This is a genomic window from Mechercharimyces mesophilus, from assembly GCF_059818345.1.
Genome location: NZ_JCBAPH010000003.1, coordinates 183,209 through 240,879, shown reverse-complemented (window position 1 = coordinate 240,879; position 57,671 = coordinate 183,209). Strand labels below are relative to the sequence as shown.

The following is a 57,671-nucleotide window of genomic DNA, read 5'->3' as shown; positions in this document are numbered from 1 at the left end:
CATTTTCGGATCAAATCGAGCAAACTGATCCTCAATAAAACGGGCCCCTTCATCGTACGAAACGGATTTTTCGGTTCCACTCATCGGGGCAAAGACATCATAAAAGGCCAATTGATCTAATCCTAATAATTCCTTTTTTCGATTCAGGTATTTCACTACGATCCCTTTATTCTTCTCAATCACTTCCCACATGGTATCCAGTGTTTGTTGTTGCATGCGATTTTTAAACAAGGGCTCTTTTAATACAGATTCCCATCCTCGATGTTTGTACAGTTGCAAGCGGTATCCACCTAAGTGGTTTAAAGCTGCGGCAGACAAATCTGCATTGTGAGAAAAAGCTTCTTTCGATGCTTGAAAGGCGCTCTTCCGAACTTCGCGATCTCCATCTTCCAACTTGTTAGCCAGCTGACCGACGGAGTACTCTTTGATTTCACCATTTTCTTCGTAGGGGACAGTAATTCGGCCAATGATGTTGGTATAGAGGTCGCCCCAAGCATGATACCCATCGACCGCTAAATCGTTAGCCAGTTTTTCTTGAGCGGCTGGCATCTTGTCCCGCGCCTGTGTGCGAATCTCTTCAAGAGAAAAGGCAATCGATTGAAGGGAAGGATGGGACAACAATTCCTTCCACTCCGTCTCTGCTACCTCGACAATCTTCTGTTCCCACTCCACCATGAGAGATTGGAAAGAAGCATCCATCTGAATAAGCTGACTACGTATCAGCTGTGCCCGTTCATCGCGTGTATCCGCTGCAGAAAGACAATCGACGAAGGAAAAAGCATGCACCAAACGCGCCCCAATCTCTTGGGCTGCTTCGGCTACTTCACCCCAATCAGCGGCGTATTTCATCACTTCCACTGTAGCCAAGCCGCCTACCTTCTCTTCTACCACATGCAACATCGCTTTTGTCTCTTGCATGAAGTTCTTCAGTTCAGCAGAATCGCTTCCTCCAGAGAAAAAGGACTCCAAATCCCATGTTGGATTATATGTTTGTTTCACTGAACATCTCCCCCTTATCTATCGATAAAATATGTATCTACTACTTTATACTTTATGACAATTTTAGAAAGAATGCAAAAGGAGGCCCTGATCGAAAAACCAAGGACTCCTTTTGCATTCGACGCTACCAATATTACCAAACAATCATTTGCCTGAAGAAATCAAGCGATCTGCGCCTTGTGTTGCTTCATCAGTCATCTTTTTGACCACTTGGTATTCCCGTTCACGCTTCGCTTCTACTCTTAATCGAACATCCACACTTTCCTCATAACGAGCGTAAGGTACATCATGATGACGATACATAGCATCTGAAATCGTTTGCGTGATCTGGTCGGATAAAATAAATAGCATCTCCCTTCAGTATTCACCTTCTATGGTAACAAGAGAGACCAAACAAATCAAATTCCCAATAAAGTTTCAGCGAAATCAATGCATCGGTTGCTGTGAAAATTCCTGAAAAGCTTCACGAACCAAGGTAACTGCCTGTGCCATCGCTGCGCCTCCACCAAATGCACCCGCAACAGCAGATGCTTCCAAAGCCATCCTTTCTGTTGCTCCTTGATCCACCGCTCCCTTAGTATGATAGATAATGCAATACTCATCATTGGTTAAAACACCGAGAGCTAGTCCAATGAGATGCTTGGATTGTTGAGATAACTCTCCTTCGGCAAAGCATGCTTGCGTAAACTGATTGTACTCGTGCGCCACTTCCGGCAACTGACGTTCAAAGTGACCCAACCCTTCTTTGTATTCACGCAACGCTTGTTGGATGATGGATGGTTCCACGTGCTTTCCTCCTTTTATCTCCTTCTTTGAAGCAAGACCCTTCAAGGTTAGCTTGTGCGAACCACCCGGCTTTCATTCAGACAGATGTCCTAGAGCAGAACGGATGAAACACTTGCTATCTAGTTACCTAATCCAAAATAAATCATCTCTATAATCTAGTTATAAACCAAGCCTTTTTCACACAGCCCTAATACTTCAGCAGTCGAAGTGCGAATGCTTTGGAAAAGATCTGGATTTTCAGCAAGTGAGATGCCGTACGAAGGAATCATTTCTTTCACCTTCGCTTCCCACTCTATCATCTGTTCGGGGAAACAAGTTTCTAGTACCTCTAGCATAACGTGTACAGCAGTAGAAGCTCCCGGAGAAGCACCCAAGAGAGCTGCGATCGAGCCGTCAGAAGCGCTAACCACCTCTGTACCAAACTGAAGTGTTCCTTTCCCGCCAGCCTCTGTATCCTTGATCACCTGTACACGTTGACCAGCCACCACAACATCCCAATCCTCGCTTTTCGCATGAGGGATAAACTCGCGCAATTCTTCCATGCGCTTTTCATTGGATAACAGTACTTGCTGTATAAGGTACTTGGTTAATGACATCTCTTTCATTCCTGCTGCCAGCATGGTAGTAACATTATTCGGCTTAACAGAACCTATCAAATCAAAATAGGACCCTGATTTTAAGAATTTTGGAGAGAAGCCCGCAAATGGCCCAAATAAAAGTGCCTTTTTGTTGTCAATATATCTCGTATCAAGATGGGGAACAGACATAGGAGGAGCTCCAACCTTGGCTTTCCCATATATTTTGGCATGATGCTTTTCAACAACTTCAGGATTATTACACACCAAAAAGAGCCCGCTAACCGGAAACCCACCAATATTCTTTGACTCCGGAATACCGGTTTTTTGCAATAAGGGTAGACTCATTCCTCCACCGCCGATAAAGACGAATTTGGCAGTATGGTATTCTGTCTGACCGCTATCAAGATCTTGCACTTTTACTTCCCACAACCCGTCACTCGTGCGTTTAATATCCTCCACACGGTGCTGATAGTTTAGCTCTACCTTTCTACTCTCTAAGTGTTGAAACAGTAGACGCGTTAAAGCCCCAAAATTAACATCTGTCCCAGAGTCGATTTTGGTTACCGCCATCGATTCATTCTCTGCACGCCCCTCCATAACAAGTGGCATCCATTCCTTCAGTTTGTCAGGATCAGCGGAGAATTCCATGCCGGCAAACAGAGGATTGTTCGCTAAAGCTTCAAAACGCTTCTTTAAAAATGCTACATTGTCCTCCCCTTGTACCAAACTCATATGAGGAAGTGGCATAATAAAATCCTGCGGGCGACGAATCAGATTGTTCTTGACAAGATAAGACCAAAATTGTCTAGATAACTGAAACTGCTCATTTACTTTCACAGCTTTGCTAATATCTATTGAACCGTCAGATTTTTCGGCCGTATAGTTTAGCTCACATAGTGCTGCATGACCCGTACCCGCATTATTCCATTCATTGGAACTTTCTTCACCAGCATTTTTAAGTTTCTCAAAAACTTTTATCTCCCATTCAGGTGCTAGCTCCTGTAACAATGATCCCAGAGTCGCACTCATGATTCCAGCACCAATTAAGATAACGTCTGACGTCTGTCTCTTATTCATGATAACCTTCCTTATATTATAAATTTACCTATTTTCACTAAATCCCTCTAGTCAAAGGGTGCCCCCCTTTATAATCGTTAGGAAGAAAGGAATAGGATATTCTATTTAAGTGACCGGGTGGGCGCTCTCCCAAGGTGTTATGAAGAAGAATTCCCTTCCTCGCTCATGCCGTAAGAGAACGTCCACACTCCCGCTGGTTGCATTCATCTAGATGCGTGTCGTGCATAAATGACTCTTTTTCATTGGTTCATTTCTCTATCATTTGCAAGCAGTTTTCCGAAAATCGATACGGCAATCCACTCTTATTCATAGAGAAGAGCGTCTACATAATACTGAAAAGCTTCTTCCCATTTTTCTTGTTCGCCAAAGCTCTCTGCTTTTTCCCACTGATCCGGATAAAACTCACGAACATAGGAGCGCAACCCTTTTATAACCTCTACTGCTTGCTTCCAATTCCCTCTATCTGCATACAATAATGCCAGTTGGTGAAACGCATATCCTAAGCCAGGAGTAACCAGATTAATGCCATCCTCGTATTCTAGTTCATGGAATCTATCTTTTTCCCGGGAAATAATGTCTTCTAGTTCTTGCATCGCTTTTTCGTTTTCGCCTGCTTGAAAACGATAATAAGCAAGGTAAACTTGTAAATGAACACGGCTCATCATGTATTCCATGGAAGGTGGAAAGGCATCTAGTGCGGTTGCCATCCGCTGTTCAGCTTGCTGATAGGCTCGCTTCTCCGCATCCATTTCTGCTAATTCCACCAAACTACGAACATAAGCAAAATGCCGATTGGCATTTGTTTGTGGGCCTTCTTCTGCAAGTGTCGTAAAGATACGATAGGCTAAATCCCGTGCACCCACCTGCATACAGGTAACAGCCACCAACATACGATTGTTCATATCGGAAAAGTCAGCAAAGAATCCCTTAGGGAGTTGATGGGAGACAAGTGCTTCTGCTTCTCTTTGTAGTTCCATTTGCTTATCCATTTCGGTTCACTCCGTGCTTCAATGTGGTCTTTGCCTCTAGTTTATCATGAGTCAGGATTCCCTTTTTGTACATTTTGTGAAGAATAGAGATAAGTTGACTGCAAAATAATAGAAAATATCCATAGTCTACCTTCATATGTCCCAGATGAAAACACCTCCTGGGAGCATCAAGTTCTCTCGGTGCGTGGTTGATGGGCGGCGGCATCTCCCATCGTTGCTTGATCCGTGGCTCAGAGTCTCTCGACAGATTCGCCCAAAAGAGACTCATGATTGCGATGACTTCAACATAAGATTGTCCAAGAGCGTACTTTCCGTGTAGAGAAAGTCGATCTTGCAGAATTCACAAGGGTACATGTTATGATTTACAAAGAGCGAAGCCATCTAACTCTCTCATCGCTAGCATCGTTCGCACTTAGAATCGCAAAGGAGGAATCGTGCGATGTCTTTTGAGTTCGCTCCTGATTTTTGTTTACCCAATTTAACGACAGGTGAGAAGCATTGCCTGCATCAAGAGCGGGGAAACGTGGTTCTCCTCACCTTCTGGGTGACATGGTGTCCCGCTTGTCAATCCGATTTACCAAAAAAAGAAGTGTTCTACCGCTCTCTTCAGCATCCCCATTTCCGCTTCCTCTCAATAAATGTAAGTGGACGGGAAGCAAATCCTGAAGAGGTACCTACCTATATTGAAGAGCAAGGGCTTACCTTCCCTGTTTTGCTCGATGATGGAAAGAAAGTTTATGATGCCTACCAGATACCCGCAGTCCCAACGTCTGTATTAATAGATTCAGACGGCAAAGTAAGAGGAACCTATGACGAGTTCATACCCTTTACTACTATTATACAAGATATCGGCTCGCTTATTGATAGACTAGAACCTTAATTTGTGAGGTGCTTAGCGATGAGTTGGTTTGAAGCGATGATTTTAGGAGTGATTCAAGGATTAACAGAATTTTTACCCATCAGTAGTACAGGCCATCTTTATATTGGACGACACTTATTTGGATTAGATGAAGCTGGATTATTCCTGGATACCATGCTTCATTTCGGAACCTTACTCGCAGTAATCACCGTTTATAAAGACGAACTCCTCACCATTTTAAAGAACCCATTCGGACGGTTAACAAGATTGCTTGTCATCGGAACCATTCCGACAGCGATCATCGGACTCACCTTCAAAGATTTCTTCGAAGGGATCTCGCAGACGGGACAAACCATCGGATGGGAATTCCTCGCCACAGGTCTCATCTTATGGCTGGCCGATCATTGGAAAGAACGTGGCTTTAAAGACTGGGATCAAATTAAGGTTCGTGATGCCTTCATCATCGGTACCTTTCAAGGGGTAGCCATCCTCCCCGCTATCTCACGTTCCGGACTAACCATTGCTGCAGCTTTATTCCAACGGATCGATAAGGAAACCGCCGCAGCCTTCTCTTTTCTGCTATCGGTTCCTGCGATTACAGGAGCCGTCTTCCTTCAAGGAAGTGAATTATTCTCAGGTAGCGCACTCTCTCTTCCCTTGTCTTCCTTACTTATTGCCACACTTACTTCTGCTTGCTTTGGATACCTCGCTGTAAGGTGGATGATTAACATCCTACAACGAGGATCGCTCAAGGGTTTTGCCATCTATGTTTGGGGATTGGGGATTTTGGTATTGCTATATCAAGCTAATTTTTAATTTTTCTGGTAATAAGGGCTATATACTACTTCTAGCTTCAGCCGAAAGGGATCTTCAAAATAGACTGCATAATATTGGATCGTGTCGTGAAAATTCGCTGGACTGTTATACAATATGGGGATCTGACATGCCTCTAAGTACTTCACCACCGACTCTACATCGGTGAGCGATTCCACCTGAAAAGCCACATGATTTAGGCCAGGACGTTTGCGATGAAATCCTGCTCCCTTAAAGCGCTCTTCACACTGGACTAGGCACCATTTCATCTCTCCATTTCCATACAGAACGTAGCTTTCCTGCTCTGCACGTTGATAAAACCCGAGTACCCTCATCAATGGGTCATAAAAAGAGACCGCTTTCGCTAAATCTTCTACCTGATAATCAAGATGAGAGAAAGTCACCTTCATGCAGACTCTTCCTTTATAATCGAGTGAATCAAGTGTTTCGGTGACATGTCACCAAGTGATGCCCACTCTACCACACGCTTTCTACGGAAAAGATTAGAAGTAATCTCTTTTGTACTAAGACCTTCTTTCTTTAAACCCTTCGTTTCATCAACCAACCAATAAAGAAAATCCAATTTCTTTTGTAACGCTTCTGCTCCCTGCTTAATCATACCCGCATGACCACAAAACAAAGTCGTGACTGGCAAGGTGAGGACATATTCAATCGAGTCAATCATCTTATAAACAGACTCCCCACGAATTCCTGTAGCGAGACGTGTGCCTAAAAACAGATCACCAGCGAACAACCATCCTGTCTTCTCTTCGAATAGAGAATGATGATCCTCACAATGCCCTGGGGTTTCAAGGATGTGGAAGCGATACCGAGAAGTAAGAATCTCTTTTTCCACTACTTGCCCTGTTGTCCATACGGGTACCCCCCAAGATGTTCTTCGATAAAAAGGGATGCGACCCACCCTCTGAATCTGGTCAATGGTTTTTTGCATCATGTAAACAGGAATACCTTGCTCCTTTAACCAGGATACATTTCCTACATGATCTTCATGGTGATGTGTAATGATGATCTTCTCGACCGGGTATTGATCAACAAAGTTAGCCACTTCTGATTTCGCTTTTGGCGCGCCTGTATCAATCAACAACCCATCAACCCAGTAGGTATAAAACTTCATCCGCATACCTAGCGATCCCCAATGACAACGTAGCGCCACAACTTCATCCAATTTACTGATGGTGCTTCGTATGTTACTCATAAGAAAGTGTCCCCTTACTAGAATAAAATGAATAACCATTCATTATTGGTTGTATTGTATCATGATTGTTTCCTTTGCGGAAGATGCTGAGGAAAATTTTCCACCTTCCTCGAGAAGGAAAAATAGGGATTCAAACCCGTTCGGCATTTTCCTGAGAGAAAAACCCAACAACAAAAGAGCTCAAAAACAAGTTTCAACCTCACTCTTTGTTTTTGACCTCTGTATTAGGCTTTTTTATTTGCAGTTAGGTACTTCAGTCGCAATGATGACTCTACCCTCTTTTAGCTCTGACGCAAGCGCATGATTTCCAACTCTTTTTCCGCGACTAACTGTTTTAACAACCGATTTTCTTCCCTAAGCAGCGTAACTTCTTTCTTCCTACTCGGACCACTTTCCACAAAGCTCCCTTGCTGATGCTGGCGAATCCACTTGCTTAATACATCTGGTGAAATTTGATGTTTTTTTGCTACACTTGCTAGATCCCCACTCGCTATGGCCTGTTGTACGACTACCAATTTCTTTTTATCTGATGTCGCTCCCTTTATTCCATTCATCGTGTTGATCCTCCTTTTGGCATTCCTTATCCAGTCACCTTTTCTCTTTTTCCATTCCCTTTATTGTATCCACCAAGAAGAGGGTTTGTCTTAGACTAACCTCTAAATATGAAAAGTTAATCAACGTACCTATTAAGCCATATGTATGAAATTTAGAAGCCATAGTGCCACGGGAGTGAAAGATATCGCTTTTTTTCGATACGGATTGCTGATGAGTAGGGGGCATTTTCTTGAGAAGGGCAGTCTCTATCCACCACCCTTCAACTGAAATCCGCTCTCTATCCATCATTACAGACACAAAACACCAAGATAATAGCGATAATTAAAAGCAAGATAATTACTCTTCTACCGCTAAATAAATCACCGAAAACACCACCAATAAAAGGCATATACTCTTTCCTCCTTTCTCTTTTCTAGTATTCTATTCAGGTAAACTATCATTGGTATGAGCCGTTATCCTACCAACTACGAAATAATATAGTAGGAATAAGCTAATAGTGATTCAAAAATAGCAGCCAGTGCTAGCACCAACTGCTGCTGACCATCCTCTATATCTCAAAAAAGGATTAACTGTTGTTATTGCAACAAACGAGCACGACAACAATAACCAACAATAAAACCAACACCCAGCTTAGAGAATAAGGACGTCGTCTTCTGCATCCACAAGGATTGCAACACCAACTCATTCTTCCTCCCCCTTTCTACTCTAAAGTTACTAATATCCTATGCCTCAATCATCAAAGAGTGCTAGATTTTACACCAATTCTAGTAAAATAGGTTCCTATGTGGAAGAGATAGACTTTTCTCTATGTATTTTTATCTATCATTATATAAGTTACCTTTTCTCCTCTCATGCTTGTTTTTGAGAAGGAGAAGTTGCTTATGCACACAATAGAGGCTCTCTATTAAAGTAGAGAGCCTCTATTAGCGCTTGTTGATCTCCTATTTACTATCGCAAGATTCATGATATTTTATGAGCACACTTTCACCCATTCTATTCATTAGCGTGACTCTTGAAATCCTAATAGCACTCGCCGTAGGTCAGCCACTTGTTGAAGACGTTGAACCACGAGTCGATCTGCCGCCTGACAAGTTGGGATATCTTCCTTTTTAGATAGTTCATAAATTTTAAGCAACATATCATAGATGGATAATGTTTTTTCCTTTACGCGTTCTTCACGATACCCCTTCAGTTCATCTGCTACCTGAATCAGTCCTCCTGCATTAACCAAATAATCAGGACCATATAATATCCCCCGATCATGCAAAGCCTTCCCGTGTTCTTCTGCTTCCAATTGATTGTTCGCTGAGCCCACGACTGCCGAGCACTTCAATTCAGCAATCGAGCGGTCATTCATGACACCACCACGAGCACAAGGAGAGAAGATGTCACAAGAAACAGCATGAATTTGATCAACGTTTGTTTTTTCAACCTGATCTGGATAACGATCGGTTAATTTTTCTACGTTTTCTGTTCGTACGTCGGCGATAACCACATAGGAATCTTCTTCCATTAATAGTTCAACCAATTTGTAACCAACCTTCCCTACTCCTTGAATGGCAATCGTGCGACCAGCAAGAGTAGGTTCGCCCCACAAGTGTTTAGCAGTTGCCCGCAAACTTTGTAACACACCAATGGCTGTTGGAATGGAGGTATCCCCACTCCCACCATGGCTTTGTGGCAACCCCACAAAAGCGTCACATTCGCGAGACGCGTGTACAAAATCCTCTGGGTTCGTCCCCATATCTGTTCCGGTAAAGAAGCGACCATTTAATCCGCCCACAAATCGACCCAATGTGCGAAAGAGTTCGGGTGATTTGTCTTTCTCAGCATCCCCGATAATAACTGCCTTGCCCCCACCAAAATCGACATCAGCCAATCCATTTTTATAAGTCATTCCGCGAGAAAGTCGCAAAACATCGTCCAACGCTTCATCGGTCGTCGCGTAAGGAAGCATGCGGCAACCACCTAGCGCCGGTCCCATCGTGGTATTATGAATAGCAATGATCGCTTTTAAACTAGAAGACGGATGGTGGCAAAAAATCACTTGTTCATGACCCCACCGAACCATCTCAGCAAAAACATCTTTCATCACTTTCGAAGACTCAACGGAATGAGAAGTACTCTCCGAATAACCTTCGGGATGTTCCGCACCTTGGCTTTGCAACATCTTCATCAGTCATCCATCCGTTTCTTATTCAATGATGTTTTGCTTACAGAATCCACTTACGTTCGTTTCCCTTATTTTATTTCCCTTGAAAACGTGGAGCGCGCTTTTCGACAAAAGAAGAAACACCTTCAAGAAAATCTTGTTTCCTGCCTGCTTTCTCCTGTAGCTGGGCTTCTAACTCCAAGGACTCTTCCAATGTTTGCTCCATCCCTTTGTAAAGCGCTTGCTTTGTCATTCCCATACTTGCTGTCGCTCCGCAGGCCAATTCTCCTAACCATGCCTTCGCCTCTTTTTCCAATTGGTCATGTGAGACGATGCGATTTGCCAAGCCAATTTGAATGGCTTCTTCTGCCTCAATATCGCGTGCAGACATCGCCAATTCCATAGCACGGCCCATACCAACCAAACGAGGAAGGAAATAACTTGCCCCGGTGTCCGGCACCAATCCAATGCGAGTAAAAGCAATCACGAAACGAGTACGATCAGAAATAATGCGCATATCACAAGCAAGCGCAAGACTGGCACCTGCCCCTGCCGCTACACCATTGACAGCAGCAATGACTGGCTTCTCCATCCGGGCGATTTCCATAACAATAGGATTGTATTGCTCACGGACACTCTTTCCAAAAGCCAGTTCAGCAATATTGGGATCAGCATGGTCTGTTAAATCTTGTCCAGAACAGAATGCTTTTCCTGCACCCGTTAAAAGAACAGCTCGAATCTCCGAATCTTTATTTGCTGTCTGTAAGACTTGAAGGAGCTCTTTTTTCATTTCTAGGTTAAGGGCATTATATTTTTCTGGGCGATTGAGTGTGATAATCCCAACGCCATCTTCTTTTGTCAAAAGTACAGTCTTCTCCATCTATTTTCTCTCCCTTTATTCTCTATTTCCCTATGAATTGTGGTTTTCTCTTCTCTACAAACGCCTGCATACCCTCTTTTTGATCCTCTGTCGCAAACAAGAGGTAAAAACATTTCTGTTCGAAATCCAGACCCTCCATCAATGGTGTCTCCAATGACTTAAGAATCGATTGTTTCGCCAACCGAACAGCTACTGGTGCCTTCTTGCCTAGTTCCTCTGCCCACTTCATCGCTTCTTCCTCCAATGAAGCTTGCGGAAGCACTCGATTAATTAAACCTAAACGATAAGCTTCCTCGGCATCTATCGATTTCCCAAGGAGAACCATCTCCATCGCTTTCGTCTTCCCTATCGTCCGCGCTAACCGTTGTGTCCCACCAGCCCCTGGCATCACACCTAGGTTAATCTCTGGTTGACCAAACTTCGCATTCTCTGACGCGAGGATGATATCGCAAGCCATTGCCAATTCAAAGCCTCCCCCTAAGGCTAAGCCACTGACAGCTGCTACAATGGGTTTTTTCACCTGCCGAATACGATCCCAAGCAGAAAAAAAGTTTTGCAATAACATATCTACTGGAGTGGTCTCCATCATCTCACCAATATCTGCCCCCGCAGCAAAAGCGCGCTCATTTCCAATAAGAAGCATAGATCCAATTTGATCGTTCTGATCCATCTGTTCCAGCGCATCGGCCAATTCATTCATGAGTGGGAGGTTTAATGCATTCAAAACCTCCGGACGGTTCAATTGAATGCGGCCTACTCGTCCCTGTTCTTCCACTACTAGATACTGGTATATATAGACCCCTCCTCATCTATCTACTTCTCTTTCTCAGGAACATGTTAACGCTTTCAATACTGACTTTATATTCATTTTAGCAAATCATTGCCCATTATCCAAGGATTTGCTGTGAAAAGAAGAAGCAATATTAGAATAGAAGGCATAGACACTCGCTTACCGCTTGTGAATACGCCTTCTATCCGCCTTTGCCATCTTTCACCTTCGTTAATACACTTGTTGCTTCGCTTCTTGCACACACGATTTGCAGATGATCCGATCTTTATAGTAAATCACATCATCCATCCCATCACAAAAAACGCAACTTGGGCTGTATTTTTGCAATACAATCGCTTCATCATCCTTAATAAACACTTCAAACCCATCATGTGCGGAAATATTCATGCTCCGGCGTAACTCTTTTGGTAACACCACTCTACCTAAATGATCCACTTTACGAACAATTCCGATGCCTTTCATCTTCTACTTCCCCTCTCAAATTTTGAACTTGGAAGAGGTTCGTCAACCGGAAGGGGGAAGAAGATCCTGTTTTTATTACAGTTACTTGGAGTACTCTCCCCCAATGGGGGACTTTTGTTTTGCTGGCTTATCTTCTGCAGAATTTGTCGTTGAAGTTGAGTTCATTTCACTGGGTGAATTCTCTTCTTCATCGTTCTCTTCCGTTTCGCCATCCGCTTGGGATGCGTCTTGGTTTCCATCATTCACCGCGTCACTACCCTCTTCTGGTTCGTCAGAATCGGAAGCACCCGTACCATCTGTTCCTTTGTTTTCTGTTTCTTGAGCAGGAGCGTAATCGGAATCTGACTCATCGGCCTCATCCCTCTGATCATCTTGAACTTCTCCTGCTTCACTATCCTGATTATCCTCTTTCGACTCCTCTGAGGTTCCTTCCTCTTCTGAGCCATCGCCCTCTTCTACTACTTGTTCCTCTTCTTGCTCTTTTTGAGCCTTTATCGCCTTCGCTTCGTTAATCCATTCTTCCCATTTCTCTTCGGGTGGAGGATTACGAAGAACTTCTGGATTGGTTTTTTCCACGGTATCTGTCAATTGACTCACCGTTAATTTCTCCGCTTCTTCTGTAGACACTTCCATCCCTGAACGGTTGGCTAACAGCCACAAAGCGTACTTCCCAGGGGATAAGCCCATGGTGCTTGCCTCTTCCTTCACCACTTCGGGAAGCGGAACGGTGTAGATAAACACCCCTGATTTCACCAAATCGCTGTCTTTATTCACTTGTTGGCGAATCGAAGAAAGTGTTTCCTCGCTTTTCGAGGTCGATTTCTTTTTTGAGACGCCAGAGACAATCACTTTCTCGTTGGACTGCAAGCTGCCATCCTGATTTGCTTTGCGCAAAAACTGAACGACAACTTCACCTGCCTCTTCTTCCTCCCATTGAATCTCATCTACAATTTCTTCTGCTGAAGCTGTTAGAGGACGAACTTCCACTACCTTTTCCTCTTGATCTAATCCCAGCTCAATGCTATCTTTCATGTCGATGTATATGTAGCGTTCTGCATGAACGCCAGGGACATTCCAGATGATTGAGTAGAGCAGGAAGAGTACCGCTAAACCAGTCGCCCCACTTGCAACTAAAAGCGGACGAAACGAAGGCAATTGAAATCCTTTACTCGATCTTGGAATTTGAATCTCTTCCCCGATTTCGGGATCAGTGTCCCTCCGACGTACTTTCTCAAACGCTCCGCTGGGAGTCATGACAACGATCGACCTTTTACGAACTTCCATCACGATCCCTTTTTGCACTGTTGCCACCCCCTTCCGCATCTAACGATAGTCCCAAATACTCCCTCATCATAGGTAAATCTTCAACTAAAACGATGGTTAATGCCAACAAATATTTTCGATGTCTTGATATGGTCCGTCGATGACACCCAAGAAACAATGCCAGTTCCTTTGCTGGTCTTTTCTTTTTCTGCAATACGGTCAGATAGGAAACATTGGCCACAATCTGCTCTGCATAGCGTAATAACGATTCTCTTGTATCTTTGTGTTTTGGAGACAATTTCACCAGATCTTTTATGGAAATACCGTACTTTTCTAAGGAATAGTTATACTGCTCAATCTCCAATCGACGCATAAAAGCTTCTTCATCTGCTTGAAAACGATGCATCGACTCTTGGATCATTTCTACTTGTCGATCTTCTCTCACCGGATCTTCCGTATAAGAAACTTCTTGTCTGTATTTTTGTTCAGACCGAAAATAGTCGATCAGTCGCCTACGAATGACCATATAAGAAAATGTTTTAAATGAGCTATTCTGTTCTCTTGTATAATTGCGAATTGCTTCATCAAATCCCTGAAGCGCAATCGAGTATTCATCATCTCCTTGTGTGATGGCACGATTGCAAATCCGGGACGCAATGCGTAAAATATATTTTTGATTTAATCGAAGCAACTCTTCTCTTAAAAAGGGCGACTGACCATTCTGTGCTTCGATTACTGCTGTTTCTATCCCCTCAGTCTGAACAGTATTCCCCTCTCCCCCCGGAACGAGCAATGCATGACACCTCTTCCTACTTCATTATTCGTAAGCTTGCCGATTTTTTAGTCCTTTTTTCTATCATTTTAACACAATCTGCTCTTCCCTCCTATTGATTCTAGGCTTTAGGTCTGACTCTATAACCAGTTTGATTGTTAAATAGATGAGAGATCCTAAGAATATCCTAAAAAATGTCTATTCGATCTAAAATGCCAATAAATGAAGGTCCCCTTCGACGCCCTCAGTAATCAACTACAAGGCTACGCCAAAGGAGACCCTCCCCCATCTTTCTTCATGAAAAAGGAACGATAGTCACCATCTAACTCATTTTCGCTCATGCTTGGCACATCTAGAGATCCAAGTAGAACTTTATCTTCATTATGATGAGGAAAACTCACATTATAAGAGCGCAAGTCTAAGCTCATTCAGTAATATCACTCAGAAATACCCTCTTCCCTACTTTTTTTCTCGCACCTCTTCTACAGATTGCGGATTTTCCAATGAAGAGAGGTCACCCAGGTCTTCACCCAGATAAGCAGCTCGAATCACTCTTCTTAGTATTTTCCCATTTCTTGTTTTGGGAAGCTCGGAAACGATAGCCACACGCTGAGGCTTCAACGCTTTTCCCAAACGCTCCGCCACCGAGGTGATAAGAGCATGTTCAATCTCTCTCTCTGCTTCTCCTGTTTCTTTTAATACCACGAAACAAACCACCGCTTCTCCTTTAATCGGATCCGGGATACTAATCGTTGCCGCTTCTATGACAGCAGGGTGATCGACTAAGATGGATTCCACTTCTGCTGGACCTAATCTTTTGCCCGCGATTTTCAAGGTATCGTCAGAACGTCCGGTAATGTTCCATTCACCCGCCTCGCTGATCTCAACCCAATCGCCGTGAACCCACATACCAGACCACCTATCCCAATAGGTTCGTTTATAACGGTCAGGGTCCTGCCAAAACCCTTTGGTCATGCCTACCCATGGCTGTCGAATAATTAACTCACCTACTTCTCCACGTACCGATTCTCCATTGGCATTAACCACATCGGCATCCATGCCTGGAAGTGGACCTGCAAACATACAAGGAGTGAGCGGATATAAGAGATTGCCACCCAAGATGCCACCCGCAATTTCTGTGCCCCCTGAATAGTTGAAGATGGGTACTTTTTTCTTACCTACTTTTTCAAAAAGCCACAGCCATGGCTCTGGGTTCCATGGCTCGCCTGTTGAGCCAAACACACGTAAACGAGAGAGATCTCGCCCCTCTATCCATTGCTCCCCGTGTTTCATCAGTGCTCGAATCACTGTCGGAGAGATTCCCAAGTGGGTAACATCATGATTTTCCACCAGTTCCCACAGACGATCAGGTTTAGGATAATCGGGTGTTCCCTCATAAATCACCATCGCACTTCCTGCCAAGAGCGAAGAAAACACCATCCACGGCCCCATCATCCAACCCATATCCGTTACCCACATCAACACGTCGCCTTCTTTTAGATCCATACCATAGATCGCATCCGATGCTGCTTTCACTGGAAACCCCGTATGGGTATGTACCGTTCCCTTAGGCTTACCGGTGGTCCCCGAGGTATAAATAATCATAAATGGATCATCTGCTGCCATCTCTTCCGCAGAAAGCGTTTTCATTTCTTGCTTCACTTGCTCCCACTCTAAGTCACGCTTATCCTGCCAGGGGATCGTACGTTGCAGTCGACGAACGACGACCACATGCTCCACAGAAGAAGCCATCTCAACCGCTTTATCCGCCTCTTCCTTCATCGGAATCACCCGACCACGTCGCTTAAAACCATCTGCCGTAATCAAAACTTTTGCGCCGCAATCATTTAAACGGACTGCGACCGCATCCGCACCATAACCAGAAAAACATGGAGTGAAAATCGCTCCAATTCTCGCAACTGCCAACATCGCAATCACATTTTCCGCGATCATGGGAAGGTAAATCGCCACGCGATCACCTCGTTTCACACCCAGATCTTTTAAGCCTGCTGCTACGTTCTGAACTTCTTTCCATAATTCATGATAAGTCCATCTCAGTACATTCCCGTCATCTCCTTCCCAAATCAACGCCTCCTGATTTCCCTTCCCCTTCTTTTCTATTTGTCGTTCTAAACAGGACTCTGTCAGATTGAGACGTCCACCTACAAACCAGTGTGCCCACATGGAGCCTTGTGTCAGATCCAACACCTGCTTATATTCCTGGCGCCATTGTAACCCTATATCTCGTACAACAGCATCCCAATACCAAGCAATATCCGCTACGGATTGACGATAAAAATCTTCGTAGTTAGCAAAGCCATTCTTTTTCATCAAGCGGAATAATTCGGTCTTTTTTTGTTGTTCCTCAGTCGGAAACCAAACGGCTTCGGCTTGTTTCACTTCATCATCACTCCTGCTTGTAGATTTTAAGGAAGAAGTCCCCTGTAACCTACCTTTATCTTAGCATGATGAGATCCTGGAATGAAGAGTTGGCCTAAATAGGGATCCACCAATGAAACCCCTACCTTTTGATCATGAATCCTCTCCGTATTAAAATAGAAACGGTACAAGAAGACCATAAAAGGGTAATATGATGATAAACCCGATAACAAAGTGAGTGAAGACAATGGAGAGAGATTACCTAAAACGAACCATTTTAAAAAGGGAAGTGCATAGTCAATACCTAGCAGAAGAGCGAACCATTCAAATTTACCTTCCCCCAGGATACGATGATAACCATACTTATCCTGTCCTCTATCTGCACGATGGGGACGACTACTTCAATCTCGGTAGAATAGCTACCCAAGCCAATAAAATGATTCTCGAAGAGGAAATTACCCCCATCGTCATGGTAGCCATTCCAGTGGACAAGTCGGTGCGCATAGAAGAGTATGCACCGGGATATGACCGAAACCAGGCGTATCAGCAGTTTTTTACTTATGAGCTTCTCCCAGAGATAGAAGGGGAGTTCGCTGTCGACACCACCGTCTCTGGACGGGTCATCGGTGGCTCTTCCTTGGGAGCTACGGTTTCCCTTCACCTAGCATTGGAACATCCGCAACTTTTGCGTCAGGTCCTTTCCCAATCAGGTGCCTTCTTAGAACCCACCATCGACGCAATTCTACAGCAAGACACCCTAAACGATGTATCCATCTATCAAACCGTCGGTATGGAAGAAACTGCTGTTTCCACACATCTAGGCAAAATCGACTTCATTACCCGCAACCGTGAAGTGCATCGTCACTTACAGGAAAAAGAGTGCCGTGTACACTACGAAGAAAAAGAAGGAGACCACACCTGGGGGTTCTGGCAAAAAGATATTCCTACTGCGCTACGCTACTTCTTCCAAAAGTAATCCTCCCCTATGTAACCATTCTGCTACCTTATGCGGGATGGTTACATAACAAAAATGAGATAGAAAACGATTTTCTCCCTTCCCCACCCTCCCCTACCTTAATAATAAGTAACCCGGTAGGATGAGCATCGCATCACCACCCTAAAAGCAAAAAGAGGCATTTATCCTCTATCATTTGCATTTCACTTCTTACAATCCACTCACATAATCTATACTATCCCATTGAATGCATGAAACGATTTGCAAGAATTACTAGAAAGGAGTTTCCCATTTGAATGCCATTCGCTACGCCCCTTTGTTAAAGGAAACCATGCGACCGTTCGTCAAAAAGCGCATCAGTTTTGTGGAAAAAGATTATTACCCACGCAATCAACAATCCAGCGGAAGCGTAAAACCGTACGTTTTTCATCCCAGTCGTTTTAGTGGCATCATATTGATCAACTCCATCGGACCATCAGCGGGTCCTCCTCTCGTCCAAACCTACGGCATGCGCGATTACAAAAAATCTCTTCCTTTTTCGCAACAAACCGTCTTTCGGTTAGCCTCTACCACCAAGATGTTTACTGGATTGGCCATTGCCCTATTACATCAACAAGGAGCTCTTCGTGTTTCTGACCCGTTAGTGAAATACCTTCCTTCTGCCCTCCCTGTCTCCCCGTATAACAGTCAAGTAACGATTCACCACCTCCTTACCAATACTTCAGGTCTTGCCCGCAACCCAAACTATTTACCCCTTAAGGCGCTCCAATTCATTGCTAAACCTGGACAAAAATATGAATATAGTAATTCAAATTACTTGCTATTAGGAAGGTTAATCGAGAAAGTAACAGGCATTCGTTATGAATCATTTATCTCTCAATCCCTGATTCGGCCTCTCGGACTCACAAATACTGGATTTAGTGACTCTATGAAAGGAATTAAACGAAGCGCAACCGAATATGTTCAATTAGGAACCATGCTCGTCCCTATTTATGAAGATCGCTTTCGGCTGAAATCGGCCGCAGGTATGTATTCCACGGTGACCGATCTTCATCGCTTTAATCAGAAATGCCATACTCTCATTCGCCCGAATACCCTTCAACTGATTAATGCTCATCACCAGCCACCCTATCCCCAACTCACCGAGGGCTATTATGGGTATGGTCGTATCTTGGCTGCAGATCGATCTTACTGGAGGCATTCTGGTGAATTGGGCGGAACCTATGGAATGAATGCCACCTTTCCCAAACAACAAGTTTGTGTCACTTTTTTCTCCAATATTCGACCCATGAATTCACTCACTCTCCCTTTACAAATCCTGCTTCGTATCAAGAACCAAGTGATTGAAAAAATAGCGAAGTGAACCATTTTTTAGTATGAATGGTCGATCATCGTTATCGTACCACCCATTCTTTGTGTGGGAGGAACTATCCGTCCTCACCCCCTTCTCTTCTGAGGTCAGGGAACCTCTCGCACTTCGTCAGACAAGCCTATTTTCAACCACTACATAAGGGGGCAGTCACCTTGAAAAAATGGGTAGAGGAAATTGAAATCCATGCTCCTCTCGAATCTGTATGGAAACTTTTTGACGGCTCATTGGAAAACATGCAAAAGATCATGCCACAAGTTGTAGACCAAGAACCGATTCACGTTACGCCTGAACTAGTCGGCAGTACACATCGACAAAAGTATCGCGAAGGCAAAAGAGTCATGGAGTACGAAGTAAAAACACTAGCTTGGGAAGATACAGCCACATACAAAAACCTGAAGGTGGGTTTTACATTAGCAAACCATTTTGAGATTACTGCTCAGTATGAACTTTTCCCCATAAACGAAGCGAAGACACGCTTTGCCTATACCGCAACCAACAAGCCGTTAACGTGGGTAGGTCATCTATTCTTATTCTTTGCTAGCAAAAAAGTCGTCGTCCAATTTGTAGAAAGGGTAAAAAAAGTAGCGGAGGAAGAGCTGAAATCCCCAAAAAAATAACCGATCGAGTGGGGATATCCCCTTTCGATCGGTTGCCGTTCTTCACTCGATGAGCACCTTATTTCCCTTCTCCGAAAGAGACTAACTCAGCCGGTTGGACCAACACACGCCCCTGACCTTGAAAGTCCAATTGGAAGGTTTCTCCTGAAGATCGACCCATCAATGTTTTTAAATTAATATCGGTTTTCACCTTAGGAGAAACTCCTGCTGTCCAACCAATAACCGCATTGGGATCAATTACAACAGGAGCATCCAACGCAATCGGCTCACCGTGTGACGTAATGGCCACAAACCCTGTACCTGATAAACGACAAGTGAAAAGGCCACCAGAGGCGATTCCTGCTCCCTTAATCATGGAGATATCCCACTCAACCGATGATTCAAATGCAAGGAGGTGACGACCTTCTACAAATAATGTTTCCCCTGATAGCTTTAATATTGTTACCTCGGAAGCATTATCTGCTAAAAACAAATCGCCTTTCCCCTCGGCCTGCATCAAAGGAACCCCTTCACCCGTCATCTTCTTTTTCAACCATTTTCCCAGTCCACCCGAACTGCTGGAAAAACGAATGTCTCCTTGATAAGCGATCATGCTACCTGCTCGGCACATCACCGTTTCGCTCACTCGAATCTTTAGCGCTTTGGAATTCTGTAACACGAATGATTCTTGTGCTTCTACTTCTTCCGCTTGTTCCAATAAATGTTCCAACGACTTTGCCACATTCCATCTCTCCTTTGTGCTTATCCGTCCTTCTAATTCGCGATCGATGGAATGGTTTCCTTCCTTATCTTGTGATAACTTCTTCTTCTTCTCCCACCAACGAGCTTTTCGGTCCGAAAAACTCATAGTGAAGATGTTCATCCGCCACACCCATGTTTAATAAAGTGTGATACATGTTGCGCATAAAGGGGAGCGGACCACAGAAGTAGACATCTGCTTCTTCGGTCGGCCATATTTCTTTGAGTTGTTTTTCATTCATGTACCCGACAAAGTTAAACCGCTCTTGCACCCGATCTTCCTCTGATGGCTGTTCGTACCATATAAACGACTCTACTTGCGGATAATGGCTACTCACTTGCTTAATGTGTTCCCTCATCGCATGAACGTCTCCATTGCGAGTGGCATGAAGGAAGAGGACTTTTCGTTCCGGTGTTGTTCGAATCACGGTATTAAGCATGGAAATCATCGGTGTGATACCCACACCACCACTCATGAGAACAACAGGTTTTGTCGATTCCTGATTTAGCACAAACTCGCCTGCCGGTGCGCTTACTAGGAGGGTATCCCCTACTTTCAGCTGGTCATGCAGATAATTGGATACGATACCATCCGGCGTTTCTTCAAACCCTGCTTCCTTTTTGACACTAATTCGATAGACTTTTTTATTGGGAGCATCCGAGAGACTATATTGACGGATATGCGTATTCTTGAGCCCAGGGATTTGCATCTTCAAACTGATATACTGCCCTGGTTGGAAAAGAGGAAGCTCCCCTCCATCTGTCGCTTTCAAATAGATAGAGAGAATTTCATTACTCTCTCGTTCCGTCCGTTCGACCAAAAATGGACGGAAATCAGCCCATCCATCTGCTTGCTCCTCCGCTTGCTGGTACAAGCCTTTTTCAATGTTGATAAATACATCAGCAATCACCCCGTACGCCTCACCCCACGCGTCCATCACCTCATCTGTTGCCACCTCTTGCAATACATCTTTTATCGCAATCAATAGATACTTACCAACAATCGGATAATGCTCAGGCTTTACGCCTAAGCTACGATGTTTATGGGCGGCCGACATCGCTTGAGGTAAGATCTCTTCCAGGCGATCAATGTGAAGTGCCGCTAAATAAACCATATTGGCTAGTGCTTCTGGCTGTCTTCCCCGCTTTTGATTCGCATGGTTAAAAATATTTAATAATTCAGGATGATCCTGAAACATCATTTGGTAGAAGTGTTTGGTAATTTGTGTGCCTTGTGTTTTTAATAACGGAGCAGTCGCTTGAATCACTTCGATTGTCTTTGCTGGTAACATGATTATCGCCCCTTCATCTGTTTGTCGCAAGGTGTTTCCTTGCTTTGACTTCATTATAGAAGGAGCTACCAAATTTCTATGTGATGGTTATCACTTAAGCAGTGACGAAATCGTGACGATCACATCTCAACCGAAATTAATCAAAGAAGCGATGGGGAAAGCGGGAAGAAAGAGTAGTATTTTAAGTGGTATTTTATATTTGATCAAGGAATACTTACTCACCACCTCCGCCTCCACCTCCACCGTCTCCCCCATCTCCAAACATCACGCGCTTACGAACCTGATTCACATATGGAGAAGGCAAAGCTTGGTTTAATCTCCGCTGGCACTCCGTCATAATAGAAGCAATTTCAAGACTTCGTGTCCGAATGTCTAAACGAGGTAATACATATCGCTTCTTTTTCGAAATTCCACTGAAAATCCCCTTAATAGCTTCCATCTTGCCACCTTCCTTTCGCATTTCATGGCGCATCTCTACGAAATCACTCCGGTCTCCTCCAAAATCATAAGCAATTCGTGCTGGAAGTTCCTTTCATCTTCGTTCAAGGAACCGTCAATACCCACTTTCCTTCCTGATGGTATACTTGTCTTGAGGAGGTGCCCAGTATGAAAACTCCCTTTAGTCGTTTTCGTATAATCAGTTATTCAGAAGGAATCTCTTTCCTACTTTTGCTTATGATTGCCATGCCGTTAAAATATTTAGCCGACTGGTCGATCGGAGTAACCATCGTCGGTTGGATCCACGGCTTACTCTTTATCCTCTATTTCCTTAGCCTTGCTCATGTTTGGTGGGCTGATCGTTGGCCTTTCATCCGTGTAGTAGGAGCGGCTATCGCATCGGTGCTCCCTTTCGGTACATTTATCTTCGATGCACGCCTACAGAAGAAAAATTCTTCTTTTGAAAGCTAATCATCTACTCTGCAGAAGAGCCTCGTCGAATAAATAAACCGATGGCTCTTCTTTTGCTGTCCAGCACCCCCTGAGAGAAAGAAAGAGAAAACGTTCTGGCCAAAGACCACCTCAGCGTTGAGCGACAGGTTTGATGGATTCTATCACTTATTGAAACCTCTCTTCAAACGCTTGCAAACTCCCATGAAACACATTCTTATCTACATACATATCAATGCCACTTACTCTTCCGCGATTGCTATATTGCCAAATAAGCCATTCTTGATCACCAAAAGTAGGGAACTTCTGTACATCCCGCAACCAAAATTCCCACTCTTCCGCCTCGTCTTCTAAGTACGTCTCATATGTATCATAGGTCACATACATGATGGGCTTCTTTCCATAGTGGGCTTCTAATGTATCTGACATCGCACGTAATTCCTTGCGAACCAACTTCGGATCATGATCCAAATGAATCTCCAAATCGATAACGGGTGGCAATCGCTTCTCTTCTTTCGGTACAATTTTTATAAAATGCTCCGCTTGCTGAACACCCGAACTTCTCATGGAGAAAAAGTGATAAGCCCCAGTACGAAATCCTTCTTTATCAGCTTCTTCCCAATTGGTCGCAAATTGCGGATCGATGAAATCATGCCCTTCCGTCGCTTTCATATAGACAAAAGGAAAGTTATTCTCTTCCGCTACGACTTCCCAATCGATTTCTCCTTGATGATGGGAAACATCCAATCCCTCTACTTCATACGACCATGTAAACAATTCATTGTGCCAAATATATCCTTTATACTCCAGAAAACCGAGTAGGAGGAGCACAGCTCCGAATAGCCCTCCATAAATCAACCAATTTTTCCGCATTGAAATCTCCTTTCCCACCCCAAGATGCCATAACAAAGCGAAGCAACAGCCACTAGGAGCTTTTGCTTCGCTTTTCTTTTTAAATGGACTTCTCTCTTCAGCAATATTTGTCGTATGCAGCTGTAAGATCTCCAGCAATCGCTTCCAGATCGCGATTCTCAATCTCAGGACGATGAATCATATGGACCAGCTCTCCATCCTTCATTAAAACAAACGAAGGCGAGGAAGGAGGCATTCCCACAAAATATTCCCTTGCTTTCGCTGTCGCCTCTTTATCTTGGCCAGCAAAGACCGTAAACAAGTGATCGGGTGTCTTCTCCTGTTTAAGTGAATGAGCAACAGCTGGACGAGCAAGACCAGCAGCACATCCACAGACGGAATTGACCACGATCAGTGCAGTTCCTTTGGCTCCTGCACCTTCCAGAGCCGCCGTCACTTCTTCTGCTGTCGTTAATTCTTCAAAACCGATCTGGGTTAATTCATCCCGCATCGGTTGAACCATCATCTGCATTTGTTGAATGTAAAAGTTTTGGGCCATCTTTATCCCCTCCTTCCCCTCTATTGTATCCATTTGTCTGCCAATCGTCTACAATCTTCATCTTGAAGAAGTTATTCTGTTATCAGCGGTTGACACTTTATAAATCCGGATGCCCTCGTCAGAGACGACCCCACTTCTCTTATCGCTTTGCCATCTTCTCCATTCGATGAGCGGCTTCTCTCACTTCACCAGCAATCTCCTTCATCCGATCTATCGTTAGTCGGCTGATCGGCCCAGAAACAGCGAGCGCCACTACAATGGTTCCCGCCCGGTTCAAGATAGGGACGGCAATAGCAGAAGCTCCCGCCTCCCGTTCTGCCAAGCTGGTTGCATACCCGCTTTTTCGGATATCCTTTAACTGAAGAGTAAATTGCGCTCGCTCTTCTTCTGACCAATCCATTCGCTCCATGAGCATGCTTTGTGTTGCTTCGTCGGAATAAGCCAATAAGATCTTGCTGGAAGCCCCCACGGAAAGTGGCATTCGCTCTCCAACCGGAGCCACCCGCCGAATGGTTTGTCTACTTTCTACCGCTTGCACACGGATACGTTCAACCCCATCCCGTACATAAAGACTGACGGTTTCATCCAACGTATCCCGTAAACGTTCCATTTCGGGTAAGAATAAAACGGCTGGATCGTGCGCCTGTGTGAGATTGGAAGAGAGTTCCCATAGTCGAAACCCTAACCGGTATTTTTCACTATCAGGGTTACGAAGCAAAAACCCCTTCTTTTCCAAGGTCGTCAATAAGCGATAAACCGTGCTCTTATTTAATTGAGTCGCTTTTGCTATCGCAGTCAAACTTAATTCCGACTCATCAATAAAACAACACAAGATATCTAATGCACGCTCGGCCGCACGAACCGTTAACTTTTGATCGTCCGTCAAGGGATCCCCTCCTTGTGTGTTTCACTCTATGAAACCCATTTCCCACTATCATTATACTCCCCTTACCCCATTTATAAAAGGGGGTACACACAAAAATGATAATCATTCTCAATGATTTCAAGCCTCTTTATCATGAAAAAATCGAGTGAATCGGCAAAAAGGGCTATACAAAATGAAATCACAGCGATATAATATTACTGGAAAAGAAACTTCGTTTCATCAGATGAAACAATGTGGAACGATCGTACGAATTCATTATAAGGAGGACTCTCCCATGAAAGACGCTTATGGCATTCGCTCATCAATGGAAGTAGGCGGAAAGAAGTACGCATATTACAGCCTTCCAGAGCTTGAAAAACAAGGAGTAAGCAACGTCTCTGCTCTCCCGTACTCCATTCGGGTACTATTAGAGGCTGCTATCCGTCAGTATGATGGTAGTACAGTAACCAAAGAACATATCGCTCGGCTCCTCAACTGGGCAGATTCAGACGATAAAAAAGAAGTTGCTTTTAAACCAGCACGGATTGTCCTACAAGACTTTACTGGTGTTCCAGCGGTTGTTGATTTAGCCGCTCTCCGTTCCGCTATGGAACGCGTCGGCGGGAACCCTGAACGCATCAATCCACTCATCCCTGTCGATCTCGTCATCGACCACTCCGTCATGGTAGATCGCTTCGGTACGGAAGATGCTCTTGAGTACAACATGAACATCGAATTTGAACGGAATGCCGAGCGCTACCGTTTGCTAAGATGGGCAAAAGAAGCCTTCAACAACTTTCGTGCTGTTCCTCCAGCAACCGGAATTGTCCACCAAGTAAACTTGGAATACTTAGCCTCCGTGGCAGCCACGCGTGAAGTAGATGGCGAAGTAGAAGTCTTCCCAGATTCGCTTGTCGGGACCGACTCCCATACCACCATGATCAATGGTCTCGGTGTCGTCGGTTGGGGTGTTGGTGGAATTGAAGCAGAAGCAGGTATGCTAGGTCAACCACTCTACTTCCTCACTCCGGAAGTCATCGGCTTTAAGTTGACCGGAGAATTGGCAGAAGGTGCGACCGCTACCGACTTGGCTCTCACCGTCACCGAAAAACTACGGCAAAAAGGCGTTGTTGGGAAGTTTGTGGAATTCTACGGTCCAGGACTACAAAACTTAACCTTGGCCGACCGCGCTACCGTCTCCAACATGTCACCTGAGTACGGTGCCACCATCGGCTTCTTCCCTGTCGACGAAGAATCTCTCAACTACTTGCGCACCACTGGGCGCGATGAAGAGCAAATTCAACTGATCAAATCGTATTACGAAACACAAGGAATGTTCCATACACCCGACGCGAAGGAACCTACCTTCACCGATACGGTTGAGTTAGACTTAGGCGCTGTCACCCCAAGCTTGGCGGGACCACGTCGTCCGCAAGACCGGATTGAACTGACTCACATGAAAGAACAATGGAACGAAACCCTACGCAAACCGGTAAGTGAAGGTGGATTCGAACTATCTGAAGAGCAGATTTCCAAAACTTCCACCGAAACCAACCGTGATGGGGAAGAATACGAGCTAAAGAATGGCTCTGTTGTCATCGCCGCTATTACTAGCTGTACTAATACTTCCAACCCATCCGTCATGTTGGGAGCAGGACTCGTGGCGAAAAAAGCGATCGAAAAAGGCTTGAAGCGTGCTCCTTATGTAAAATCAAGCTTAACCCCTGGTTCCAAAGTCGTTACCGACTACCTTGAAAAATCAGGTTGCATGGATGCACTTGAAGAACTCGGTTTCAACCTTGCCGGTTATGGTTGTGCTACCTGTATCGGAAACAGTGGACCACTACCAGACGATGTTAGCCGCGCCATCAATGAAAATGACCTAACTGTTGCATCCGTGTTAAGTGGTAACCGGAACTTCGAAGGACGCATTCATCCCGAAGTGAAGGCAAACTACCTCGCGTCTCCACCATTGGTTGTCATTTACGCCCTGGCGGGAACCGTCGATATCGATCTTGAAAAAGATCCAGTCGGCTATGACCAAAATGATCAACCCGTCTACTTTAAGGACCTGTGGCCATCCAGCCAGGAAGTTAAAGAAACGATGGAAGCAGCGATTAGTGCGGAACAATTTAAAGAGCAATATGCACGCGTTTTTGATGAAAACGAACGATGGAATAAAATGGAGACTCCAACCGGTACCATGTACGATTGGGATGAAACCTCCACCTATATCCATGAACCACCATTCTTTGTAGATATGTCTCCAGAAGTAGAAAAGGTGAAAGAGATCAAAGGTGCTCGTCCACTAGCGATGCTGGCAGACTCGGTTACAACCGACCACATCTCACCCGCAGGTGCGATTGCCAAGCACAGCCCAGCTGGCCAATTCCTGCTGGAGCGCGGTGTGGAACAAAAAGACTTCAACTCCTACGGCTCACGGCGCGGAAATGACCTTGTCATGACTCGTGGAACCTTCGCTAACATTCGCATCCGTAACCAGATGGTTCCAGGAACCGAAGGTGGCGTAACCAAACACATCCCAAGTGGCGACACCATGTCTATCTTTGATGCAGCAGAAAAATACAAAGAAGAAAATACACCACTCGTTGTGCTTGCGGGTAAAGAGTACGGAACCGGAAGCTCCCGTGACTGGGCAGCCAAAGGAACCCTTTTACTCGGTGTACGCGCGGTCATCGCCGAAAGCTATGAGCGGATTCACCGTAGCAACTTGGTTGGGATGGGTGTTCTCCCACTACAGTTTGCCAACGGTGAAAGCTGGAAATCACTTGGCCTCAATGGCGAAGAGACCTATGATATCATTGGCTTAGATGATAACATCCAACCACAACAAACATTGAAAGTACGCGCAACTCGAGACGGGAAGGACACGGAATTTGATGTTATTCTTCGCTTGGATAGCCAAGTGGACATCGAATACTACCGTAACGGTGGTATCCTACAAACCGTCTTGCGCCAGATCCTTAATGAGTCGAAAGAAGCGTAAGCCATCATGAAGATTCACCGACTTCATCACGCTCAGATCACAATCCCGAAGGGAAGCGAATCGGAGGGAAAGCACTTCTATTGTGAAGTGCTTGGCCTTCCGGAGGTTCCCAAGCCCACCTCACTCACCGGACGAGGAGGCTTCTGGCTTCAATTAGGAGAAGACCAGCAACTTCATATCGGTACGGAGGAAGGCGTGGAGCGTCGCTCCACCAAAGCCCACGTTGCCTATGAGGTGGAGGACCTTGAAGCCTGGCGTCAGTACCTGACGCAACAGCAGATTAACATTCTAGAGAGTGTTCCCATCCCCGGTTACACCCGCTTTGAATTTCGCGATCCCTTCGGCAACCGCTTGGAAATGATCCAGCCGTTATAAGTCAAGCAGGTGAATAATATGAAAAAGCCAGTTCCACTTTATAAGAGTGGTACTGGCTTTTCTTTTAATGTAATTCTCTTTCACCAGGTGAGAAGGTCTGCATCGTCTTATACCACGATGCTACCGTACCATCAGGTACACTAGCACTTAAAAGCTTTCGTTTTCCAATGCGTCTACACGAACCCGATTCCATCAACAACAGATTCTCTGCACATTCGGCAAAGAAAAAGTCATTGGTTGCCATCAAAGTGATCCTTCCTTTTGCTTCACACTTGTTCAGCTCTTCCCACAAGAGCTGACGTCCAACCTCATCAAGATCTTGAGTAGGCTCGTCCAATACCCAAATCAGCGGGTCTATCAACAAACTTTGCATCAGTCGATACCGTGCCAACTCTCCCTTACTTAAGTCGACTAAGAGATGATGACGTTTGCCTCCCAATCCCCAACGCGCCATCATCTCCATCACTCTTGCTTTCGCACCCGGTACGCGACGACGTTGTGCCAGGTAGTGCATCGCTTCTTCCAGAGTAATGCCTCCTTCAAAGCGAACACCTTGAGAAACGTAACCAATTCGTCCACGTAGCACCTCGAGGTTGCTCGATCCATTAATAGCATGAGAGCGAGACCAAGCACACATCTCTCCCTCATTTGTTTGTATCATCATACGTCCATCATCTGGAGCCATGCGAGTGGCAGTCAGCCGTAGCAATGTGCTCTTGCCTGCTCCTTTCGGGCCCAAGACCACTGTTGTTCCTTCCCGAATAGAAGACGTAAAATCCAACAAACCGATCGCTTGGATTGTACGTTGCGAATGGCTTCCTTTTATTTTTCTGTTTTTTTCGTCCAGTTTATATATTTTATTAATATGTAACCAATCGATTCGCAAGCACCATCCCCCACTTTCCCCTTCTATCTCTCTATCTTTCTATCTATCTCCAATCCGTTGATTCTCAATCCCATTATTATACGAAAAAATTAATTGTCAGGTAAAGTGCTTCCAAAATAAAGATTCTCACTTTTCACTTTATCCTATAGCATCTCCCTTGTCAAACCTCTCTATTCCTTTCATAAATCATTCTTTCACTCTCTAAAATCAACCTCCTTCCTTTTACTTATTCATCTACCTATGGTCCCTATTACGACTGATAGGTAGCTTCTTCTCGTAATCGATCCACATCAAGGATACGAATCGTCCCCCGCCCCGTAGCAATCCATTGTTGTTCTTTATAATGCTTCAACAATCGCGTGACGCTTTCTCTCGATACGCCCGCCACATCTGCGATATCTTGATGGGTAATCGGGAGCGTCATGTGTTCATCCATTCCCTCTTGATTTTGATCAGGTACGAATTGAAGCAAACACATCAACAAACGGTACGCACTATTGTGGTGAGATTGATCACGCAATGCCCGTTGCAGATGACGAATTTTCTTCCCCATCACACGCATCACCTTTATGGCCATCATGGGAGAGCGCAGGAGAAGTTGTTCAAATTCCTTCATGGGAATAACAAATACTTGGCTTGTTTTCAGTGCCATCGCCGTTCCTGGATAGGGAGAAGAATCAAAGAAACCAATGTGGGGAAACATCTCTTTTTCTACAATAAAGGACATCACTTGTTCATGACCGTTAGGGTCTGTCTTATACGCCTTAATGAGTCCGTGTTGCAAAAAATAGATAAAAGATCTTTCTTCCCCTTCATGAAAAAGTACCTCCCGCTTGTGAACCCGTTGTACACTTGCTAATTCCGCTAACGAGGACGCTTCACTTTCCGTCAGAGTTTCAAAGAAAGGGAGGGAACGAAGAAGGGGGATCATTGGGTGGTTTGAGGACAAAATGGATCACCTTTTTACTTTTTACTTTTTACTTGCCAAGCCTACAAAAAGGCATTGGCTTATGTTTTCTTCATCTCTGTGCGCCGTCGATATCCTGATAAGAAAGAAAGGATCGTATGCATGGTTGTTTTTACCGACAATTGTCCCACGTCGCGAAACGGATCCACACAAACAAGATCCAAAGCTTGCACTCGCTCCTCTAATCCCAACGAATATACCGCTTCAAATAGATCCCAAGAGACCATTCCTCCTGGAGAAGGACCCGGAGAACCTGGCATAAAAGAAAGATCGAGAACATCCATATCAACGGTTACATAGATGAGATCTACCTTTTGTTTCAATTCTTCAATCACGTTAGATAAAACAGTCTGTAAGCCTCTTTTGCGTATTTGATTCATTGTATAAAAAGTAATTTCTTGTTCCGTTACATAATCCTTATAAGCGGCAGAGTTAGCAAAGCTATGAATTCCTAATTGATAAATATGCTTTCCTTCAATTGCACGATCTTCTATTAGTCCCCGAATTGGAGTACCATTGCTTGGACCTTGATCAAGTACTCGAACATCAAAGTGAGTGTCAAACTGAATCAACCCAATTTTTTTACCAGTATGGTGTCGCGAAAATGCCTTCAATGAAGGACGCGTGATCGAATGGTCTCCTCCCATCATGATAGGTAAAAAAGATGGAAAAGATTGTGTCCGTGTATATAACTCCACTAATCCCTCTTCAATATTTTCATGGCACTTCTCAATATCGGTTGTATGCATGCGGACATCGCCAATATCTCTCACCACGAGTGAGGATAAGTCCACATCATGATCCACATCGTAAGTAGCAAAGGATTTCCAGCTCGCCCGTAGCGCATTGGGTGTTTCGCTGGCGGCGGACGCACTAATGGACGAGCGAGATAAAGGTAAGCCGATCAAACCGACATCCATCATCTCTTGACCGTTCCAGGGTTCAATCCACTCACTCACTTTGTGGTCCAAGCGATCACCACTGGCTCGATTCATCAATGTGGGGGGCAAAATATACGTAAATGGTTCATTCATATTAGTAGTGGGCCTCCTTCCAATCACCTTTAAGTTAATTTTACAATTTTCGCTTGTTTCTCCGGGGTGGGTTTCTACGTGCCAACATCGTTTCAATCTCTCTCATCGCGGCGTCTACTTTACGCTTACGACTCTCAACACCTGGTCCAGAGTCAGCCTTGAGCATGGCATCCTCACAGGGATGCGGTTTTTCATCCTCGTATAAACGACGACGTAGCCCTTGAAGCTTCACTTTCTCTTCAATATATGCTTCCCATTCTCTATTTCGCAACTTCACTGGCTATCCCTCCTTTAGCCAACTCCCCCTATTTATCTATTCGTAATAGGTTCTTCTTTTCAGACCAAAGGATCTTACTTTATACATCAGAGGAGGCCTGTATCAGGCCTCCGTTTCTTTTATTATACACGTTGTCCACCTTGAATGAACACCTGTCCATTTTTTATTACGGTATCCACCAAATTTACACCAAAATTATATTGTAAATAGGGATAGTTAGGAGCATCCATGATCAACAGGTCTGCTTGTTTTCCCACTTCTAAACTCCCCAGTTGATTTCCCTTTCCAATCGCATGCGCTGCATTAATGGTAGCCGCCGAAATAACTTCCGCAGGCGTCATTTTCATGTTGAGACAAGCCAAATTCATAATGGTCCACAGAGATTCAGTCGGAGAGGAGCCCGGATTACGGTCTGTGGATAAAGCAACAGGGACACCTGCCTCAATCATATCCCGTGCCCGCGCGTATTCGGCCATGAGGAAAAAGGCTGTACCTGGTAGTAGAACGCCGATAACCCCTGCATCTGCCATGGCACGTATGCCCTCATCCGAACTGCGGAGCAAGTGATCTGCGGAGATGGCTCCTACACGGGCAGCTAACTCCGCTCCACCGAGAGGAACAATTTCATCCGCATGAATCTTCGGGATCAAGCCGTATTGTTTACCAGCCTCTAAAATTCGCTCCGACTGGTCGACGGTGAAAACCCCTTCTTCGCAGAACACATCGCAGAAGGTTGCCAGTTTTTCCTCTGCTACTTGAGGTAACATCTCTTGGATGACCCGCTCGACGTACTGTTCTGGTTGGGCTTTGTATTCAGGAGGAATGGCATGCGCACCCATAAAAGTGGATACGACATCCACAGGATGCTCCTCATTCAATTTCTTGGCTACCCGCAATTGTTTTTGTTCGTCTTGCAGGGTCAGACCGTACCCGCTTTTCGCCTCAACCGTAGTCACACCATGCTTGAGAAACTGATTCAAGCGTTTTGTCGCTTGTTCCACCAACTCCTCTTCTGAGGATTCTCGCGTCATACGAGTGGTTGCCAGAATCCCACCACCCGCTTCTAAAATGTCGAGGTACTTCGCTCCGTTGAGCCGCATTTCCAACTCATACTCCCTTGTCCCACCAAAAACGAGATGGGTATGGGGATCAACCAAGCCAGGCATCACCAGTCGTCCATTCGCATCCAAATGCTGAACATCCCCGGCCGTCTTCCAACCTGGACCCCACTTTTCCTTCAGTTGCGCCTCCACTTCTTCGCCTGTTCCGACCGCCATGATTTTTCCCTCTTCGATAGCGACACTACCATTTTCTATTAGACCAAGCTCATTCATCTCTTCCTTGGTTTTCGGTGCCTCGCTCGCACCAGCTATAGTAAGAAGCTGTCCCGCATTTGTTACAATTAATCGCTTCATTTAACTACACAATCTCCCTTCAATCTAGCTAGAAACTTCGCCAAAGCTACTTCTTAGCTAATGGAATATGAACTCCTTTTTCTTCTGCCACTCTCTCTGCTAATTCATACCCTGCATCTACATGGCGAACGATGCCCATTCCGGGATCCGAAGTAAGTACACGCTCCAAGCGCTCGCCTGCCTCTTTGGTTCCATCGGCCACAATCACCATGCCGGCATGTATCGAATAACCCATTCCAACTCCGCCACCGTGATGAACCGATACCCAGCTAGCTCCATTCACCGCGTTAATCATCGCATTAAGGATGGGCCAGTCTGCCACGGCATCGCTTCCATCTTTCATTCCCTCTGTTTCACGATTGGGAGAAGCAACCGAGCCACAGTCCAAATGATCGCGTCCAATCACGATGGGGGCAGAAAGCTCTCCCTTCGCCACCATTTCATTAATAATCCGTCCAAATTTCGCCCTTTCCCCGTAGCCCAACCAACAAATACGGGACGGTAGGCCCTGAAATTGCACTTGTTCACGCGCCATTTTGATCCAACGCGTGAGGTGCTTATTGTCAGCAAACTCCCGCAAAATCACTTCATCTGTCTTATAGATATCTTCTGGGTCACCAGAGAGGGCCACCCAGCGGAAGGGACCTTTACCCTCGCAAAACTGTGGACGAATAAAGGCAGGAACAAATCCTGGGAAAGCAAATGCCTCTTTAATCCCTTCTTCAAAAGCAACTTGACGAATATTATTCCCATAATCAAACGTCACTGCACCCTGCTCCTGCATAGCCAACATCGCTTCAACATGTTTTGCCATACTCGCCTTCGCCTGCTGCATATAAGTATCTGGATCATTTTCACGCAGGGCTTTCCCTTCCTCTAGCGAAAAGCCCAGCGGAAGATATCCATGGAGTGGATCATGCGCAGACGTCTGATCGGTTACCAAGTCGGGAATTTCGCCTTGCCGTACCATCTCCGGCAATACATCTGCCGCGTTGCCCAAAAGAGCAATGGAACGCGCTTCCCCTTTTTCTTTGGCTTCTTTAGCCATTTTTAGGGCTTCTGCTAGAGAGTCTGTTTGTACATCCACATAACGGGTATCGATGCGACGTTGAATTCGCGTCGGATCGCATTCCACTGCGATTACAACCCCATCGTTCATCGTTACCGCTAGTGGTTGTGCTCCCCCCATGCCACCTAAGCCTGCCGTTACGGTTATTGTCCCTTTTAGAGAACCTCCAAAATGTTGACGAGCTGCTTCCCCGAAGGTTTCGTACGTACCTTGTAAGATTCCTTGAGTCCCGATATAGATCCAGCTACCCGCTGTCATTTGCCCGTACATCATCAGCCCTTTCTGTTCCAGCTCACGGAACGTTTCCCAGTTGGCCCATTTGGGCACCAATAGCGAATTAGCCAAGAGCACCCGCGGAGCATCTTTGTGGGAACGGAAAACAGCAACCGGCTTACCTGACTGCACCAATAAGGTTTCATCATTCTCCAGATTCTTCAACGTTTCCACTATGGCATCAAAGCTCTCCCAATTGCGTGCCGCCTTGCCAATCCCTCCGTACACCACCAGATCCTCCGGACGTTCTGCTACTTCTGGATCTAGGTTATTCATGAGCATGCGCAAAGCCGCTTCTTGTACCCACCCCTTACACTCTTTCTCTGTCCCTCTTTGTGCGCGAATGACGCGCGATGATGATGTACTCATCACATCCCTCTTTTCTCCGAGATAGGTTCTCTTTCTTCCTTCTTTCTTAGCGTAACGGAGCCACTTCTCGCATTCAAGCACTGACATTAAGACTTTAAAGCGATGAAAAAAAGAGCCCCGCTTCAGTCGGGCTCTCTTCTTACCTTCATCAATATCCAGTTATCACATCACCAATCCAGCGCTTTTTCAATTGAAAAGGCCCTTCAAGGTAAAGTTGCCATCCAATTTCAAACGTCAATCCAGGGAATATAAATGGAAAAAGAAAGATAAACATCGCAATTGGGGCAATCACTTTACTTAACCACTCTTGTTTTCTCACCCCTATAAAGGCAGAAACAGTCGTTATCATAAAAAGCAGTAACCACCCAAAGTCAATGAGCCGGAACTTAAATGAATCATAATCCGAGGGCGTGGTCATATGTGGTGTTGGATTTAATGCCAGAATGGATACGCATATCCCTAAAAAAAATAATAGCAGCGTCGTTATGCTCCACTTACCCAGTATCATCACCTACTTCGATTAAAGTTAGATAGATTAAAGCATGATATATTTTCCATAAAACAATCTATTCCTACTTTTCGTTTTTGTCCGAACGCGAGCGATAATCGTTATTATATCGAATCCAACGCTTGATTGCAAAATCAATAAAAAAAATGAGTCCCACAATCAATGCTAAAGCTAAAATGAGTCCCGGTACGCCAATTTGCGCCATATTTATCCTTCCTCCCTTCCAAAAAAACCTCCCCTCATCACCATTCTCTTTTCTATATAGGAATTCCTGTTGCCAAACCCTCTTTCTCTTTTAAGTAGATCACTTTCCCTTCCTGCGCTTCTCTCGCCTACCTAGTATCCAATGTTGTCAGTATTCCATTCGTAGATCGACCACTTCTTCCCTGTCTACGATTACTCTCCTTACTCCCTCCACTCTACCAAACGAGGGTTCTCATCCAAGATAGATTGATACTTCGCAAGGCTGCCATATTTCCCTCCTGGGTCCAATTCCATGTACCGGAGGTACTTCTGATGCCGCTCCTCGCGATCTCCAGCCCAGCCATAATGCTTGACACGTAGCTCTGTCACTTTTCCAGGAAGCTTCTGATAGATCACTGGTATTTTAGGAACGTGGTGATTCTGCTGTGGAAAGCCATAAGGAAGTCCTACGATGTTGCGAGCGAGCGTCACTTTGACATGAGGAGAGGGCCAAAGTTCGTCCTGACGATAATGCGTCGACCCATCCCATAAAGGATAAAAACGAAATCCATACCAATCATATTGATCTTGATTGATCAACGTTTTTGCTTCTTTCACCATCCGCTCCTCATACACTTCATCCGCATCCACTACCAAAAGCCAATCTGGTTGCGTCGCACAAGCGGTTTGCCAGAGGAGATTGCGCAATTTCCACTCTTCTTTAAAAAGGGACTCCTTCAGTTGTACGAGCACTTTTACTTTTTCATAGCTCTGACATAGTTTCACTGTATCATCCGTGCTCGCATCATCAACAATCACCACTTCATCCACATAGCGTGTTAAGTGGTCCAGCACCATACGCAAATACCGATTCTCCTCGTTACGCACTTGCATGATCGCCGTCAAGCGATTGTCTTCTTTTTTGCGAAAAATTTTCGGTTGGTTCTCTTTTTGCAAGGGGTACTCCTCCTTTTTTCGAAGGCAATAAACCACAACAACTCTATTTGACAACGTCCCAAAGCAACTTCTAACGAGAACAAGTAAATCGATAGCGAAAATATCAAAGAAGGTGGCGCAGGGTACGTTTGGTGCTCTTAAATAAACGGCTCACCTTTTCATCCATTTCCTCAGAGGAGAGAAAATCGTTCGACTGGACGGCTTGTTGATATAGCTGGTATAACTGATGGATTTCAGTATCCAACTGACCCACTTTCCTCCATTGCTGGCGTCCATGCTTATGGTGATGCAAACGATGGTCGATCATTTCGTGGAGCCGCTCCTTAAGCTCCTCTTCTTTCAACTCCGAATGCAGAGAAAAGAATTGTTGGATCGTGAGTAACTGCTGGTAAGGATGTTCAATAAAGTGGTCATAGTCGATCACCATCCGCTTCTCCCCCATCGTCATATACAAATCTAATAATGCATGAACCTGCCAATACATGAGAACCCCCGCCTCTGTTCCTCCCCAAGACTGCAACATGGATAAAGCCACATCCACAGGGTTCCGTACAACAATAAGATAAACGAGTTGAAAGTCCAGTTCTTCTGCTATCTCGCGCCACATTTCCAGATACTCCGATGTTCTAGGATCTTTCCACCCCCACCACTCTTCCTGAGCAAAGGTTGTGTCCACATACTCCTTCATCTTTTTTTTCATTAATTGAGCATAAGGAAGCTGTAACCAATTTGGATTCGTCAAAGGAAGGGGAGAGCCTAACCGCTCTCGAATGCTCTGCTGATAACGATTGATCGTTTGATCTTCCCAATACCCTGTCTGGTTATTTTGATCCGCTGGTAGCAGGTTTTTCCCCAGTTCCACTCCTAGCAAGGGAAGGGTCTGCGCGACGATGGAGGTTCCACTTCGTCCCGTTCCCAGAACACATAGCGCGGTTTTCTTTTTCATGAACACTCACCTTTTTCTTCTCGTGCCCTCTCAACAAACATCCACCAAGGGCTTCTTTGTTCACGCCAATGCAAGGTCTTCGTTTTCCGAAAGGGCACTAGTCACCCACCTCTCTATCAAGCATGTGAACAGGGCTGTGTGTGGAAGGATAGAAGTCGATTCATCTATATCGTATCGATTGTATATAAAGAACAGCTTTCATTAGGAATATATGCAACGAAGAGCAAAACATAACGACCCATGCTGAAATTAAGCAAGTGAGGGTCCTGCTTATGAATAGGAAAACAGCTAACAGGCTCGATGGATTAAAAAAAGAGCCGTGAGAGGTCTAAAACTCCCCTACGGCCCTTTTTATCGTAAGTAACCTAACAGAATACTCTCACGTGTCTCCATAGAAAACACTCATGGTCTACTCCACACACCCCGGATGAAAGCAGTTAACATGGGAGCATGTTCTCTCGCGCCAGGTTGATGGGCGACGACATCTCCTATCGTTGCCTGATCCACAGCTCAGAGTCTCACAAAGAGAAACCTCTCGCCCATCTTCCAATCACTCTTAGGGTGAGCTTGCCTATAAAGATAGAATAGCCCGTCCACGAACCTTGCCTGCGAGGATTTTCTCCAGAGAAGCCGGTAGCTGCTCTAGCGTTACTTCATAACCTATCCGTTCCTCTACCTTGTCGATTTTCATATCTGTCGCCAACCGCTGCCACACCTGTTCGCGATACGCTTGTGTGATATGGGCCGTGTCAATTCCCAGAATATTAATCCCTCGTAAGATAAATGGATAGACCGTTGTCGAGAAGGAGTGGCCTCCTGTCAGCCCACTTACCGCAACCGACCCAGAAAAATCCAAAGTACGCGTTAGATAGGCAAGTGAACTTCCTCCCACTGGATCCACTCCTCCCGCCCACTTTCGCTTTAAAAGAGGCCGTTTAGACGAAGCATCTTCACTGCTATCCAAACGTCCGATTACTTCTTGTGCTCCTAAGTCACGCAAATAAGCATGTTCATCTTCTTTTCCTGTACTGGCGATCACCTCGTATCCACGACCCGCTAACATCGCAATCGCGGTACTACCAACCCCCCCTGTGGCTCCTGTCACAAGGACCGGTCCTTTCTCTGGTTGAAGTCCATTCTCTTCCAGTCGTTGAATGGACATGGCTGCTGTAAAACCAGCCGTTCCTAGCGCCATTGCGCCTTTTAAAGATAATCCATCTGGCAGTGGAATCACCCAATCGCCAGGCACCCGAGCCACTTCACTAAATCCACCTGTATGGGACACTCCTAGCGATCCGTGTCCAGCTATCACTTCATCCCCAATAGCAAAACGTTCATCTTGGGATTCCAATACCTTCCCCGCTAAATCAATTCCTGGAATCATCGGATACTTCTCTAGAATACGTCCATCTGGAATACTAGCTAATCCATCTTTAAAATTAATACTAGAATAATGTACTTCGATCATTACTTCCCCTGGATCCAAATTTTCCATGGTTATCGATTGCAATCCACTCTTAAAAGTCGAGTCGGTTTTATTTACAACATAAGCTTGAAAAGTAGTTGTCATCATATAGACTCCTTTCAGCGCTCTTCATTCATATTTTTTCTAGTACTAAAAACCCTCTTATGCTATAAACAAACGATTCTCTCCTGAAACCCGTTTCATCAATGGTCCTCCCTATGCGATTCACCCTCCTCTTTATATTTATTTTCTCTCTATTGACAATATCCTTTTAATTTAGATAGAATGATAGAGGAACAAAATCCAGACTTTTTGGGAGGTCATGGGATGAGAAGAAAGAAAAGTAGTCTCTTCATGTTGCTTCTCCTGTCCTTGTTGCTCGTCTTTTCCTCGTCAGTCAGTGCAGCGACACCACTTTCGCCTATTCAAATGTATTCTGTCGCTGATAAAATTAAAGAGGATCGCATCCAACGGTATATCGAACGCTTGGCTGGTGAAGATAATGCCAGGCTAGCCGGATTTGATGGCGAACACAAAGCAGCCGACTTCATTGAGAAAAAACTAAAACGTTATGGACTGAAGACGGATCGTCAAATGTTCCCCATGCTCGCTTACATCAGTCATAGTTCCAACCTCACCATGAACAGCCCAGAAAGCCAGACGTTTGAATCAAACACCTTTGAGTACACTCCTGGCACGGAAGAGGACGGACTCACCGCTGACCTAGTCTACGCAGGATTAGGAAAAACAGAAGATTTTGAAGGGATTGATGTAGAAGGAAAAATCGCTCTCATCTTGCGGGGAGAGTTAACCTTCTATGATAAGGTACAAAATGCAGCAGCGGCTGGAGCTGTCGGAGCCATAATCTACAACCACAGCGAAGGACCGCTCAGTGGCACACTCACACAGATTTCCGATATTCCTGCTCTCGCTATGAGTCAGGCAGATGGAGAAGCTGTGAAATCATTGCTGGACGCAGGTGAAACCGTCTCCATGACAATGGAAGCTGAGGTAGAACACAAACCCAGTTACTCACAAAATGTGATCGGGGAGCTTCCTGCGAAAAAAGGGAAAAAGAATGCCAAAACCATTGTCATCGGAGCTCATTATGATAGTGTGGACGGACCGGGTGCCAACGATAACGCCTCCGGTACCGCGACCTTGATTGAAGTAGCCAAATCCTTGTCCAAAGAGAAACTCCATCACAACATCCGCTTCGTCTTCTTTGGAGCAGAAGAAGCAGGGCTCATTGGCTCTGAGAAGTACGTGGAGTCCCTTAGTGAGGAAGAAAAAAATGAAATCTCCTCCATGATCAATCTGGACATGGTAGGAGTCGGTGATACACTCAACATCTTGACCGCCTCAGAAGATAGCTCTTCCTATATAGCTGATCTCGCGGAAGAGTATGTTTCCACCTACGGCTATACCTATGAGCGTGGTGCTTCTACTAGAAGCGACCATGTTCCTTTTGAGGATGCCGGTATCCCGGTTGTTTTCTTCCATTACTCTGAAGATCCCTACTATCATACGGATGAAGACACGCCCGACAAGATCGACAAAGATGACCTGTACCGTGTAGGAACGTTAACATCCCTTCTCGCTTACCATTTGGGGAATCAAAAAGAACTTCCTGAGCGCGAAGAAGCCCCTACCACAAGCATGCAGGGCGTAGCTCCTGCTGTAAATGAGTCCTCTGATCCGCTACCGGCACCGCCAGCAGTGAAATAGCAAGGAATTGATTTCCCTTAAAGGAGCGCTAGAGTATTTCTAGCGCTCCTTAAGCTGTCGAGAAAGTCTCGACAGCTTGTTTTTTACTCTTTTCTGTTTGTCCTTAGTGGATTAATATAGAAATAGAGAAGAGGAGGGCGATCAAGATGTTACGTTCAAATAAACAGAAACAAAGTGAGTTGGAATTTGTCTGTGTTGAAGAACTGGTTCCTAAGGATCACCTCCTACGTAAGGTGGATCAGTATGTTGACTTTTCTTTCATTACTGAGAAAGTTCGGGGGCTCTACTGCGAGAACAACGGTCGTCCTTCCATCGATCCGGCTTCTCTTTAAGATGATTTTCGTTGGTTATTTGTATGGTATTCCTTCCGAACGTCAACTGGAAAGGGAAGTTCGTGTGAATGTCTCCTATCGCTGGTTCTTGGGACTCAATTTAACGGACCCGGTTCCCGATCACTCTACCATCAGCTGGAATCGACGGACTCGTTTTAAAGGGACCTTCATCTTTCAAGAGGTCTTCGATGAGATCGTTCTTCAGGCGATGGAACATCGCATGGTAGGAGGACGGGTACTCCTAACCGATTCGACTCATCTAAAGGCGAATGCCAACAAACGCAAGTTTGAAAAAGAAACGGTAGAAGGGCGAACGCGATCTTACCTAGAGGCAGTGGAGGAGGATCGGAGAGAGCAGGGGAAAAAAGCCGTTCAAAGAAAAAAAGGAGGTGAAAGAAACGAAGGGAATCAAGGTAAGCACCACGGATCCTGACAGTGAATACATGTATCGAGAGGGGAAGCCCGAAGGTTTTTTTTATCTCGATCATCGGACAACGGACATGAAATATAACATCATTACGGATGTCCATGTGACTGCGGAAAACGTTCATGATTCGGTTCCCTATCTCGACCGTTTCGACCGACAGGTAGACCGGTTTCAATTTGAAGTGGAAGCTATAGCTTTAGACGCTGGCTATTTACCATTCCCCTATGCAAAGGTTTAAGTGATCGTCATATCTTTGGTGTCATTGGACATCGGCGTTACCAGTCCTCCAAAGGCTTGATGCCCAAATGGAAATTTTGTTATGATCCCGAAGCCAATACCTATCTTTGTCCAAATGGAGCCACCTTGACCTACAGGACAACAGATCGTCAAGGGCATCGACACTACAAGTCGGATTCAGCAAGATGTAACGAATGTCCGTTACTTGAAAAATGCACCTGTTCGAAAAACCATCAAAAAACCCTTACGAGGCACGTATGGGAAGATCATAAGGAAGAAGTAAGAGAGAAACGATTGTCCCCCGAAGGAAAAGTTCATTACAAAAAACGAAAAGAAACCATTGAGCGAAGCTTTGCAGACGGAAAAGAACTGCATGGGCTTCGCTACTGCCGGTTAAGGGGACGAGAAAACGTGCAAGAACAGGTACTGATGACGGCCACTGCACAAAACATCAAGAAGATTCCCAACCACCTAGCCAAACGCGGCTAGGTGGTTGGGAAGACTTTTTGACGATGACTTTGTCCCTGTTTCTTGCACGCTAATCTCATAAAAAAAGATTCTGGAGAGTTTCTCCACACTCTGAGGAGCGAGAGAGGAGAAAATGATGCCTGCAGTTTGCCAGCAATTGTTGGCCACTCTTTTTCTCATCGAACGACCACCGAGGTGGTTCGAAGCCATTAAACATGTTTGATTAGAGTGCTTAAATCCTTCAGAACTTCTCCTTACATTCGGACTTTGGCTTCCATTTTCCGAGTGAGGAACTTATCCAGGCCTTTCAACGAAAGAACATCTAGGAATCTCAGTGCAAAAGGATATCCCTATGACATGACTACTCCAGTATTGGATCTTTACATGCTATCTCAATAAAGGAGAAGTTCATCAGAGGCACTATCGATACTTCAAAAACAAAAATAGAAATATTTGTATTATTTCTTGGCAAGTATAATCAAAACCTAATTCTAAGTGGGCTAGATTATCCCACTCCTCAACAGCTTGAGAATCAACTTACTCAATCTCTATCAGCTTAGACTTAACATTTTACAGTCCTATTTATTTACTCAATTACATGACTAGATCACAATTACGAGTATATAGATTTATCCCTAAAGTTACTTGCATCTCTTAGAGTATAATTCCTAAAATCTTTTTGAGAACTAATGATAATAGCACTAGCTGTCATAAAAAAAGATATTACCAGTATGATCTCACTAGTACTCAGAATAATAGCAAGTGATCCTCCCAACAAACTTCCTATAGGTGCCGCTATATTTCCACATGTCATAAGAAGAGCCATAACTCTCCCCATAATCTTTTGCGGCGTAGTTGCTTGAATAAGTGAGATCTGAACAACATTTAAGACACCAGAAAAAATACCAAACAGACAAGCAAATAGTACTATAAATATATAATGATTTACAAGTCCAAGTCCCACTAGCGAAATTGCATTTCCGAACCATATTACCCCAACAATACTCCCACTTTTTTTTGTGAAATTAGAAAGTATAGCACCAAGAATATAACCAATAAAGAACGATACGTACAGTAAACTATAATATATAGCTCCCCCAAACTGTGAAGCTAAAGAGGGCATCAGTATTATAAGCACAGCAGTAGTAGCACTAGAAATAACCATCATAGGAATGACCGTTCTTAGAAATAAACTATCTTTCGCAAATGAAATACCATCTTTCAACTCTATTATATAATTAGAAAAATTTTCTCTTAATGTAGTAGGTGCTTCTCTCCCGATGTTTGATTCTTTACTACTCTTCAGACAGGTCAGTAGGACAATAGCAATGATAAAAAGCAATGAGGATATATAAAATATATTAGACGTGCCTACAAAATAGATGATAGAACCTCCCATTAAATATCCAATTAAATTAACAACTTGGTCAGAGGAACTAATCAATGAATTTCCTTTTGCCCAATTCTTCTCATTTACTATAGAGGTAAACAATTTTTGATCAGCGGGATAAAAAATTGAGGAAGATATCGCAGATATAAAAGTTAGTAAAATAATAAAATAAAAAGCAAAACTTAGTCCTACTTGTAAATTAGCTATTATTATCATAGAAATCGCTTGCACAGTAAGGGTAATCATAATTAATTTATGAGGAGTATATTTGTCGATTATCGGACCAAAGATAATACTTAACGCCGAAGCTAAGGAGATGAATGCGAAAATAACACCGTTATAAACTGTTGAATTGTAAGTAATCTGTATTAGCCAGAGCAAAGCGAGCATATAAAAACTATCTGCAATGTTAGATAACAATCTACTACTATAAATAATTATAAAATTCTTGTTTTTATACAACATAGAACATACCTCCGAATTAAGCTTGATTTCTATTATAAAAGCCATTGTTATTTTATATAAAAAATCCAGTATATCTTCTACCTCATTACGCTATACAATTTATCAGAACAGTAGTTTAAACCTGATCACTTAGTTGATCAATAATATCGTATCCAGCCCAACTTGAAGGGTATCTCCTGATAATATCATCTAACCGATCAAATAAATTATTGGATATTCGATCCACTCCAAGCCCGCTTGGTATTACCAAGTCCTCAAAGATAATCTTGATATCCAGCCCTTTATTTCGAATGATATATACCCCGACAATGGGAATATTCATTTTTTTACTAAGAAATGCACTTCCTTGAGGCAACGGGATATCAACACCTAATAAATTATATTTCTTCTTTGGCCCTAATCCCATAGAGAACTCTGGTGGCAAAAGCACAATCCTGTTGTTTTGAAGGTCATCTAATGCTTTTTTAATCTTTAATGGATAAGGCTTTCCATTACTAGAGGTTAAGTGATTATATCCTAAGTTATTTACCGTTTCGCAATATATTTTTTGAATTAATTTAAGTTTTATAAAGGAATCTTGCACACCATACATTTCAATAGACCTATCAAAGAATATTTTCCCTAAAAAATTAGGTAAGATTTGAAAAATATCCGTTCTGATTGGATTGAGAATTATTGTATTGTATTTTTCAAGAAGAAACTTAACATTTCCCATGCCTTCAATAGATATGTATTTATCTGAAAAATCCTTGTCATGAAAGTTGAGTAAATGAAGCGTATAGTATACAGGTGAATCTATAATATTTTTTATAAAGTATTCATTGCTGACTATTAACTTCTCTTTTAATGATTTTCTTACATTAGTCATCATCACATTGCCTAATATATTATCATAAATTTCCTTCATTTTTTTTACATCTCTTTCAACTGCTCTGTGTCTGTATTTCATAAAGTAATTAGCAGCTAACTGATTATCACTAATACTCTTGAATGTATGGTAGTAATAATCCTTATGATCAATAAGGGAATCAAATAAGAACATTTCTTCTTCATTAGGCTTTGAAAAATTCATAATTTATCTTCTCTCTTTCCGCTAGAGTTCACTAAAGGATATATTTTCATATTTTATTCTTATAAATCACAACATAATTTGCAATAACCTACTTTTTCGAGTTTCTTAAACTCTAATTCCAAAGTGTTTAGATCGAAGATTCCTGATCTATTAATTAAACTGGGTTTGAAATGAGGAACCAATATTTTGATAGCCTCCCATGAATGAATAGAGGCAATAAGTGATGATGCTGAAGAAATGCTACCAGCCTGGGGTAGATGGTTTTTAATTTTCATTTCTCGTAAGTCATTCATATGCCAATTATCGGGTGAGACTATACAATTCCAACACATTGTCTTCCCAGGAACAATGGTATTACCCATTCTACATATATTCCCCATGTAACCAATGCCATTTATATAAGGTATACTTTTAACATTGCAGTATCTTGCCACTATCATCCCAGTTGTATAAGTATTAGGATAGTCAGCACAATTTATAATCAAATCTATTTTTTGGTCTATCGATTCTAAATCTTTTTCACTTTCTAAAAAATAGTTGTGTTTAATAACTTCTAAATCATTATTAACATCCATTAGACGTTTTGATAGTATATCAGTCTTTTTTTCCCCTATGTCTTGCATAAAATAGAGTGCTTGTCTGTTCAAATTTGTGATATCTATAAAATCATCATCCATTAGAATGATTTTACCCACACCTGATTGTGCTAACTGATAAGCAATCCAACTTCCCACACCACCAATACCAATAATAAGTACACTAGAATTTGTGATAAATTGTTGGATATCATATTTATTATATTCAGGTGTTACATATTCTCCAAAATAATTAACCTGTCTGTCGAGTATTTTGTTAATATTACTCCTCTTTCTATTTTGAGAATCAATCTCTATTATTCCTATTTCCAGTAAAGTTTTTAATGTTTTTTCTACTTCTACTCCATCTATGTTTCTATCGATTTCCTGAATATCATTTATTATCTCCTGAAACGTCTTAAATGAAGATAAGATATTTATAAAATGTTTCCCATTTTCATCTATATCAATCACGATCTCTCTATTATCATTTAGAAAAAAGACGTGCAATTGACCTTCTTTATCCATATAATATCTTGTGGAGTCTTTCAATTTATAGATATTACTCATATCATAACGTCCCCTTTATTATTTGTAATATATTTAGCTACATGCTTTGGGTCTTTTATCTCATCTATATCTGGCAGATTATCAGGGAACTTAACTTTAAGTTCGTCTTCGATATAAGAAAATAAATCTATAAGACCTAGTGAATCAATATCTTCTATTGATAAAAATTCTGTTTCTTCTGTAATGCTTTGGTGATGACTGATACCTTCTTGTTCTAAGTAGCTTTCTAAGACTACTTTCACATATGATGCATTTATCTGACTCATTAAAAATTCCCCTTTATCAATATTTTATATTCATTAAATTAGATGAAAAACAAGTTAAGTCCAACCTGACAATCATTCTTAGTGCTGTCCATAACCTACACCGCGACGAGATAAAGAATAGCTAAATGTAATAATATAATTATCACTATATTATGCTAATAATATTACATTCAGATAATCCTCCTTATTAAACTTCGATTTAGGGACTGACTTCCCTATTCTATGTCCATATAACTATACTCACTCCATCAAATAGACTGGTATTAAGCCGATTTTCTAATCGGCTTAATACCTTTCATATAAGTTAGCAATTCTGATGACAACACATACCATCTCGTTTTATTTCTTTTGGATCAATTTTCATATCTATTCACCTCTTTCTGTATAATATGTTTTATATTACATAATAAACTTGGTAGTTGTCAACCTATTTCTCATTTTTTGTTATAATAAAACTTATCTACTATGCTGAACCCTATAATTCTAGTATTATTTTCTCGAAAAATAGTCAGGCATTAAGCCGATTTCCTAATCAACTTAATGCCTTATACTCAGATTAACAATTTGTATGACAACACATACCATCTCGTTTTATTTCTTTTGGATCAATTTTCATTTTTTTTCACCTCTTTCTAAATTATATGTTTTCATCTTAAATAGTAATTAATTAATTGTCAACTCTTTTTAATTATTTAATATCATCAGTTCTTTTGTACTAGTAGTAAATAATTCATCTAGGAGGTATTCCACTAGATAGTTGAATTGGTAGAAGCTACAGGTTCCCTCTCCGCTCTAAATAGGGATCTTCATCTTTAACTTCGTTCAAGTTTCGTTTATCAGAAATGATAAATATTTATGTCGCGAAAAATTATTTAATTTTGATACTTGACTCTTTGGTAAAAGGTCTTGGTCAAACGACGAAGAATATCTATCACAAAAAGCAATGTGTGAAAACCGTGACTCTCATAAATATCAAAGTGATATCCCTTTATTAGAATTTTTATATGATCTACCCAGAAAAAAATCCGTCTTATCCAAAAATAGACCAAACTTGAATTGTAGCCGAGCATGCCAGAATTCCACATAGATATAGACATCTTCTTCTCGTTTCTGTCATTAGAGAAAATAAAACTCACGTTCGGATTAATATGATTTCTAGAGTTAGTATAGTTTTGTGGACACAAAAAGGCTAAGTCCCTAAAATGAAGAAAAATAAGAGGGATGTGTCCGGATGGAACGAAAAACGAATGGGAAATAAATAGGGAGTTCAAAGAAATGGTGATTGAGCTTATCAATCGGGGCAATCGGTTCGAAAAATTAAGTAGCGAATATGGCCTATCGAAAGTAACCATTTACAAATGGATTAAAGCCTTTACTCCTATCAAAGAAGCGGGAGAGCAGAATTTGACGCCTGCAGATTACCAGCAGATGAAGAAAGAGATGTTGAAGCTCAAGAAAGAATACGAAATCCTAAAAAAGACTATGGCCATATTCACAAAAAAGTAAACGAGAACGATGTTTTGACAGCGATTCAAGAGATGAAGGAACAACATGCTGTGCAAGCAGTATGTAAGATTTTTGATGTGCCGAGAAGTACGTACTATCGATTGTTAAACCGAAAGCCCTCTCTTCGTGACCGAGAGAATGTGAAATGGAAGCGAATGATCCTTGAGATCTATCGAAAAAGCAAACAGCGCTATGGGTTACCAGGTTACCCAAAATCCATCGGACGCTGATTTCATCAAGGGTTATCGTTGAGTCTGAAGCGAGTGCAACGCTTGATGCGCAAAATGGGCATCTTTTCGATCACTCATAAGAAATTCCGACTCTATTCGAAGAAGACATCCATCCAACCATGATCAGCGCGACTTGCTTAAAAATATCGTTCTCCATTAAAAGACGTTGATTTTCTTTTCTTAGCTTGATTAACTCCGATCCCTCGGGAGTGCGGTTATCTTTTGCTTTAAACGAACCGCTATTCTGGCTTTGTCTTATCCACTTGTCAAAGGCGGATGATGTCAACTCATATTCTTCAATGATCTCTCTTCTTGGCTAGCCATTCTCGTGCAATCGCATCATCTGCTGCTTGAATTCGTGCGTAAACGTGCGTCGTTTTCTTTTCGTCATGATCGGTTCGCCCTTCTTTAGTGATTGAACTTAGTCTACCTGACCTTAATTTTTCTGTTCAATCTACTGTAGCCGATCCAGAAGTTAATAAAGTTTTTACCGAACAGTTTCGTAGAATGCCGTGGGCGAATCGTTTTATCCCGCTAAGACAAAAGTGATATCAGGATTCTCTTTACTACGGGCTTCATTCTTACAATGGGGGGTCATATAATTTCCTAGATAGAGTTCGTGTTTGTATTCTTGCATTCTTGCTTCCATCACTATCAAAAGCCCTTATGATTCCTCTTCCGTATGACAAAAGGTGGTCCCTTCTAGCTATATATCAGACGTATAGTATAGAAACAAATCCGCCAGTACAAGACTATTGACCTATTTTTTATCTGTACACTGTTTAACCACTTTTATGGGAATACCAAGATCAATGTGATCAAAAAACCTTTAATGAAAAATCCTGTAACCCAGTCGTATCTCCACATAAATCGGATTTCTTCTTCTCTTCATTCCACGATCCTCCCTCTCCACTCGTTCGGAAAACGCTTGCACACCGGCGGACGAGGAAAAAAGCGATGACGATGGCGTGCTACGAGGTCATAGATCATATCGCGAAACCAACGAGGCACCAGCTGAAAGACAGACGCGAGCTTCCACCCTCCCTTAAGAAAACGAAGCACACGCAAAGCGGCGCTAGACTTCGTATAATATTCATCCTCTAGAATGAGAACGAAGGTATCAGGATCACCTTCCTTCAACCCACCAGCACGTAAGAGCTCTTTTCCGAGATTCGACTGTATCGACACAAAGCGAAAAAAGCCTTCCGGATCGCGGGGGATGACAAACTGAACGAGTCGATGACACAAACCACACTGACCATCAAATAATATCCATGCTTTTTCACCGTTCATCTTCATCCACTCCCTTCGCTCTTATTCCCTATTGTAAAAGGAAAAGTAGCTATGAGATAGTACCAACTTTTGTAGTACCCTGCACGGTAAGGAGACAAATATCGTTTTAGTCCATGCTCGCTGGGCTTACTCCACGTTAGAGCTACCCCTCCTCACTTTCTCCACCGCTTCGCGGCTGCTACTCACCCCTAACTTTTTCAGCATCCGATTCACCTGGTTCTTCACTGTGCTCTCCGCTTTCACTAGCTTTTTTCGGATTTGCGACTGCGTATAACCTGCTTCGATCAACTCAAATACTTCTCGCTCTGCATCCGTAAGTGAACGGAGCTGTTCTTCTCGCTTTAGTCGTGTGAGCTCTTGATGTAGCACCTGCATGGGTCGAGCATTGCGGTGAACAGCACGGATGACGTGTGGGAGCTGGGCATAGTCCGATTTTTGTACATAATTCATAGCTCCCGCATTGAAAGATTGTTTGATTACCTGTTCATCGTTCAACGAAGTCAACATGACCACATGAGTGGGACGAATGGCTTGAATCTCTATAGCCGTTTCAATCCCTTCCAATCGATTCTCAGAAAGCATAATATCCATCAAAACCACATCAAACACAGCATTCTGTGCGATAGATAGTGCTTCCTCCTTGCTTGAAGCTATCCCTTTTACACACAAATCTGGCTCTCTATTGAGATAGAGACTCATCCCTTGCACCCAATCTGGATCATCTTCTACCAATAGTATTTTTACTAAATCCATGCGAATGTATCCCCCTCATCTTATTGGAATCACCTGCTTTTGTACCTTCCTTTTGCAAACTGAAGTTGAACTTCAATCCCCGCGGGATGCCGGCGGATGATTCTCATTCCCCCGCCCATTTCCCGTACTACTTGATAGACATAGGAAAGGCCTAAACCGTAGTTCTCACTTTTTCCTTTTGTTGTGAAAAAAGGCTCGTGAGCGCGGGACATCTGCTCTAGTGCCATGCCCGCTCCTGTATCAACAACAGACAAAACACTTTTCTTCGCCAATTTTTCAGCCTTGATTTCAATTTTTGATGAAGGGTTACTGGCGTCAATTGCATTTTGAATCAAGTTGGTTAGTACTTCGCGCATATGCACCGGGTCACAAAAGAACAGCAAGTCTTGCATGCCTTCCAATCTCACAACGATCCCGTGATCAGTCAGTACGTGTTCCATAGTGGAAAGGACTGACTGAATGAGCTCCTCTACACAAACCCATTCTTCATCAAGTTGCACAGCGCGCGATAACGATTGCATACGAGAAGCCATTTCTGTTAGGTGCTGTGCTGAAGATTGAATAATGGCGAGCTGACCTTGCACCACCTTGTGTTCTTCATCCAACAGAGAGCGGAGGTTATCCGTGCTAAGAGAAATCTTTCCGATCTCATTCTTGATTGTATGATGAATGAGGGTTGTTCCTGATTCAACTGAGCGAAGTGTCCGCTCCATTTGCTCTTTCTCCACCCGAACCCGAATCCCTAAGAAACCGAAGAAGAAGAGCGAAATTCCTCCCAGCATGAACGAATAGGCAATCAGAGAAGCCACATAGGGAAAAAAATCGAAGGTCGGATCGACTACTCGGGCAATATGAATCAATCCGACAATGCCCAATAGGGTAGGAACCATCATCATCGTCATGATCCAACGATTGCGTCGTAGAATCGGATCTGACTCCCAAAGGGTAGAAAGAAGGAGGATACCACATGCCCCCAAGTAGTAAGGAACTACCCAGAGTAACAAGTAAGCATAGGGAATAAAATCACCTGGTAAGAAGGGATAGGCTAACCATGACACTACAACCGGAGCACAAAGCCAAATGGGGCTTCTCCACCATGGATGTTTCCCCGTCCAACCCGCGTAAGCGAGTGCAAACAGAAGCACCCCATAGGGAGTCCACGTCAAATTTAACCACGCTACCATACGTGAAAGTTCATGCTCTCTGCCAAACACCTCTTCTAATGCAGGAACCAATCCACCCAGACTGGCACAAACCAAGAAAAAAGCGGCCCAGCGGTTGGTCGACCTCTCGGGTCGTAACCCCACCAACGCGACCGCAGCCACCACCAATACTAGAAAATAGAGAAGCATATGCCCCCTCCTCTCATCCTACGGTTGTTATCCACCTGCATAAGGTTAGAAACAACACGTCCCTAATCTCCTTTCGATGATTCCCCATCGGTCGGAGGGATCGATTTACGAGAGTAGAACCCTTCCCATACATGGTGCCAATGCGAAATGGTCTTCTCCCCTACCTTCCAGCAGTAGAAGGCTTCCGCCCCTTCGATCCACGCTGGAAAGTCAACTACACCGATATCGATATCCTTTAGAATCGCTCCTGTATCTTTAATGCGTTGAATCGCATTTCGCATTTGGATATGAAGAAACTCTAACTCTACTTCCTGTTCAAAATAAGGGTCAAATATTCCTTGCTCCATCGGATTTTCCTCTTCTCGCCAAACCGATTTCATCTGTTGAAGCTCTAAGTAAGCGAGGTATTGATCTTGTTTTAGTTTTCTCAGATTGGTGATCGCCACTTTTAATTGAGGCAACAATTGATTGGCTTCCTCCAGCGTAAACACTTTCTGTTCGCTATTCATCCTTATCTCTCCTCCTGTCTCTTCATTCCCTGTCCTTTTTTCTTCTTTCCACTTCCTGTTCCAAGTAGGGGTCTACAATGGAAATAATGATTTGTGCTTGCTCATCATCGATTGCTTCTTGTTGTATGTCCCTTCTTCGCGCCTTCGCTTCCCCTCTCAACTTCCGTACATTGATTCCCATATACTGATCGGGAAATTTGACCAATTTTTCACAACCACTAAAGAAGAGCTTCTGCGCTCCGCCACCGTTCCCATTTTGCCAATGATAATGTGCCACCGCAATTTGTAATAAACCTTGATAAAAAGGGTTTCGCCCTTCCTCTAGCCAAAGCTCTTCTAACACATCATGGCATTCATAATAATTCCGCTCAACATTCATGAGAAATAAAAATCGTATATAAGCATCCGGATACTCTGTTTTCACTGAAGGCAAACCCTCCCTATCATTTCCCACTGATTTTCTTTACAATAGAGGAAAAGGACTCACAAAATCACAGTTCATTAGAAGGAGAGTTCCAATGAATTTAGAGCAACCTAGCCAAGAAAATTTGCAGTTTATGATTGAAGAAATGAAATCTCATCTCCGTTTGGTAAATGGCAGTATCATGCGAGCAGATCACTTTCGTCTCGACCAATACGAAGAGATCTACGATCTCTATCGCATGGTGGAGAAGAAAAAAGGTCAAATGACCATGATGGAGTTAGAGGGAATCCTCTCAGAACTATCCTCTATGCGTAAACAAAATGAAGCTTAAGACCTTTCGCCGCCTTTTCGACCGGGCGGCTTCTTATTTGTCTGTAGGGAAATACTTCGCCAATTCCTGTGGCAGGGGGACACTTTTGCGTTGTTTAAGATCAATCGTGACACTGATCACCTCTGCCTCAGCCACGATTTCCCCTTCCTCATTCTCGATGGTGTGCTCCAACACAAAGCTCGTGCGACCTGAACGAAGGGGCTTCGTACGGACCGTTAATACTTGATTGAGCAGCGCCTCTTTGCGGTAATTAATCCCTATATGAACCGTTACCGTTCCAATCCCCATCTCCGTAAAAAGGTCAAAGGGAAGCCCCACTTGATTGTACCAGTCTTCGCGTCCCCACTCCATATATTCTAGATACTTGGCATTATTCACATGTCCCATCGCATCAATTTCTGTTGGGCGGACAATGATATCAATCGCTTTTTCCACTGAGTCGTTCACTCTCTTTCTGTCAAAGTTAAGTATCCATCCATTTAAAACTTCTCTTCGTCCATGGTCGCATTTTTCTACTACATTCTTCCGTACTACCACTACTTTCGACAAATTTCTTCATTAAACCTTTCCTAACAAAGAAAAACCCCGACTTTTGCCGGGATTTTTGTAAGTGTAAGCAGCTGCTATTTTTTGTTCACCATATGAATCGCATGCCCCATAATTCCCTCAGCCGCTTCCATCAGGGCTTCTGGTAAAGTAGGATGAGCATGAATGGTTAAGCTCAAGTCCTCTGCATTCGCCCCCATTTCAATGGCAAACACCGCTTCCGCAATCAATGAGGATGCCTCTGGGCCCACAATTTGTACACCGAGCAAGCGATTACTTTCTTTTTCGGCAACCACATTCGCGTATCCATCGGCTCCCTCCATGGAGAGTGCTCGACCATTGGCATGGAAGGAGAAGCGACTAGAAACCGTTTCATAACCTTGCTCTTTGGCTTCCGCTTCCGTCAAGCCCGTATAAGCAATTTCCGGATCACTAAAGATCACCGCAGGCATCGCTTGATAATCGATAACGCTTGGCTCACCAGCTATCGCTTCAGCCGCCACTTTTCCTTCGTAACTCGCTTTATGGGCTAGCATGGGACCTGCTACGATATCACCGATGGCATAAAGGTGATCCACTTGCGTCTTGCACTGCTTGTCTACAGGTATCAAGCCACTTTTATCCGTCTCAATTCCTGCCTGATCAAGACCCAATTCATCTGTGTTTGGGATCCGCCCCACAGAGACCAACACATAATCGGCTTGATACGTTTCTTCTTTCCCTTTCACTTCCGCTTTAACCGTCACTTCATCACCCGAAGTTTCACTCGCATTCACGAAAGCATTGGTTACTACCTTGACGCCCAGTTTTTTCAGATTTCGCTTCACCATGCGTACAAGGGCTGGATCTGTACCAGGAAGTAAGCTATCTGTTCCTTCCAGGATCGTCACTTCACTTCCTAATTTGGCATAAGCCGTTCCCAATTCCAAACCGATGTAGCCACCGCCCACAACAACGAAGCGATTTGGAATTTCTGACAGGGACAGAGCCCCCGTGGAGGAAACAATTCGCTTATGATCAAAGGGTACCGACTGAATACCACGTGGACGTGAACCGGTTGCGATGATGCAATCTTTAAATTCATAGGTTTGGCTGTTGTTATCCGTCGCAATACGAACAGAGTTGGAGCCAGTGAAATAGGCTTCACCTTGAACGACATCCACTTTATTCCCCTTGAGCAAGGTTTTCACCCCACCGGTCAGCTTATTCACAACTGAGCCTTTCCACTCCATTAGCTTGGGAAAGTCTACGGAAACACCTTCTACATTAATCCCCATCGCTTTTGCTTTTTGGATGTGAGCCACCTGTTCGCCAGCACTAATCAATGCCTTAGAAGGAATACAACCTACATTGAGACAAACGCCACCGACTTCTGCTTTATCTACCAAGGTTACACTCTTCCCCATTTGTGCTGCACGAATCGCTGCTGTATATCCGCCAGGTCCGCCACCAATGACGAGCACATCTACTTCCGTTGCAAAATCTCCTACAACCATTTAGCTCATCTCCATCATTAATAATTTCGGATTCTCCAATAGTCCCTTCACGCGTGTCACAAACTGTGCCGCAATATCACCATCCACTAAGCGGTGATCCACACTGAGGGAAATGGCCATTACCGGGCGTACCACCACTTCGCCGTCGATCGCTACCGGGCGGTCCGCTATTTTGCCAACCCCCAGTATCCCTACTTCAGGATAGTTGATAATCGGGGTGAAGAAGGTACCTCCAAACGAACCAATGTTGGTTATCGTAAAGGTGCTCCCTTTCAATTCTTGTGGTTCCACTTTTCGATCACGCGTGCGTCCTGCCAAATCCGACACTTCTGCCGCCAGATCAAAGATCGACTTACGATCTGCCTCTTTGATGACAGGGACAATCAGGCCATCTTCCGTCGAAGTAGCCATTCCCATATGATACGCTTTCTTCAATACAATCTCTTGCGCTTCCTCATCGATCGAAGCATTTAGTGTTGGGAATTCTTTTAAGCATGCTAATACCGCTTTCATGATAAACGGTAAGTAAGTTAGTTTGATTCCACGCGCTTCCGCCATTGGTTTCGCCCACTTGCGGAGAGCAATCAGTTCGGAGGCATCCAATTCCTCCATTATTGTAACATGAGGAGCGGTAAATTTGCTCTCTGCCATTCGATTGGCAATGGTACGTCGTATGCCTCGCAAAGGAATTCGTTCTTCCTCTGCTGACGGGGGAACTGGTGTCTTCGTAGAAGGTTTCTCTTCTTTTGACGTTGGTTGCTTTTGTTCTTCCTGCTTACCCGTCTGCTGCGGTCCTTCGCCTCGCTCCAGATCTTCTATCAGGATCCGTCCTTTTGGACCTGTTCCTTCTATTCGAGAGATATCTACTCCCATCTCACGAGCTTTTTTGCGAACAGAAGGCATCGCTTTTACCGAGCGATTCGCCTTCTCTCCCTCTTGCTTGTTCTGTTGCGCGGGCTCAGCCTTCTCCGACTTCTCTTCTTTTTCGTCTTCTTTTTCGTCTACTTGCGCAGAAGGTTGCTCATCGGTAGCGGATTCTTCGCTTGCTGGCTCCTCGGTTTCTGGTTCTTCGGTTGCTCCTCCTGGAGCATCGTCTGTTTCAAACTCAACCATCACAGAGCCAACCTCCAGCATTTCCCCTTCCTGCGCATGGATCTTCCCTACTTTCCCTGTAACAGGTGAAGGAATTTCCACGACTGCTTTATCCGTTTGCACCTCTGCTACCACATCATCTTCCTTAATATCGTCTCCTTCTTTTACAAAGAGCTTGACAATCTCACCCTCGTGAATGCCTTCGCCAACGTCAGGTAATTTAAATGAATAAGCCACGATTCGATCTTCCTCCTTTAACGGTTAAAAATCGAGCACTTTATTAATACCAGCTACAATACGATCTGGAGAGGGAAGCCATTCATCTTCTAGCGATGAAATCGGATAAGGCGTATCGAAGCCAGTCACACGGACAACAGGAGCTTCCAGGTGAAGAATCGCTTCTTCATTGATGCGGGCGATCAATTCCGCGCCTACACCTCCAGATTTGACCGCTTCATGTACGATAACAGCGCGGTTGGTTTTTTCTACGGAGGAGAGAATCGTCTCCATATCCATGGGCGCGATCGTACGCAGATCGATCACTTCTACTTTCGCCCCTCGTTCTTTTTCTGCTTGCTCGGCCGCCTTTTGAGCCATGGGTACCATCGCACCATAAGCAATCAAGGTTACATCCGTTCCTTCACGCACAACATTCGCCTTACCAAGTGGGACCGTATAAGCTTCTTCCGGTACTTCTCCTTTTACGGAGCGATACAATTTCATGGGTTCGAGGAAGATCACAGGATCTGGGTCACGCATTGCTGCAATTAAGAGACCTTTGGCATCATAAGGGTTACTTGGGATCACAACTTTTACACCAGGCGTTTGTAAAAAGAGTCCTTCCAGGCTATCCGAGTGCATTTCCGGCGTCTTCACGCCACCACCGTAAGGAGAGCGAACCACGAGCGGAATGGTAAACCTTCCATTAGAACGAAAGCGCGTCCGTGCCGCTTGGGTACAGATTTGATCCATCGTTTCATAAACAAAACCAAAGAACTGAATTTCAGCCACAGGTCGCATGCCTACTGCTGCCATACCCACTGCGGAACCAATGATTCCTGACTCTGCTAGAGGAGTATCAAATACGCGATTCTCTCCAAATTGATCGTACAACCCCTCCGTTGCACGGAAGACACCGCCATTTACACCTACGTCTTCGCCTAATACAACAACTTGGTCATCTTGCTCCATTTCCGCACGCATACCATCCGTAATCGCTTTAATCAACGTCATGGTGGCCATTATTTCTTCTCCCCTTTCCAGTGAACATACGCCTCTTTCTGTGCCGCTAGATCAGTCGGCGATTCAGCGTATACATCATCCATAACGTCCTCAATCGCCCCTTTCGGCATTTTCTCCACTTTCTTAATCGCTTCTGCCATCCGATTGAGTACGGACTCTTCATGTTCCTTTTCTTGCTCTTCCGACCATAAGTCATTCCGCTCTAAATATTGACGGAAGCGCTTTAATGGGTCCTTCGCTCTCCACTCTTTCTCTTCTTCTTCCTCCCGATATTTCTTCGGGTCATCACCGGCCATCGTATGGGGTCCCATTCGATAGGTTACCGCCTCGATTAACGTCGGGCCTTCTCCTTTACGTCCACGTTCAGCCGCTTCTTGGATCACTTGATAAAGAGCAAAGATATCGTTTCCATCCACTTGCACTCCCGTTATGCCATAAGCAATCGCTTTTTGCGCAATGGTTTCGCTCTTCATTTGCTTCTCAATCGGAACACTAATGGCATACTGGTTGTTTTGACAGAAGAAGATGGTAGGTGCATCGTAAACTGCGGCAAAGTTAAGCGCTTCGTGGAAGTCCCCTTGGGAGGTCGCCCCATCTCCAAACATGGAAATGGTCACATGCTCTTCTCCGCGTAGTTTGAATGCCCACGCAGAACCCATTCCATGAAGTAGGTGACCTGCGATAATGATTTGAGGCGGGAAAACATTCACATCTTCTGGCATTTTCCCTCCGCCCATCTGGCCTCGGGAATAAAGGAAAACTTGCTCCATCGGCAATCCATGGTACATGGCAGCGCCCATGTCACGGTAACTGGGGAACAACCAATCACTTTTCTGTAAAGCAGCAACAGCTCCAATTTGACAAGCTTCTTGTCCACCTAGCGGAGCATAAAATCCAAGACGTCCTTGCCGGTTTAACTTGATCGCTC

The 57,671-nt window shown here is 43.9% G+C and carries 59 protein-coding genes and 2 pseudogenes (2 of these 61 running past the window's edge); 14 read left to right on the top strand and 47 right to left on the bottom strand.

Going from position 1 to position 57,671, the window contains the following annotated elements:
- The 5 genes from AC6RGY_RS11005 to AC6RGY_RS10985 all read right to left on the bottom strand — a co-directional run.
- Positions 1–999, bottom strand: partial view of a M3 family oligoendopeptidase gene (locus AC6RGY_RS11005; RefSeq protein ID WP_499862942.1) — the 5' portion only. The gene continues 795 nt to the left of window position 1, outside the view; 999 of the gene's 1,794 nt are visible here — the first part of the coding sequence; it begins with the start codon at positions 997–999; the stop codon falls past the left edge of the window.
- Positions 1,000–1,143: 144 nt separating this feature from the next.
- Positions 1,144–1,350 (bottom strand): YuzK family famiily protein, encoded by a 207-nt coding sequence (locus AC6RGY_RS11000; RefSeq protein ID WP_499862940.1) that lies wholly within the window; start codon positions 1,348–1,350, stop codon positions 1,144–1,146.
- A 75-nt stretch (positions 1,351–1,425) separates the two neighbouring features.
- Positions 1,426–1,785 carry a carboxymuconolactone decarboxylase family protein gene (locus tag AC6RGY_RS10995; RefSeq protein ID WP_499862938.1) on the bottom strand — a complete coding sequence of 120 codons (360 nt, stop codon included), beginning with the start codon at positions 1,783–1,785 and terminating at the stop codon, positions 1,426–1,428.
- A gap of 155 nt (positions 1,786–1,940) precedes the next feature.
- Complete coding sequence (locus tag AC6RGY_RS10990) at positions 1,941–3,440, bottom strand: malate:quinone oxidoreductase (protein ID WP_499862936.1); 1,500 nt, start codon at positions 3,438–3,440, stop codon at positions 1,941–1,943.
- A gap of 302 nt (positions 3,441–3,742) precedes the next feature.
- Entirely contained in the window at positions 3,743–4,429 is a 687-nt protein-coding gene (locus AC6RGY_RS10985; RefSeq protein WP_499862934.1) for a tetratricopeptide repeat protein, read from the bottom strand.
- 439 nt (positions 4,430–4,868) lie between these two features.
- Here AC6RGY_RS10985 and AC6RGY_RS10980 point away from each other — a divergent pair, with 439 nt between their 5' ends.
- Positions 4,869–5,309, top strand: coding sequence for a TlpA family protein disulfide reductase (locus AC6RGY_RS10980; protein ID WP_499862932.1), 441 nt, complete (start codon positions 4,869–4,871; stop codon positions 5,307–5,309).
- Positions 5,310–5,327: 18 nt separating this feature from the next.
- Positions 5,328–6,104 (top strand): undecaprenyl-diphosphate phosphatase, encoded by a 777-nt coding sequence (locus tag AC6RGY_RS10975; protein ID WP_499862930.1) that lies wholly within the window; start codon positions 5,328–5,330, stop codon positions 6,102–6,104.
- On the opposite strand, the gene AC6RGY_RS10970 is transcribed toward AC6RGY_RS10975, so the two are convergent.
- From AC6RGY_RS10970 to AC6RGY_RS10925, 10 genes are all read right to left on the bottom strand, one after another.
- Positions 6,101–6,511: a VOC family protein gene (locus AC6RGY_RS10970; RefSeq protein WP_499862928.1), complete on the bottom strand. Its 411-nt coding sequence runs from the start codon at positions 6,509–6,511 to the stop codon at positions 6,101–6,103. The two genes, AC6RGY_RS10975 and AC6RGY_RS10970, sit on opposite strands and share 4 nt — an antisense overlap.
- Positions 6,508–7,317, bottom strand: a complete 810-nt coding sequence (locus tag AC6RGY_RS10965) for an MBL fold metallo-hydrolase (RefSeq protein WP_499862925.1) — start codon at positions 7,315–7,317, stop codon at positions 6,508–6,510. The genes AC6RGY_RS10970 and AC6RGY_RS10965 overlap by 4 nt, the downstream gene beginning before the upstream one ends.
- Before the next feature lie 281 nt (positions 7,318–7,598).
- Positions 7,599–7,871: a transposase gene (locus tag AC6RGY_RS10960; protein ID WP_499862923.1), complete on the bottom strand. Its 273-nt coding sequence runs from the start codon at positions 7,869–7,871 to the stop codon at positions 7,599–7,601.
- A 1,001-nt stretch (positions 7,872–8,872) separates the two neighbouring features.
- Positions 8,873–10,048, bottom strand: a complete 1,176-nt coding sequence (locus AC6RGY_RS10955) for a Glu/Leu/Phe/Val dehydrogenase dimerization domain-containing protein (protein WP_499862921.1) — start codon at positions 10,046–10,048, stop codon at positions 8,873–8,875.
- Positions 10,049–10,118: 70 nt separating this feature from the next.
- Positions 10,119–10,904: an enoyl-CoA hydratase/isomerase family protein gene (locus tag AC6RGY_RS10950; protein WP_499862919.1), complete on the bottom strand. Its 786-nt coding sequence runs from the start codon at positions 10,902–10,904 to the stop codon at positions 10,119–10,121.
- Between the two features lie 22 nt (positions 10,905–10,926).
- Complete coding sequence (locus tag AC6RGY_RS10945; RefSeq protein WP_499863125.1) at positions 10,927–11,697, bottom strand: enoyl-CoA hydratase-related protein; 771 nt, start codon at positions 11,695–11,697, stop codon at positions 10,927–10,929.
- Between the two features lie 207 nt (positions 11,698–11,904).
- Positions 11,905–12,156, bottom strand: coding sequence for an AbrB/MazE/SpoVT family DNA-binding domain-containing protein (locus tag AC6RGY_RS10940; RefSeq protein WP_499862917.1), 252 nt, complete (start codon positions 12,154–12,156; stop codon positions 11,905–11,907).
- A gap of 81 nt (positions 12,157–12,237) precedes the next feature.
- A complete protein-coding gene (locus AC6RGY_RS10935; RefSeq protein WP_499862915.1) occupies positions 12,238–13,458 on the bottom strand; it encodes an anti-sigma factor domain-containing protein in 1,221 nt (406 codons plus the stop codon).
- On the bottom strand, positions 13,427–14,212 hold the full coding sequence (gene sigI, locus AC6RGY_RS10930; protein ID WP_499862913.1) for an RNA polymerase sigma-I factor: 786 nt from the start codon (positions 14,210–14,212) through the stop codon (positions 13,427–13,429). Before sigI ends, AC6RGY_RS10935 begins: the two co-directional genes overlap by 32 nt.
- A 438-nt stretch (positions 14,213–14,650) precedes the next feature.
- Positions 14,651–16,591, bottom strand: a complete 1,941-nt coding sequence (locus tag AC6RGY_RS10925) for an AMP-binding protein (RefSeq protein ID WP_499862911.1) — start codon at positions 16,589–16,591, stop codon at positions 14,651–14,653.
- 226 nt (positions 16,592–16,817) lie between these two features.
- On the opposite strand from AC6RGY_RS10925, the gene AC6RGY_RS10920 reads away from it, so the two are divergent.
- The 3 genes from AC6RGY_RS10920 to AC6RGY_RS10910 all read left to right on the top strand — a co-directional run bounded on the left by AC6RGY_RS10920 (position 16,818) and on the right by AC6RGY_RS10910 (position 19,514).
- Positions 16,818–17,546, top strand: coding sequence for an alpha/beta hydrolase (locus tag AC6RGY_RS10920; RefSeq protein WP_499862909.1), 729 nt, complete (start codon positions 16,818–16,820; stop codon positions 17,544–17,546).
- Between the two features lie 271 nt (positions 17,547–17,817).
- Positions 17,818–18,888: a serine hydrolase domain-containing protein gene (locus AC6RGY_RS10915; protein WP_499862907.1), complete on the top strand. Its 1,071-nt coding sequence runs from the start codon at positions 17,818–17,820 to the stop codon at positions 18,886–18,888.
- A 161-nt stretch (positions 18,889–19,049) separates the two neighbouring features.
- Positions 19,050–19,514, top strand: a complete 465-nt coding sequence (locus AC6RGY_RS10910; RefSeq protein ID WP_499862905.1) for an SRPBCC family protein — start codon at positions 19,050–19,052, stop codon at positions 19,512–19,514.
- Positions 19,515–19,572: 58 nt separating this feature from the next.
- On the opposite strand, the gene AC6RGY_RS10905 is transcribed toward AC6RGY_RS10910, so the two are convergent.
- The 3 genes from AC6RGY_RS10905 to AC6RGY_RS10895 form a co-directional block, all read right to left on the bottom strand.
- Positions 19,573–20,235 (bottom strand): AIM24 family protein, encoded by a 663-nt coding sequence (locus AC6RGY_RS10905; protein WP_499862903.1) that lies wholly within the window; start codon positions 20,233–20,235, stop codon positions 19,573–19,575.
- 64 nt (positions 20,236–20,299) lie between these two features.
- Positions 20,300–21,544 (bottom strand): NO-inducible flavohemoprotein, encoded by a 1,245-nt coding sequence (gene hmpA, locus AC6RGY_RS10900; RefSeq protein WP_499862901.1) that lies wholly within the window; start codon positions 21,542–21,544, stop codon positions 20,300–20,302.
- A gap of 214 nt (positions 21,545–21,758) precedes the next feature.
- Positions 21,759–21,983, bottom strand: a complete 225-nt coding sequence (locus tag AC6RGY_RS10895) for a hypothetical protein (protein ID WP_499862900.1) — start codon at positions 21,981–21,983, stop codon at positions 21,759–21,761.
- A 167-nt stretch (positions 21,984–22,150) separates the two neighbouring features.
- On the opposite strand from AC6RGY_RS10895, the gene AC6RGY_RS10890 reads away from it, so the two are divergent.
- The gene (locus tag AC6RGY_RS10890) at positions 22,151–22,453 is read left to right on the top strand and encodes a DUF3817 domain-containing protein (protein ID WP_499862897.1); all 303 of its coding nucleotides are present in this window, start codon (positions 22,151–22,153) and stop codon (positions 22,451–22,453) included.
- 147 nt (positions 22,454–22,600) lie between these two features.
- Here AC6RGY_RS10890 and AC6RGY_RS10885 read toward each other — a convergent pair whose 3' ends face one another.
- The 3 genes from AC6RGY_RS10885 to AC6RGY_RS10875 form a co-directional block, all read right to left on the bottom strand.
- Positions 22,601–23,305: a GH25 family lysozyme gene (locus AC6RGY_RS10885; RefSeq protein WP_499862895.1), complete on the bottom strand. Its 705-nt coding sequence runs from the start codon at positions 23,303–23,305 to the stop codon at positions 22,601–22,603.
- Between the two features lie 97 nt (positions 23,306–23,402).
- Complete coding sequence (locus AC6RGY_RS10880; RefSeq protein WP_499862893.1) at positions 23,403–23,843, bottom strand: BrxA/BrxB family bacilliredoxin; 441 nt, start codon at positions 23,841–23,843, stop codon at positions 23,403–23,405.
- 139 nt (positions 23,844–23,982) lie between these two features.
- Positions 23,983–24,729: an IclR family transcriptional regulator gene (locus AC6RGY_RS10875; protein ID WP_499862891.1), complete on the bottom strand. Its 747-nt coding sequence runs from the start codon at positions 24,727–24,729 to the stop codon at positions 23,983–23,985.
- Positions 24,730–25,003: 274 nt separating this feature from the next.
- On the opposite strand from AC6RGY_RS10875, the gene acnA reads away from it, so the two are divergent.
- Both acnA and AC6RGY_RS10865 read left to right on the top strand, forming a co-directional pair.
- Complete coding sequence (gene acnA, locus AC6RGY_RS10870; protein ID WP_499862889.1) at positions 25,004–27,715, top strand: aconitate hydratase AcnA; 2,712 nt, start codon at positions 25,004–25,006, stop codon at positions 27,713–27,715.
- Positions 27,716–27,721: 6 nt separating this feature from the next.
- Positions 27,722–28,090, top strand: coding sequence for a VOC family protein (locus AC6RGY_RS10865; protein ID WP_499862887.1), 369 nt, complete (start codon positions 27,722–27,724; stop codon positions 28,088–28,090).
- Positions 28,091–28,154: 64 nt separating this feature from the next.
- Here AC6RGY_RS10865 and AC6RGY_RS10860 read toward each other — a convergent pair whose 3' ends face one another.
- From AC6RGY_RS10860 to AC6RGY_RS10810, 11 genes are all read right to left on the bottom strand, one after another.
- Complete coding sequence (locus AC6RGY_RS10860) at positions 28,155–28,976, bottom strand: ATP-binding cassette domain-containing protein (RefSeq protein ID WP_499862885.1); 822 nt, start codon at positions 28,974–28,976, stop codon at positions 28,155–28,157.
- A 250-nt stretch (positions 28,977–29,226) separates the two neighbouring features.
- Positions 29,227–29,925: a Crp/Fnr family transcriptional regulator gene (locus tag AC6RGY_RS10855; RefSeq protein ID WP_499862883.1), complete on the bottom strand. Its 699-nt coding sequence runs from the start codon at positions 29,923–29,925 to the stop codon at positions 29,227–29,229.
- A gap of 59 nt (positions 29,926–29,984) precedes the next feature.
- A complete protein-coding gene (locus AC6RGY_RS10850; protein WP_499862879.1) occupies positions 29,985–30,977 on the bottom strand; it encodes an agmatinase family protein in 993 nt (330 codons plus the stop codon).
- 40 nt (positions 30,978–31,017) lie between these two features.
- The gene (locus AC6RGY_RS10845) at positions 31,018–31,254 is read right to left on the bottom strand and encodes a hypothetical protein (RefSeq protein WP_499862878.1); all 237 of its coding nucleotides are present in this window, start codon (positions 31,252–31,254) and stop codon (positions 31,018–31,020) included.
- Positions 31,255–31,376: 122 nt separating this feature from the next.
- Positions 31,377–32,669 (bottom strand): imidazolonepropionase, encoded by a 1,293-nt coding sequence (gene hutI / locus AC6RGY_RS10840; RefSeq protein ID WP_499862877.1) that lies wholly within the window; start codon positions 32,667–32,669, stop codon positions 31,377–31,379.
- Positions 32,670–32,715: 46 nt separating this feature from the next.
- Positions 32,716–34,380, bottom strand: a complete 1,665-nt coding sequence (hutU, locus tag AC6RGY_RS10835) for a urocanate hydratase (RefSeq protein ID WP_499862876.1) — start codon at positions 34,378–34,380, stop codon at positions 32,716–32,718.
- A 148-nt stretch (positions 34,381–34,528) separates the two neighbouring features.
- Positions 34,529–34,729 (bottom strand): hypothetical protein, encoded by a 201-nt coding sequence (locus AC6RGY_RS10830; protein ID WP_499862875.1) that lies wholly within the window; start codon positions 34,727–34,729, stop codon positions 34,529–34,531.
- A gap of 223 nt (positions 34,730–34,952) precedes the next feature.
- The gene (locus tag AC6RGY_RS10825) at positions 34,953–35,093 is read right to left on the bottom strand and encodes a hypothetical protein (protein WP_499862874.1); all 141 of its coding nucleotides are present in this window, start codon (positions 35,091–35,093) and stop codon (positions 34,953–34,955) included.
- 200 nt (positions 35,094–35,293) lie between these two features.
- Positions 35,294–36,028 (bottom strand): glycosyltransferase, encoded by a 735-nt coding sequence (locus AC6RGY_RS10820; protein ID WP_499862873.1) that lies wholly within the window; start codon positions 36,026–36,028, stop codon positions 35,294–35,296.
- Between the two features lie 103 nt (positions 36,029–36,131).
- Positions 36,132–36,974 (bottom strand): sulfotransferase family protein, encoded by an 843-nt coding sequence (locus AC6RGY_RS10815; protein WP_499862871.1) that lies wholly within the window; start codon positions 36,972–36,974, stop codon positions 36,132–36,134.
- A 571-nt stretch (positions 36,975–37,545) separates the two neighbouring features.
- Entirely contained in the window at positions 37,546–38,544 is a 999-nt protein-coding gene (locus AC6RGY_RS10810; RefSeq protein ID WP_499862869.1) for an acrylyl-CoA reductase family protein, read from the bottom strand.
- A 222-nt stretch (positions 38,545–38,766) separates the two neighbouring features.
- Here AC6RGY_RS10810 and AC6RGY_RS10805 point away from each other — a divergent pair, with 222 nt between their 5' ends.
- Together AC6RGY_RS10805 and AC6RGY_RS10800 are read left to right on the top strand one after the other, a co-directional pair.
- Positions 38,767–40,167 carry a M20/M25/M40 family metallo-hydrolase gene (locus AC6RGY_RS10805; RefSeq protein WP_499862866.1) on the top strand — a complete coding sequence of 467 codons (1,401 nt, stop codon included), beginning with the start codon at positions 38,767–38,769 and terminating at the stop codon, positions 40,165–40,167.
- Between the two features lie 146 nt (positions 40,168–40,313).
- Positions 40,314–41,652 (top strand): annotated as a pseudogene (locus AC6RGY_RS10800) (IS1182 family transposase).
- Between the two features lie 592 nt (positions 41,653–42,244).
- Here the strand turns inward: AC6RGY_RS10800 and AC6RGY_RS10795 are convergent.
- From AC6RGY_RS10795 to AC6RGY_RS10780, 4 genes are all read right to left on the bottom strand, one after another.
- A complete protein-coding gene (locus AC6RGY_RS10795) occupies positions 42,245–43,486 on the bottom strand; it encodes an MFS transporter (RefSeq protein WP_499862863.1) in 1,242 nt (413 codons plus the stop codon).
- Between the two features lie 115 nt (positions 43,487–43,601).
- The gene (locus AC6RGY_RS10790) at positions 43,602–44,558 is read right to left on the bottom strand and encodes a lysophospholipid acyltransferase family protein (protein ID WP_499862861.1); all 957 of its coding nucleotides are present in this window, start codon (positions 44,556–44,558) and stop codon (positions 43,602–43,604) included.
- 59 nt (positions 44,559–44,617) lie between these two features.
- Positions 44,618–45,703 carry a HesA/MoeB/ThiF family protein gene (locus AC6RGY_RS10785; protein ID WP_499862858.1) on the bottom strand — a complete coding sequence of 362 codons (1,086 nt, stop codon included), beginning with the start codon at positions 45,701–45,703 and terminating at the stop codon, positions 44,618–44,620.
- A complete protein-coding gene (locus tag AC6RGY_RS10780; protein ID WP_499862856.1) occupies positions 45,700–45,969 on the bottom strand; it encodes an acyl carrier protein in 270 nt (89 codons plus the stop codon). Before AC6RGY_RS10780 ends, AC6RGY_RS10785 begins: the two co-directional genes overlap by 4 nt.
- 1,221 nt (positions 45,970–47,190) lie before the next feature.
- Between AC6RGY_RS10780 and AC6RGY_RS10775 the strand changes: the two genes are divergently transcribed.
- From AC6RGY_RS10775 to AC6RGY_RS10765, 3 genes are read left to right on the top strand one after another with little or no spacing between them, the layout of a single operon-like run.
- Positions 47,191–47,475 carry a helix-turn-helix domain-containing protein gene (locus AC6RGY_RS10775; RefSeq protein WP_499862854.1) on the top strand — a complete coding sequence of 95 codons (285 nt, stop codon included), beginning with the start codon at positions 47,191–47,193 and terminating at the stop codon, positions 47,473–47,475.
- Between the two features lie 14 nt (positions 47,476–47,489).
- The gene (locus AC6RGY_RS10770) at positions 47,490–47,705 is read left to right on the top strand and encodes a hypothetical protein (RefSeq protein ID WP_499862852.1); all 216 of its coding nucleotides are present in this window, start codon (positions 47,490–47,492) and stop codon (positions 47,703–47,705) included.
- Between the two features lie 18 nt (positions 47,706–47,723).
- Positions 47,724–47,828: an IS3 family transposase gene (locus AC6RGY_RS10765; protein WP_499862850.1), complete on the top strand. Its 105-nt coding sequence runs from the start codon at positions 47,724–47,726 to the stop codon at positions 47,826–47,828.
- Positions 47,829–47,841: 13 nt separating this feature from the next.
- On the opposite strand, the pseudogene AC6RGY_RS10760 reads toward AC6RGY_RS10765, so the two are convergent.
- The 6 genes and pseudogenes from AC6RGY_RS10760 to AC6RGY_RS10735 form a co-directional block, all read right to left on the bottom strand.
- A pseudogene (locus AC6RGY_RS10760) lies at positions 47,842–48,096 on the bottom strand (transposase); the annotation flags it as partial.
- A 497-nt stretch (positions 48,097–48,593) separates the two neighbouring features.
- On the bottom strand, positions 48,594–48,998 hold the full coding sequence (locus AC6RGY_RS10755) for a thiol-disulfide oxidoreductase DCC family protein (RefSeq protein WP_499862848.1): 405 nt from the start codon (positions 48,996–48,998) through the stop codon (positions 48,594–48,596).
- A gap of 126 nt (positions 48,999–49,124) precedes the next feature.
- Positions 49,125–49,751: a response regulator gene (locus AC6RGY_RS10750; protein WP_499862846.1), complete on the bottom strand. Its 627-nt coding sequence runs from the start codon at positions 49,749–49,751 to the stop codon at positions 49,125–49,127.
- A gap of 29 nt (positions 49,752–49,780) precedes the next feature.
- The gene (locus AC6RGY_RS10745; RefSeq protein WP_499862844.1) at positions 49,781–51,103 is read right to left on the bottom strand and encodes an ATP-binding protein; all 1,323 of its coding nucleotides are present in this window, start codon (positions 51,101–51,103) and stop codon (positions 49,781–49,783) included.
- 62 nt (positions 51,104–51,165) lie between these two features.
- Positions 51,166–51,612: a DUF2203 domain-containing protein gene (locus AC6RGY_RS10740; protein ID WP_499862843.1), complete on the bottom strand. Its 447-nt coding sequence runs from the start codon at positions 51,610–51,612 to the stop codon at positions 51,166–51,168.
- Positions 51,613–51,634: 22 nt separating this feature from the next.
- Positions 51,635–52,036, bottom strand: a complete 402-nt coding sequence (locus tag AC6RGY_RS10735) for a DUF309 domain-containing protein (protein WP_499862841.1) — start codon at positions 52,034–52,036, stop codon at positions 51,635–51,637.
- Positions 52,037–52,130: 94 nt separating this feature from the next.
- Between AC6RGY_RS10735 and AC6RGY_RS10730 the strand changes: the two genes are divergently transcribed.
- Positions 52,131–52,367, top strand: a complete 237-nt coding sequence (locus AC6RGY_RS10730) for a DUF1128 domain-containing protein (protein WP_499862839.1) — start codon at positions 52,131–52,133, stop codon at positions 52,365–52,367.
- 33 nt (positions 52,368–52,400) lie between these two features.
- Here AC6RGY_RS10730 and AC6RGY_RS10725 read toward each other — a convergent pair whose 3' ends face one another.
- The 5 genes from AC6RGY_RS10725 to pdhA all read right to left on the bottom strand — a co-directional run.
- Positions 52,401–52,814 carry an acyl-CoA thioesterase gene (locus AC6RGY_RS10725; protein WP_499862837.1) on the bottom strand — a complete coding sequence of 138 codons (414 nt, stop codon included), beginning with the start codon at positions 52,812–52,814 and terminating at the stop codon, positions 52,401–52,403.
- 176 nt (positions 52,815–52,990) lie between these two features.
- A complete protein-coding gene (lpdA, locus tag AC6RGY_RS10720) occupies positions 52,991–54,409 on the bottom strand; it encodes a dihydrolipoyl dehydrogenase (RefSeq protein ID WP_499862835.1) in 1,419 nt (472 codons plus the stop codon).
- A complete protein-coding gene (locus tag AC6RGY_RS10715) occupies positions 54,410–55,738 on the bottom strand; it encodes a dihydrolipoamide acetyltransferase family protein (protein ID WP_499862833.1) in 1,329 nt (442 codons plus the stop codon).
- A 24-nt stretch (positions 55,739–55,762) separates the two neighbouring features.
- Entirely contained in the window at positions 55,763–56,743 is a 981-nt protein-coding gene (locus AC6RGY_RS10710; RefSeq protein WP_499862830.1) for an alpha-ketoacid dehydrogenase subunit beta, read from the bottom strand.
- Positions 56,743–57,671: the 3' portion of a pyruvate dehydrogenase (acetyl-transferring) E1 component subunit alpha gene (gene pdhA / locus AC6RGY_RS10705; protein WP_499862827.1), read on the bottom strand. The gene runs 157 nt beyond the window's last position; only the last 929 of its 1,086 coding nucleotides appear in the window; its start codon lies beyond the right edge, outside the window; it ends in the stop codon at positions 56,743–56,745. Before pdhA ends, AC6RGY_RS10710 begins: the two co-directional genes overlap by 1 nt.

What these genes read in the sequence shown, in the direction of transcription:
- hmpA (WP_499862901.1), bottom strand. Translation starts at nt 21,544, where the DNA reads ATGTTACCAGCAAAGACAATCGAAGTGATTCAAGCGACTGCTCCGTTA.
- AC6RGY_RS10710 (WP_499862830.1), bottom strand. Translation starts at nt 56,743, where the DNA reads ATGGCCACCATGACGTTGATTAAAGCGATTACGGATGGTATGCGTGCG.
- AC6RGY_RS10960 (WP_499862923.1), bottom strand. Translation starts at nt 7,871, where the DNA reads ATGAATGGAATAAAGGGAGCGACATCAGATAAAAAGAAATTGGTAGTC.
- hutI (WP_499862877.1), bottom strand. Translation starts at nt 32,669, where the DNA reads ATGAAGCGATTAATTGTAACAAATGCGGGACAGCTTCTTACTATAGCT.
- lpdA (WP_499862835.1), bottom strand. Translation starts at nt 54,409, where the DNA reads ATGGTTGTAGGAGATTTTGCAACGGAAGTAGATGTGCTCGTCATTGGT.
- AC6RGY_RS10865 (WP_499862887.1), top strand. Translation starts at nt 27,722, where the DNA reads ATGAAGATTCACCGACTTCATCACGCTCAGATCACAATCCCGAAGGGA.
- AC6RGY_RS10965 (WP_499862925.1), bottom strand. Translation starts at nt 7,317, where the DNA reads ATGAGTAACATACGAAGCACCATCAGTAAATTGGATGAAGTTGTGGCG.
- AC6RGY_RS10895 (WP_499862900.1), bottom strand. Translation starts at nt 21,983, where the DNA reads ATGGAAGCTATTAAGGGGATTTTCAGTGGAATTTCGAAAAAGAAGCGA.
- AC6RGY_RS10880 (WP_499862893.1), bottom strand. Translation starts at nt 23,843, where the DNA reads ATGGCCCAAAACTTTTACATTCAACAAATGCAGATGATGGTTCAACCG.
- acnA (WP_499862889.1), top strand. Translation starts at nt 25,004, where the DNA reads ATGAAAGACGCTTATGGCATTCGCTCATCAATGGAAGTAGGCGGAAAG.
- AC6RGY_RS10955 (WP_499862921.1), bottom strand. Translation starts at nt 10,048, where the DNA reads ATGAAGATGTTGCAAAGCCAAGGTGCGGAACATCCCGAAGGTTATTCG.
- AC6RGY_RS10920 (WP_499862909.1), top strand. Translation starts at nt 16,818, where the DNA reads ATGGAGAGAGATTACCTAAAACGAACCATTTTAAAAAGGGAAGTGCAT.
- AC6RGY_RS10785 (WP_499862858.1), bottom strand. Translation starts at nt 45,703, where the DNA reads ATGAGTAATATCTATAAATTGAAAGACTCCACAAGATATTATATGGAT.
- AC6RGY_RS10780 (WP_499862856.1), bottom strand. Translation starts at nt 45,969, where the DNA reads ATGAGTCAGATAAATGCATCATATGTGAAAGTAGTCTTAGAAAGCTAC.
- AC6RGY_RS10890 (WP_499862897.1), top strand. Translation starts at nt 22,151, where the DNA reads ATGAAAACTCCCTTTAGTCGTTTTCGTATAATCAGTTATTCAGAAGGA.
- hutU (WP_499862876.1), bottom strand. Translation starts at nt 34,380, where the DNA reads ATGAGTACATCATCATCGCGCGTCATTCGCGCACAAAGAGGGACAGAG.
- AC6RGY_RS10745 (WP_499862844.1), bottom strand. Translation starts at nt 51,103, where the DNA reads ATGCTTCTCTATTTTCTAGTATTGGTGGTGGCTGCGGTCGCGTTGGTG.
- AC6RGY_RS10755 (WP_499862848.1), bottom strand. Translation starts at nt 48,998, where the DNA reads ATGAACGGTGAAAAAGCATGGATATTATTTGATGGTCAGTGTGGTTTG.
- AC6RGY_RS10730 (WP_499862839.1), top strand. Translation starts at nt 52,131, where the DNA reads ATGAATTTAGAGCAACCTAGCCAAGAAAATTTGCAGTTTATGATTGAA.
- AC6RGY_RS10990 (WP_499862936.1), bottom strand. Translation starts at nt 3,440, where the DNA reads ATGAATAAGAGACAGACGTCAGACGTTATCTTAATTGGTGCTGGAATC.
- AC6RGY_RS10805 (WP_499862866.1), top strand. Translation starts at nt 38,767, where the DNA reads ATGAGAAGAAAGAAAAGTAGTCTCTTCATGTTGCTTCTCCTGTCCTTG.
- AC6RGY_RS10750 (WP_499862846.1), bottom strand. Translation starts at nt 49,751, where the DNA reads ATGGATTTAGTAAAAATACTATTGGTAGAAGATGATCCAGATTGGGTG.
- AC6RGY_RS10775 (WP_499862854.1), top strand. Translation starts at nt 47,191, where the DNA reads ATGTGTCCGGATGGAACGAAAAACGAATGGGAAATAAATAGGGAGTTC.
- AC6RGY_RS10810 (WP_499862869.1), bottom strand. Translation starts at nt 38,544, where the DNA reads ATGACAACTACTTTTCAAGCTTATGTTGTAAATAAAACCGACTCGACT.
- AC6RGY_RS10850 (WP_499862879.1), bottom strand. Translation starts at nt 30,977, where the DNA reads ATGAATGAACCATTTACGTATATTTTGCCCCCCACATTGATGAATCGA.
- AC6RGY_RS10985 (WP_499862934.1), bottom strand. Translation starts at nt 4,429, where the DNA reads ATGGATAAGCAAATGGAACTACAAAGAGAAGCAGAAGCACTTGTCTCC.
- AC6RGY_RS10825 (WP_499862874.1), bottom strand. Translation starts at nt 35,093, where the DNA reads ATGGCGCAAATTGGCGTACCGGGACTCATTTTAGCTTTAGCATTGATT.
- AC6RGY_RS10975 (WP_499862930.1), top strand. Translation starts at nt 5,328, where the DNA reads ATGAGTTGGTTTGAAGCGATGATTTTAGGAGTGATTCAAGGATTAACA.
- AC6RGY_RS10980 (WP_499862932.1), top strand. Translation starts at nt 4,869, where the DNA reads ATGTCTTTTGAGTTCGCTCCTGATTTTTGTTTACCCAATTTAACGACA.
- AC6RGY_RS10950 (WP_499862919.1), bottom strand. Translation starts at nt 10,904, where the DNA reads ATGGAGAAGACTGTACTTTTGACAAAAGAAGATGGCGTTGGGATTATC.
- AC6RGY_RS10830 (WP_499862875.1), bottom strand. Translation starts at nt 34,729, where the DNA reads ATGATAACGACTGTTTCTGCCTTTATAGGGGTGAGAAAACAAGAGTGG.
- AC6RGY_RS11000 (WP_499862940.1), bottom strand. Translation starts at nt 1,350, where the DNA reads ATGCTATTTATTTTATCCGACCAGATCACGCAAACGATTTCAGATGCT.
- AC6RGY_RS10970 (WP_499862928.1), bottom strand. Translation starts at nt 6,511, where the DNA reads ATGAAGGTGACTTTCTCTCATCTTGATTATCAGGTAGAAGATTTAGCG.
- AC6RGY_RS10815 (WP_499862871.1), bottom strand. Translation starts at nt 36,974, where the DNA reads ATGAAAAAGAAAACCGCGCTATGTGTTCTGGGAACGGGACGAAGTGGA.
- AC6RGY_RS10795 (WP_499862863.1), bottom strand. Translation starts at nt 43,486, where the DNA reads ATGTTGTATAAAAACAAGAATTTTATAATTATTTATAGTAGTAGATTG.
- AC6RGY_RS10790 (WP_499862861.1), bottom strand. Translation starts at nt 44,558, where the DNA reads ATGAATTTTTCAAAGCCTAATGAAGAAGAAATGTTCTTATTTGATTCC.
- AC6RGY_RS10940 (WP_499862917.1), bottom strand. Translation starts at nt 12,156, where the DNA reads ATGAAAGGCATCGGAATTGTTCGTAAAGTGGATCATTTAGGTAGAGTG.
- AC6RGY_RS10885 (WP_499862895.1), bottom strand. Translation starts at nt 23,305, where the DNA reads ATGCGGAAAAATTGGTTGATTTATGGAGGGCTATTCGGAGCTGTGCTC.
- AC6RGY_RS10740 (WP_499862843.1), bottom strand. Translation starts at nt 51,612, where the DNA reads ATGAATAGCGAACAGAAAGTGTTTACGCTGGAGGAAGCCAATCAATTG.